Annotated in this window: 56 protein-coding genes (1 of these 56 only partly in view); 27 read left to right on the forward strand and 29 right to left on the reverse strand. The window is 70.4% G+C overall.

The features are described 5' to 3' along the window. Positions 1-17 precede the first annotated feature (17 nt). The 3 genes from ACFSKW_RS37095 to ACFSKW_RS37105 all read right to left on the reverse strand — a co-directional run bounded on the left by ACFSKW_RS37095 (position 18) and on the right by ACFSKW_RS37105 (position 1568). Complete coding sequence (locus ACFSKW_RS37095) at positions 18-116, reverse strand: 30S ribosomal protein bS22 (RefSeq protein WP_018654693.1); 99 nt, start codon at positions 114-116, stop codon at positions 18-20. A gap of 153 nt (positions 117-269) precedes the next feature. Continuing rightward, complete coding sequence (locus ACFSKW_RS37100) at positions 270-473, reverse strand: helix-turn-helix domain-containing protein (protein WP_026214222.1); 204 nt, start codon at positions 471-473, stop codon at positions 270-272. A gap of 312 nt (positions 474-785) precedes the next feature. Beyond that, positions 786-1568 carry a phosphatase gene (locus tag ACFSKW_RS37105; RefSeq protein ID WP_379577986.1) on the reverse strand — a complete coding sequence of 261 codons (783 nt, stop codon included), beginning with the start codon at positions 1566-1568 and terminating at the stop codon, positions 786-788. 207 nt (positions 1569-1775) lie between these two features. Between ACFSKW_RS37105 and ACFSKW_RS37110 the strand changes: the two genes are divergently transcribed. Next, positions 1776-2339 (forward strand): Chromate resistance protein ChrB, encoded by a 564-nt coding sequence (locus tag ACFSKW_RS37110; RefSeq protein WP_379577988.1) that lies wholly within the window; start codon positions 1776-1778, stop codon positions 2337-2339. 26 nt (positions 2340-2365) lie between these two features. Here ACFSKW_RS37110 and ACFSKW_RS37115 read toward each other — a convergent pair whose 3' ends face one another. Next, positions 2366-3529: an acetoin utilization protein AcuC gene (locus tag ACFSKW_RS37115; protein ID WP_379577990.1), complete on the reverse strand. Its 1164-nt coding sequence runs from the start codon at positions 3527-3529 to the stop codon at positions 2366-2368. A gap of 96 nt (positions 3530-3625) precedes the next feature. Between ACFSKW_RS37115 and ACFSKW_RS37120 the strand changes: the two genes are divergently transcribed. From ACFSKW_RS37120 to ACFSKW_RS37135, 4 genes are all read left to right on the forward strand, one after another. After that, positions 3626-4735, forward strand: a complete 1110-nt coding sequence (locus ACFSKW_RS37120) for a sensor histidine kinase (protein WP_379577992.1) — start codon at positions 3626-3628, stop codon at positions 4733-4735. Continuing rightward, a complete protein-coding gene (locus ACFSKW_RS37125; RefSeq protein ID WP_379577994.1) occupies positions 4732-5376 on the forward strand; it encodes a response regulator in 645 nt (214 codons plus the stop codon). The genes ACFSKW_RS37120 and ACFSKW_RS37125 overlap by 4 nt, the downstream gene beginning before the upstream one ends. 81 nt (positions 5377-5457) lie before the next feature. Then, positions 5458-6348: an ABC transporter ATP-binding protein gene (locus ACFSKW_RS37130; protein ID WP_379577996.1), complete on the forward strand. Its 891-nt coding sequence runs from the start codon at positions 5458-5460 to the stop codon at positions 6346-6348. Next, positions 6345-7094: an ABC-2 transporter permease gene (locus ACFSKW_RS37135; protein ID WP_379577998.1), complete on the forward strand. Its 750-nt coding sequence runs from the start codon at positions 6345-6347 to the stop codon at positions 7092-7094. Before ACFSKW_RS37130 ends, ACFSKW_RS37135 begins: the two co-directional genes overlap by 4 nt. A 39-nt stretch (positions 7095-7133) precedes the next feature. Here the strand turns inward: ACFSKW_RS37135 and ACFSKW_RS37140 are convergent, their stop codons facing one another. The 5 genes from ACFSKW_RS37140 to ACFSKW_RS37160 form a co-directional block, all read right to left on the reverse strand. Then, entirely contained in the window at positions 7134-8318 is a 1185-nt protein-coding gene (locus ACFSKW_RS37140; RefSeq protein WP_379578000.1) for an ABC transporter permease, read from the reverse strand. After that, positions 8315-9061: an ABC transporter ATP-binding protein gene (locus ACFSKW_RS37145; RefSeq protein WP_379578002.1), complete on the reverse strand. Its 747-nt coding sequence runs from the start codon at positions 9059-9061 to the stop codon at positions 8315-8317. Before ACFSKW_RS37145 ends, ACFSKW_RS37140 begins: the two co-directional genes overlap by 4 nt. Continuing rightward, positions 9058-10389, reverse strand: coding sequence for an efflux RND transporter periplasmic adaptor subunit (locus ACFSKW_RS37150; protein ID WP_379578004.1), 1332 nt, complete (start codon positions 10387-10389; stop codon positions 9058-9060). Before ACFSKW_RS37150 ends, ACFSKW_RS37145 begins: the two co-directional genes overlap by 4 nt. Before the next feature lie 114 nt (positions 10390-10503). After that, positions 10504-11298 carry a pyrroline-5-carboxylate reductase gene (proC, locus tag ACFSKW_RS37155; protein WP_379578006.1) on the reverse strand — a complete coding sequence of 265 codons (795 nt, stop codon included), beginning with the start codon at positions 11296-11298 and terminating at the stop codon, positions 10504-10506. Positions 11299-11480: 182 nt separating this feature from the next. After that, positions 11481-12368: a proline dehydrogenase family protein gene (locus tag ACFSKW_RS37160; protein WP_379578008.1), complete on the reverse strand. Its 888-nt coding sequence runs from the start codon at positions 12366-12368 to the stop codon at positions 11481-11483. A 383-nt stretch (positions 12369-12751) separates the two neighbouring features. On the opposite strand from ACFSKW_RS37160, the gene ACFSKW_RS37165 reads away from it, so the two are divergent. From ACFSKW_RS37165 to clpB, 6 genes are all read left to right on the forward strand, one after another. Further along, positions 12752-13171: a hypothetical protein gene (locus ACFSKW_RS37165; protein WP_379578010.1), complete on the forward strand. Its 420-nt coding sequence runs from the start codon at positions 12752-12754 to the stop codon at positions 13169-13171. A gap of 1113 nt (positions 13172-14284) precedes the next feature. Beyond that, on the forward strand, positions 14285-16150 hold the full coding sequence (dnaK, locus tag ACFSKW_RS37170) for a molecular chaperone DnaK (protein ID WP_379578012.1): 1866 nt from the start codon (positions 14285-14287) through the stop codon (positions 16148-16150). 2 nt (positions 16151-16152) lie between these two features. Then, entirely contained in the window at positions 16153-16746 is a 594-nt protein-coding gene (grpE, locus tag ACFSKW_RS37175) for a nucleotide exchange factor GrpE (RefSeq protein WP_379578014.1), read from the forward strand. A 24-nt stretch (positions 16747-16770) separates the two neighbouring features. Continuing rightward, positions 16771-17955: a molecular chaperone DnaJ gene (gene dnaJ / locus ACFSKW_RS37180; RefSeq protein WP_379578016.1), complete on the forward strand. Its 1185-nt coding sequence runs from the start codon at positions 16771-16773 to the stop codon at positions 17953-17955. A gap of 4 nt (positions 17956-17959) precedes the next feature. Further along, on the forward strand, positions 17960-18310 hold the full coding sequence (locus tag ACFSKW_RS37185; protein ID WP_379578018.1) for a heat shock protein transcriptional repressor HspR: 351 nt from the start codon (positions 17960-17962) through the stop codon (positions 18308-18310). Between the two features lie 4 nt (positions 18311-18314). Continuing rightward, positions 18315-20882, forward strand: a complete 2568-nt coding sequence (gene clpB / locus ACFSKW_RS37190) for an ATP-dependent chaperone ClpB (RefSeq protein ID WP_379578020.1) — start codon at positions 18315-18317, stop codon at positions 20880-20882. A 52-nt stretch (positions 20883-20934) separates the two neighbouring features. On the opposite strand, the gene ACFSKW_RS37195 is transcribed toward clpB, so the two are convergent. From ACFSKW_RS37195 to ACFSKW_RS37205, 3 genes are read right to left on the reverse strand one after another with little or no spacing between them, the layout of a single operon-like run. Continuing rightward, positions 20935-24264, reverse strand: coding sequence for a helicase HerA domain-containing protein (locus ACFSKW_RS37195; protein WP_379578022.1), 3330 nt, complete (start codon positions 24262-24264; stop codon positions 20935-20937). Continuing rightward, entirely contained in the window at positions 24261-24887 is a 627-nt protein-coding gene (locus ACFSKW_RS37200) for a hypothetical protein (RefSeq protein ID WP_379578024.1), read from the reverse strand. The genes ACFSKW_RS37195 and ACFSKW_RS37200 overlap by 4 nt, the downstream gene beginning before the upstream one ends. Beyond that, the gene (locus tag ACFSKW_RS37205; protein ID WP_379578025.1) at positions 24829-25794 is read right to left on the reverse strand and encodes an endonuclease domain-containing protein; all 966 of its coding nucleotides are present in this window, start codon (positions 25792-25794) and stop codon (positions 24829-24831) included. Before ACFSKW_RS37205 ends, ACFSKW_RS37200 begins: the two co-directional genes overlap by 59 nt. Positions 25795-26042: 248 nt before the next feature. On the opposite strand from ACFSKW_RS37205, the gene ACFSKW_RS37210 reads away from it, so the two are divergent. Further along, a complete protein-coding gene (locus tag ACFSKW_RS37210; RefSeq protein WP_379578027.1) occupies positions 26043-26672 on the forward strand; it encodes a hypothetical protein in 630 nt (209 codons plus the stop codon). A gap of 301 nt (positions 26673-26973) precedes the next feature. On the opposite strand, the gene ACFSKW_RS37215 is transcribed toward ACFSKW_RS37210, so the two are convergent. Beyond that, entirely contained in the window at positions 26974-27471 is a 498-nt protein-coding gene (locus ACFSKW_RS37215) for a tetratricopeptide repeat protein (protein ID WP_379578028.1), read from the reverse strand. 196 nt (positions 27472-27667) lie between these two features. On the opposite strand from ACFSKW_RS37215, the gene ACFSKW_RS37220 reads away from it, so the two are divergent. Beyond that, positions 27668-27988 (forward strand): hypothetical protein, encoded by a 321-nt coding sequence (locus ACFSKW_RS37220; RefSeq protein WP_379578029.1) that lies wholly within the window; start codon positions 27668-27670, stop codon positions 27986-27988. On the opposite strand, the gene ACFSKW_RS37225 is transcribed toward ACFSKW_RS37220, so the two are convergent. The 4 genes from ACFSKW_RS37225 to ACFSKW_RS37240 all read right to left on the reverse strand — a co-directional run bounded on the left by ACFSKW_RS37225 (position 27960) and on the right by ACFSKW_RS37240 (position 31430). After that, on the reverse strand, positions 27960-28631 hold the full coding sequence (locus tag ACFSKW_RS37225) for a TetR/AcrR family transcriptional regulator (RefSeq protein ID WP_379578030.1): 672 nt from the start codon (positions 28629-28631) through the stop codon (positions 27960-27962). The two genes, ACFSKW_RS37220 and ACFSKW_RS37225, sit on opposite strands and share 29 nt — an antisense overlap. Before the next feature lie 64 nt (positions 28632-28695). Continuing rightward, on the reverse strand, positions 28696-29460 hold the full coding sequence (locus ACFSKW_RS37230; protein ID WP_379578032.1) for an alpha/beta fold hydrolase: 765 nt from the start codon (positions 29458-29460) through the stop codon (positions 28696-28698). Between the two features lie 33 nt (positions 29461-29493). Continuing rightward, positions 29494-30567: a CapA family protein gene (locus tag ACFSKW_RS37235; RefSeq protein ID WP_379578033.1), complete on the reverse strand. Its 1074-nt coding sequence runs from the start codon at positions 30565-30567 to the stop codon at positions 29494-29496. A 14-nt stretch (positions 30568-30581) separates the two neighbouring features. Next, positions 30582-31430, reverse strand: coding sequence for a helix-turn-helix transcriptional regulator (locus ACFSKW_RS37240; RefSeq protein WP_379578035.1), 849 nt, complete (start codon positions 31428-31430; stop codon positions 30582-30584). A 69-nt stretch (positions 31431-31499) separates the two neighbouring features. Between ACFSKW_RS37240 and ACFSKW_RS37245 the strand changes: the two genes are divergently transcribed. Then, a complete protein-coding gene (locus ACFSKW_RS37245; RefSeq protein ID WP_379578037.1) occupies positions 31500-32900 on the forward strand; it encodes an MFS transporter in 1401 nt (466 codons plus the stop codon). Between the two features lie 126 nt (positions 32901-33026). Continuing rightward, on the forward strand, positions 33027-33236 hold the full coding sequence (locus ACFSKW_RS37250) for a DUF6082 family protein (RefSeq protein WP_379578175.1): 210 nt from the start codon (positions 33027-33029) through the stop codon (positions 33234-33236). A gap of 85 nt (positions 33237-33321) precedes the next feature. Here the strand turns inward: ACFSKW_RS37250 and ACFSKW_RS37255 are convergent, their stop codons facing one another. Continuing rightward, positions 33322-33546 carry a DUF397 domain-containing protein gene (locus ACFSKW_RS37255; RefSeq protein WP_379578039.1) on the reverse strand — a complete coding sequence of 75 codons (225 nt, stop codon included), beginning with the start codon at positions 33544-33546 and terminating at the stop codon, positions 33322-33324. A gap of 53 nt (positions 33547-33599) precedes the next feature. Next, positions 33600-34463, reverse strand: coding sequence for a helix-turn-helix domain-containing protein (locus ACFSKW_RS37260; RefSeq protein ID WP_379578041.1), 864 nt, complete (start codon positions 34461-34463; stop codon positions 33600-33602). Positions 34464-35048: 585 nt separating this feature from the next. Here ACFSKW_RS37260 and ACFSKW_RS37265 point away from each other — a divergent pair. From ACFSKW_RS37265 to ACFSKW_RS37290, 6 genes are all read left to right on the forward strand, one after another. Continuing rightward, positions 35049-35228 (forward strand): hypothetical protein, encoded by a 180-nt coding sequence (locus ACFSKW_RS37265; protein ID WP_379578043.1) that lies wholly within the window; start codon positions 35049-35051, stop codon positions 35226-35228. Position 35229: 1 nt separating this feature from the next. Next, complete coding sequence (locus ACFSKW_RS37270; RefSeq protein WP_379578045.1) at positions 35230-35868, forward strand: hypothetical protein; 639 nt, start codon at positions 35230-35232, stop codon at positions 35866-35868. Between the two features lie 125 nt (positions 35869-35993). Next, the gene (locus ACFSKW_RS37275; RefSeq protein WP_379578047.1) at positions 35994-38090 is read left to right on the forward strand and encodes a molybdopterin-dependent oxidoreductase; all 2097 of its coding nucleotides are present in this window, start codon (positions 35994-35996) and stop codon (positions 38088-38090) included. Positions 38091-38137: 47 nt separating this feature from the next. Continuing rightward, on the forward strand, positions 38138-38758 hold the full coding sequence (locus ACFSKW_RS37280; RefSeq protein WP_379578049.1) for an HD domain-containing protein: 621 nt from the start codon (positions 38138-38140) through the stop codon (positions 38756-38758). A gap of 30 nt (positions 38759-38788) precedes the next feature. Further along, a complete protein-coding gene (locus ACFSKW_RS37285) occupies positions 38789-39673 on the forward strand; it encodes a Rieske (2Fe-2S) protein (RefSeq protein ID WP_379578051.1) in 885 nt (294 codons plus the stop codon). A gap of 29 nt (positions 39674-39702) precedes the next feature. After that, on the forward strand, positions 39703-40521 hold the full coding sequence (locus ACFSKW_RS37290; protein WP_379578053.1) for an NAD(P)H-binding protein: 819 nt from the start codon (positions 39703-39705) through the stop codon (positions 40519-40521). On the opposite strand, the gene ACFSKW_RS37295 is transcribed toward ACFSKW_RS37290, so the two are convergent. From ACFSKW_RS37295 to ACFSKW_RS37310, 4 genes are all read right to left on the reverse strand, one after another. Continuing rightward, positions 40500-40748 (reverse strand): hypothetical protein, encoded by a 249-nt coding sequence (locus ACFSKW_RS37295; RefSeq protein WP_358128851.1) that lies wholly within the window; start codon positions 40746-40748, stop codon positions 40500-40502. The genes ACFSKW_RS37290 and ACFSKW_RS37295 overlap by 22 nt on opposite strands. Before the next feature lie 29 nt (positions 40749-40777). After that, positions 40778-41533, reverse strand: a complete 756-nt coding sequence (locus ACFSKW_RS37300) for a sulfite exporter TauE/SafE family protein (RefSeq protein ID WP_379578055.1) — start codon at positions 41531-41533, stop codon at positions 40778-40780. A gap of 161 nt (positions 41534-41694) precedes the next feature. Then, positions 41695-42624: an SPFH domain-containing protein gene (locus ACFSKW_RS37305; RefSeq protein ID WP_379578057.1), complete on the reverse strand. Its 930-nt coding sequence runs from the start codon at positions 42622-42624 to the stop codon at positions 41695-41697. A gap of 82 nt (positions 42625-42706) precedes the next feature. After that, complete coding sequence (locus ACFSKW_RS37310; RefSeq protein ID WP_379578059.1) at positions 42707-43495, reverse strand: ABC transporter ATP-binding protein; 789 nt, start codon at positions 43493-43495, stop codon at positions 42707-42709. 67 nt (positions 43496-43562) lie between these two features. Between ACFSKW_RS37310 and ACFSKW_RS37315 the strand changes: the two genes are divergently transcribed. Then, positions 43563-44273, forward strand: a complete 711-nt coding sequence (locus tag ACFSKW_RS37315; RefSeq protein ID WP_379578061.1) for a hypothetical protein — start codon at positions 43563-43565, stop codon at positions 44271-44273. A 55-nt stretch (positions 44274-44328) separates the two neighbouring features. On the opposite strand, the gene ACFSKW_RS37320 is transcribed toward ACFSKW_RS37315, so the two are convergent. Continuing rightward, a complete protein-coding gene (locus tag ACFSKW_RS37320) occupies positions 44329-47211 on the reverse strand; it encodes a protein kinase domain-containing protein (protein WP_379578063.1) in 2883 nt (960 codons plus the stop codon). Between the two features lie 192 nt (positions 47212-47403). On the opposite strand from ACFSKW_RS37320, the gene ACFSKW_RS37325 reads away from it, so the two are divergent. Next, positions 47404-48063 (forward strand): hypothetical protein, encoded by a 660-nt coding sequence (locus tag ACFSKW_RS37325; RefSeq protein WP_379578065.1) that lies wholly within the window; start codon positions 47404-47406, stop codon positions 48061-48063. 161 nt (positions 48064-48224) lie between these two features. Here ACFSKW_RS37325 and ACFSKW_RS37330 read toward each other — a convergent pair whose 3' ends face one another. Together ACFSKW_RS37330 and ACFSKW_RS37335 are read right to left on the reverse strand one after the other, a co-directional pair. Further along, entirely contained in the window at positions 48225-48830 is a 606-nt protein-coding gene (locus tag ACFSKW_RS37330; protein WP_379578067.1) for a response regulator, read from the reverse strand. Further along, complete coding sequence (locus tag ACFSKW_RS37335) at positions 48827-49942, reverse strand: GAF domain-containing sensor histidine kinase (RefSeq protein ID WP_379578069.1); 1116 nt, start codon at positions 49940-49942, stop codon at positions 48827-48829. Before ACFSKW_RS37335 ends, ACFSKW_RS37330 begins: the two co-directional genes overlap by 4 nt. Positions 49943-50036: 94 nt before the next feature. Between ACFSKW_RS37335 and ACFSKW_RS37340 the strand changes: the two genes are divergently transcribed. From ACFSKW_RS37340 to ACFSKW_RS37350, 3 genes are all read left to right on the forward strand, one after another. Beyond that, positions 50037-50693 (forward strand): SDR family NAD(P)-dependent oxidoreductase, encoded by a 657-nt coding sequence (locus tag ACFSKW_RS37340; RefSeq protein ID WP_379578072.1) that lies wholly within the window; start codon positions 50037-50039, stop codon positions 50691-50693. A 42-nt stretch (positions 50694-50735) separates the two neighbouring features. Continuing rightward, on the forward strand, positions 50736-51734 hold the full coding sequence (locus ACFSKW_RS37345; protein WP_379578073.1) for an S-adenosylmethionine:tRNA ribosyltransferase-isomerase: 999 nt from the start codon (positions 50736-50738) through the stop codon (positions 51732-51734). 92 nt (positions 51735-51826) lie between these two features. Continuing rightward, complete coding sequence (locus tag ACFSKW_RS37350; protein ID WP_379578075.1) at positions 51827-52396, forward strand: hypothetical protein; 570 nt, start codon at positions 51827-51829, stop codon at positions 52394-52396. A 91-nt stretch (positions 52397-52487) separates the two neighbouring features. On the opposite strand, the gene ACFSKW_RS37355 is transcribed toward ACFSKW_RS37350, so the two are convergent. Together ACFSKW_RS37355 and ACFSKW_RS37360 are read right to left on the reverse strand one after the other, a co-directional pair. Next, positions 52488-53366, reverse strand: coding sequence for a lysophospholipid acyltransferase family protein (locus ACFSKW_RS37355; RefSeq protein ID WP_379578077.1), 879 nt, complete (start codon positions 53364-53366; stop codon positions 52488-52490). Then, on the reverse strand, positions 53363-54046 hold the full coding sequence (locus ACFSKW_RS37360) for a GNAT family N-acetyltransferase (RefSeq protein WP_379578079.1): 684 nt from the start codon (positions 54044-54046) through the stop codon (positions 53363-53365). Before ACFSKW_RS37360 ends, ACFSKW_RS37355 begins: the two co-directional genes overlap by 4 nt. Before the next feature lie 104 nt (positions 54047-54150). Here ACFSKW_RS37360 and serB point away from each other — a divergent pair, with 104 nt between their 5' ends. Then, positions 54151-55365 (forward strand): phosphoserine phosphatase SerB, encoded by a 1215-nt coding sequence (serB, locus tag ACFSKW_RS37365; protein ID WP_379578081.1) that lies wholly within the window; start codon positions 54151-54153, stop codon positions 55363-55365. Between the two features lie 70 nt (positions 55366-55435). Here serB and ACFSKW_RS37370 read toward each other — a convergent pair whose 3' ends face one another. Beyond that, positions 55436-55529, reverse strand: the final stretch of a protein-coding gene (locus ACFSKW_RS37370) for an FUSC family protein (protein ID WP_379578083.1). The gene runs 1940 nt beyond the window's last position; only the last 94 of its 2034 coding nucleotides appear in the window; its start codon lies beyond the right edge, outside the window; it ends in the stop codon at positions 55436-55438.

Consider the following 55529-nt stretch of genomic DNA (forward strand, 5'->3'; position numbering starts at 1 on the left):
CGCCTCACAGACTGCGTCTACTTCTTGTTACGACGCTGGATGCGCGTCTTCTTCAGCAGCTTGCGGTGCTTCTTCTTGGCCATCCGCTTGCGGCGCTTTTTGATCACAGAGCCCACGGGACCCCCAGGTAACTGATAGCAAGGCTGACTCGGTGTGCGAGCGCACACCGGTCAACAGACTACCGGCGATCCACGGTAGATCGCCCCCTGGGGGTAACCGTGTGACAACACTCGCGATGTGACCACCGATCACACCGCTACCTCTCAGGCTTAGCCAGCCTCGATGTAAGCCTCCCTGAGGTAGTCGTGGACCGCCTGCTCGGGAACTCGGAACGAGCGGCCGACCCTGATGGCCGGGAGCTCGCCGGAGTGCACCAACCGGTACACCGTCATCTTGGACACCCGCATGACCGTGGCCACTTCAGCAACGGTCAGGAACTTCACCTCGCTGAGAGGTCTTTCGCCTGCACCCATCGGACGCCTCTTCCGCACGTGTTTCCGGGTTATCCCCACTGGTGCCATTGCTCACGCACGTGTACTGCCGTCAGCGTAAGTCGGGACTCCGAGTGCGCAAACCCCCTACTTTCCCAGTTATCGGAGCCACCTGTCAGCGGAACCAGCAAAATCGCTGGCCAGCAGCCGGGCCGTGCCCCTCGCCTGGACGTTGGAACTGTCCATGTTCGTACACATAAGAGTCGCCCAGCCCCCCTCAAAAGTTGGCAAAGGGACGACGAGCCTCTTGGAATGCAGGCGCGAAAAGACGGTATAGGGAGGACCGAATTAAACTCAAAGGGCGTGTGAGACTCGTGTGACGAGACGATCGGTCAACGGCGCGTAATAGCGTGGTAGCACATTGTCATCAAGTGGGACCACCACGTCGATCTTCCCCTCCGCCTCGCCGAGGAAGAGGGCGGGATCGTTGCTGTCGGCGAAGCCGACGGTCGGCACGCCCGCCTGCCCCGCCGCGCCCGCCCAGCCGTGGTCGGCGACCACGAGGTCGGGACGCGCGTCGCCGAGCTCGGCCAGCATGGCCTCCATCGGCGCCGAATCGTGCGTGTGGACGAAGCCGCCCCTGTCGTCGAGCATCGCCACATCGCCCAGGTAACGGATCTTACGCTTCCTGCCGAAGCCCGCTCCCCAGTAGGTCCATCCTTCGGCGGGGGTCAGCAGGGTCGCCCCCCTGGCCGCCACGGCGGCCGCCAGCGGCAGGTGGATGGCCAGCAACCCGGTCGGGTGTCCCGTCGCGAACAGCACCCGCGGCGAGGGCCTGCTCAGCACGGCGGCGATCCGCTCGGCCATGAGGTCGAGCGCGTCGATCGTGCGCTCGGGGTCGATGGTGTCCTGGCCCTCACGGTGGCCCGGGTCGGCGACGACGCCGGCCGACTTGGCCATCTGGGCGAGGACGTCACGGTAGGACCAGTTCTCGAGGCCGGTCAGACCGAAGAGGAAGTAGGGGTCGCGGTTCGCGACGGACCTGTAGTGGTCGAGGTTGTTCTCCCTGCTGGTGGCCACATCTCCGGCGATGCGCGTCCTGATCAGGTGCTCGCGGAGCTCGTCGCGGGTCAGCAATGGACTCTCCCTCCCACCTGTCGGAGCCTAACGCCTCGACAAATGGTCTGAACCACCGCTTAGGTCACGAAATTCCTGTCGGCTCGCCGGTAGTGTTGGACACTTCCTTCAGGAGGAGTGCCGATGACGTCGCCTGCTTCTGCCTCCACCACACGGAGGAGAGGGAGGACCCGGCCCCGCCCCGAGGCCGCCGCGTCAGGACGGCCGGTGGCGCCGGCCTTCTGGCTGCTGCTCACCTACAAGGTGCCGAGCGAGCCCTCACGCGCGCGGGTCTCGGTCTGGCGCGAGCTCAAGCGCCTGGGCGCGCTCTACCTGCAGCAGGCGGTCTGCGTCCTGCCCGACACGGGCGAGGTCGCCGGAGACCTCGACCAGATCAGGCAGCGGATCCGGAGCCTGGACGGCACCTCCTACTTCTTCAGGGTCCCGTCGGGCGACCACGAGCAGGACGCCGCGCTGGTGGAGAGCTTCAGGGAGATGGCGGCCAAGGAGTACGGCGAGATCGCCGAGGAGTGCAGGACGACGTTCGTGAAGGAGATCGAGTTCGAGCGTTTCCGCGAGAACTACTCCTTCGAGAAGGCCGAGGAGATCAGGCAGGACCTCGAGAAGATCCATCGCTGGTTCGCCAGGGTGGTGGAGCGCGACTGGTTCGGCGGCCACGGCCGCGGCGAGTGCGAGCAGTGGCTGGCCACGTGCGAGAGCCTGCTGGAGGAGTTCGAGGCCGACGTCCACGAGCGCGCGCCGGGCACGGGGAGGGCCGGAGAGACGCCGTGAGCGCCTCCCGCGACGTGCCGCGCGCGTCAGGGCATGGGGTCGAGGCCGTGGAAGGGGAACACGGCGTGCCTCGTCGCCATGATCGCCCGGTCGACGGCGTCGTCGGGGTCGTAGACGCCGAACAGCTCCCTGACCACCGGATGCCTGCCGTCGGTCATCGTGAGGGGCGGCGTCTCCCTCGTCCGCTCGCGGACCAGCGCCTGCCAGGCCTCGCCCGTCCTGGTCGACGGGTCGATCGGATGGCCCGACACCTCGGCGATGAGGTGCGTCCACGCCCTCGGCACCACCTGGACCAGCTCGTAGCCGCCGCCACCCGTGGCGATCCAGCGCCCACCCGCGGTCTCGTGCGCCAGGCGGTGCAGCGCCTCGTAGGCGGTGCGCTGGCCGTCGAGACTCAGCATCAGGTGCGCGAGCGGGTCGAGCGCGTGGCTGTCGCAGCCGTGCTGCGTCACCAGGATCTCGGGGGCGAACTCCCTCAGCAGCGGCGGCACGACGGCGTGGAAGGCGCGCAACCAGCCCTCGTCGCCGCAGCCGGCGGGCAGCGCCACGTTGGCCGCGCTGCCGTCCACGCCGGTCTCCTCCGGCCATCCCGTGCCGGGGAAGAGCGTGCGGGGGCTCTCGTGCAGGCTGATGGTCAGCACGCGCGGGTCGTCGTAGAAGAGCGCCTGGACGCCGTCGCCGTGGTGGACGTCGACGTCCACGTAGGCGACCTTCGACGCGCCCTGGGCGAGCAGCCAGGCGATCGCCACGGCCGGGTCGTTGTAGACGCAGAAGCCGCTGGCGACGTTGGCCATGGCGTGGTGCAGACCGCCCGCGATGTTGACGGCGTGCTCGGCCGCACCCTCCCAGACCGACCGGGCGGCGGCCAGCGAGGCGCCGGCGATGAGCGCGGAGGCCTCGTGGACGCCCTTGAAGGCGGGATTGTCCGGAGTGCCCAGCCCTGCGGTCAGGTCAGGGCCGCCGTGCGCCGAGACGCGCTTGACGGCCTCGATGTAGTCGCGCTTGTGGACGAGGGCCAGCTCGTCGTCGGTGGCGGGCACGCAGCCGACGACCTCGGTCCTGTCGAGGACGCCCAGCTCGCGGGCCAGCGCCATGGTCAGCTCGACCCTGACGGGAGCGAGGGGGTGACCCGGGCCGAAATCATAGGCAGTGAGGGCGTCGTCCCAGACGACTCGCACCGACTCGCTCATGCGCCGACGTTACCGCAGTCGGCCGCGCCGGGTCCGCCTGGGGAGAACGGGGCCGGAGCAGCCCGGAGCGCCACGAGCTGGCTTAGGGTTCAGGCCATGCGCGTAGGGCGGGCGATATGGCGGTTCTTCGGCCGCCCCGAGGTGTTCGACGCGACGCTGGTCGCCGTGCTCGGCGCCATCGCCGTGCTCGGGATCGTCACCACCGTCGCCGACGCCCCGCCCGTCGCGGCAAGCACGGCGATGTTGCTGGTGTCCGTCTTCCCCCTCCTCGTACGGCGCCGCCACCCCGTCCCCGTCGCCGTGGCCGTCGTCGCGCTCGACATCGTGGACACGCTCACCTTCTCCGCGAACCCGACCGTCACCAGCGCGATGATCGCCCTCTACAGCCTCGGCCGCTACACCGCGGGCAGGAGGACGCTGGTCACCACGGCCGCCCTCACCGCCGCCTACGGCGTCGCCCTCGTCCTCCAGGCGCCGACGCAGAGCCTGGCCATCACGGTCTACCCGGTGGCAGTCGGCGTCGGCCAGCTCGTGAGAGCGAGGGCGGAGCTGCGCGAGCGCGCGAACAGGGAGCGCGCCGACGAGGCGGTCCGCGCCGAGCGCCGCCGCATCGCCCGCGAGTTGCACGACGTCGTGGCCCACCATCTGAGCGTGATCAACGCGCTGGTCGGCGGGGCGAGGGCGGTCATGCCCCCCGAGCCGCCCGAGGCCCGCGAGGCGCTGCTGTCGGCCGAGCAGACCGCCAGGCAGGCGCTGACCGAGATGCGGCACCTGCTCGACGTCCTCAGAGCCGACGGTCCAGGGGGCGGCGAGGCGACGGGAGCGGGCGCGGCGGGACTGCCGACCCTGGTCGAGCAGGCCGGCGCGGCAGGGCTGCCCGCGAGCCTGGCCGTGGAAGGCTCGCCGGTGCCGCTGCCCGCGGCGATCGATCTGGCGGTCTTCCGGATCGTTCAGGAGGCACTCACCAACACGCGCAAGCACGCGAGCGGGGCGCGGGCCACCGTACGGATCAGCTACGAGGAGCGGGCGGTCGAGGTCGAGGTCCTGGACGACGGGACCGCGGTGAGCGCCTCCTCTCCAGGCTCCTCCCCTGGCGGCTTCGGGCTGGCGGGGATGGCCGAGCGGGTGGCGCTCTGCGGCGGGCGGCTGCGCACGGGTCCCCGCGAGGCGGGCGGCTTCGAGGTCCATGCGAGGCTGCCACTGTGATCACCGTGCTGCTCGTGGACGACCACGCCCTCGTCAGGACCGGGTACCGGCTCATGCTGAACGCGCAGCCCGACATCTCCGTCGTCGGCGAGGCGAACGACGGCGCGCAGGCGCTGGAGCGCTGCCGCGATCTGCGCCCCGAGGTCGTGGTCATGGACCTGCACATGCCGGGGATGGACGGCATCGAGGCGACGGCGGCCATCGTCGCCGAGTTCGCGCGGACCAAGGTCCTCATGCTCAGCACGTTCGACCTGGACGAGAACGTCGTGACCGCGCTCAGGGCGGGAGCCGACGGCTTCCTGCCGAAGGACGTCTCGCCCGAAGAGCTCGTCGACGCCGTCAGGGTCGTCCACGGCGGCGAGGCGGTCGTCGCCCCGCGCCTGCTCACCGGGCTGATCCACACCTACGTCAGGGGCGGCCGCCCCCGCGCCGAGATCGAGGGGCTCACCGCGAGGGAGCGGGACGTGCTCGTGCTCATCGCCAAGGGCCTGTCCAACGGCGAGATCGCCCAGCGGCTCGACGTCTCGCCGAGCACCGTGAAGAACCACGTGACCGCGCTGTTCGCCAAGATCGGCGTGCGGGACAGGGCGCAGGCGGTGATCGTCGCCTACGAGCGGGGGCTCGTCAGCCCTGGGGAGTAGGACCGTCCTCCCACTCCTTCGCCCGCGAAACCGTCCCGCAGCAGGAAGGAACCGGCGTTTCCCGCCGCGAGCCTAGAAGGCATGACAGCGATACGGGCGACCAATCTGACCAAACGGTACGGCCAGACCACGGCCGTGGCGGGACTGTCCTTCGACGTCGCTCCCGGACGGGTGACCGGGTTCCTCGGGCCCAACGGAGCCGGCAAGTCGACCACCATGCGGATGATCCTCGGGCTCGACCATCCGACGGACGGGGCCGTCACCGTCCACGGCGTGCCGTACGCGAAACTCAAGCACCCTCTGCGCAGGATCGGCGCGCTGCTGGACGCGAAGGCCGTCCACGGCGGGCGCAGCGCCCGCAACCACCTGCTGGCCATCGCCCAGAGCAACGGGATCCCCGCCTCGCGGGTGGCGGAGTGCCTGGAGCTGGTCGGGCTCACCGGGGTGGCCAGGCGACGGGTGGGCGGGTTCTCTCTCGGCATGTCGCAGCGGCTCGGCATCGCGGCCGCGCTGCTCGGCGACCCGGAGATCCTGCTGTTCGACGAGCCGGTCAACGGGCTCGACCCGGACGGCATCCTGTGGATCCGCACGCTGATGAGGAAGCTGGCCGCCGAAGGACGCACCGTCTTCGTCTCCAGCCATCTGATGAGCGAGATGGCGCAGACCGCCGACCACCTGATCGTGATCGGCAGGGGCACGCTGATCGCCGACACCAGCGTCGAGGAGTTCATCGGGCGCAGCTCCCAGGGATACGTGAAGGTGCGCTCGCCGTACCTGGCTGAGGTGGCGGCCCTGCTGCCGCACGCCGAACGGCACCACGACCACCTGCGGGTGGCGGGAACGTCCCCGCTGGAGATCGGCACGCTCGCCGCGCAGCGGGGGCTGGCGCTGGAGGAGCTGACGTTCGTGCAGCCGACGCTGGAGGCCGCCTACATGGAGCTCACCAAAGACAGTCTGGAGTACACCTCATGATCGACGTGCTGCGCTCGGAGTGGACCAAGATCCGGTCCGTCCGCTCCACCATGTGGACGCTGGGGACGGCAGGCGTGCTCATGCTCGCGCTCGGCGTCCTGGGAGCGGTGGCGGTGACAGGACAGAGTGGCGCCAAGGAGGGCCTGGAGCTCGTCGGCACGAGCCTGAGCGGCCTGTCGTTCGCCTCGCTGGCGCTGGCGGCGCTGGGCGTGCTGGTGATCAGCGGCGAGTACCGGACGGGAGCCATCCGCACCACGCTGACAGCCGTCCCCTGGCGGCTCGGGCTGCTGACCGGCAAGGTCGTGGTCTTCGCGGCCGTGGCCTTCGTGGTCAGCACGGCGGCCTCGTTCGGCGCGTTCTTCGCGAGTCAGGTGATCTTCGCCAGGGAGGGGCTGTCGGTGGCCCTGACCGAGCCCGGCGTCTTCCGCGCGGTCGTCGGCGCGGGGTTGTACCTGACCGCGAGCGGGCTGTTCGGGCTGGCCCTCGGCGCGCTGATCAGGCACACCCCCGGCGCGATCGTCACCGCCATCGCGCTGATCATGGTGCTGCCCACCATGACGGTGATGCTGCCGGACGAGTGGGGACGGGTCGTGCGGGACCACTTCACCTCCAACGCGGGGATACGGATCACCGAGGTGAACCCCGTGGGCGGGCTGGCGCCGTGGACGGGGTTCGCCGTCTACCTGGGCTGGATCGCCGTCACCCTGGTCCTCGCCGCCGTCCTGCTGAAGAAGCGCGACGCCTGACTCGGCATGGACCCTCCGCTGGGCTCTCCCCGCGGAGGGTCACTCCGCGCGCAGGGCGATCACCGGGTCCAGGCGGCCCGCCCGGCGGGCGGGGGCCACTCCGAAGAAGACGCCGACGGCGGCGGACACCCCGAACGCCAGCGCGACCGACCACCAGGTGATCGCCGCGGGGACGGGCGTGAACGCCTGGATGGCCAGCGCGCCGCCCACGCCGAGCAGGATGCCGAGCACGCCGCCGATGGTGGTCAGCAGCACGGCCTCGATGAGGAACTGGGCCAGGACGTCGCGCTGGCGGGCGCCCAGCGCCTTGCGCAGGCCGATCTCGCGGGTGCGTTCGCGGACGCTGACGAGCATGATGTTGGAGACGCCCACGCCGCCCACGAGCAGCGAGATGCCCGCGATGGCGGCGAGCACGCCGGTGAGCATGCCGAGGACGCTGCCGATGGTGCCGAGCAGCTGCGTCTGGGTGACGGCGGAGAAGCGCTCGCCCGGATAGCGCCGGCTCAGGGCGTCGACGACCTTCTGCTGGAGCGGCTCGATCTCGTCGGGGCCCGAGGCGCCGACCGCGATGCCGTTGATCTTGTCGGCGCCGATCAGCCGCTGCGCGGTGGTGACGGGAACGTGCACCTCCTTGTCGCGGGCCACCCCGAACGTCGCGCCCACCGTGGCGTAGACGCCGACGACGCGGAAGCGGGCACCCGAGACGGTGATCTGGCGGCCCACGGGGTCGATGTCGCCGAACAGCTCGTCGGCCACCTCCGCGCCGAGCACCGCGACCCTGCGACGGGTGTCGACGTCGGTCTCGGTCAGGTAGCGGCCGCGGTCGAGGGGGCGCTGGAAGATGTTGGGGAGGTTCTCGTCCGTGCCGACGATGGTGACGAACGCATCCGTCCTGCCGACGCGAACGGTCTCACCGGACTGGACGGAGACGGTGACCTTGCCGGGATCACCGACGACCCTGCGGACGTAGGCGGCGTCGGACAGGTTCATCCTGCTCTGCGTCGGGGCCGCGCCCACGCTGAGCTGGCCGGGGACGACGAGGATGATGTTGCTGCCCAGGCCGGAGATCTCGCGCTCGATCGCGTTCTTGGCGCCCGAGCCGATCGCGACGAGGATGACGACGGCCAGGACGCCGATGATCACGCCGAGCATGGTGAGCGTGCTGCGCAGCCGGTTGACCCTGAGGGCCTCCAGCGCCATGAAGAACGCCTCCGCGCCCCTCACCCGTCTCCCTCCTCACGGTGGTCTTCGGGGGCGACGCCGCCTGCGGAGGCCCCCTGGCGGTTGGCGGTGTCGAGTTCGATGAGGCCGTCGCGCACGTGGATCTGGCGGCGCGCATGGGCCGCGACCTCGGGTTCGTGGGTGACCAGGACGATCGCCACCCCGCTGTCGGCGTTCAACCGGTCGAGGATGGCCATCACCTCGTCCCCGTTGCGGGTGTCCAGGTTCCCCGTCGGCTCGTCGGCCAACAGCACCGAAGGCTCCCCCACCAGCGCCCGCGCGATCGCCACCCGCTGCTGCTCCCCGCCCGACATCTGCGACGGCCGGTGGTCGAGCCGGTGCCCCAGCCCCACCGCCTCCAGCGCCCGTCGGGCGCGCGCCCGCCGCTCGACCTTCCCCACCCCGCGATACACCAGCGGCAGCGCCACGTTGTCGAGCGCCGACGTCCGTCCCAGCAGGTGGAACGACTGGAAGACGAACCCGATCGTCCTGTTCCGCAGCGAGGCGAGCGCGGTGTCAGTCAGAGCGGAGATCTCCGTCCCGTTCACCCGCAGCGCGCCGGACGTCGGCCGGTCGAGGCAGCCGAGCAGGTGCATCAGGGTGGACTTCCCCGAGCCGGACGGCCCGATGATCGCCACGAACTCGCCCTGGTCGATCCGCAGGCTCACCCCTCGCAGCGCGTCGACGGAGACGCCTTCGAGCTGGTAGGAGCGCGCGAGGTCGACGGCCTCCAGTGCGGGGGTCATGACAGCGGCTGGCCCTGCCGTACGGCGTCGGCGCCCTTGACCACCACGCGTTCGCCGACGGCCAGCCCGCTCGCCACTTCCACCATGGCATCGCCCTGGGCGCCGAGCTTGACCACGCGCCGCTGGGCCGTACCGCCGGCCGAGACCCAGACCACGCTCTCACGCCCGCTGGAGACGATCGCCGAGGCGGGCACGGCCACGGCGGACGGCGACTCGCGGACGGTGAGCCTGGCGACCGCGCTCATGCCGGGCTTGGGCGTCGGCGCCGCAGAGCCGTCGTCGAAGGCACCGGCGCCGAGGGACAGCTGCACGGGATAGCTGACACCGCCCGTCGTTGCCTCCATGGGCTGGATGCCGACGCCGGTCACCGTGGCGGTGTAGGTCGCGCCGGGCACCGCGTCGAGCTCCACCTCCGCGCGGGTCTCCGGCTTCACCAGCAGCACGTCGGTCTCGTCGATGTCGGCCGACAGCGTCAGCTTGGACACGTCGGTGACCGTCACGATCGGGTCGCCCGCCGAGACGGGCACGCCGACAGCGACCGCCGCGCCACCACCCGAGGACCCGCCGGACGGCACGGCAGGAAGCTGCTGCGCCGCGCCGCCGGGGATCTGCCCCAGCAGCCCGCTCAACGCGCTGGACCCGCCCCCACCCGAAGGACGTCCGAGCGTGACGACGCCGCCGAAGGGCGCCTTGATCGTCAGCGCCTTCACCGTGGACTCGGCCGCCTTGACCGCGGCCTTAGCCTGCGTGCGCGAGGCGGCCTGCAGCGACGACATCGAGGCGGTCAGCCCGCTGGTGAAGCCGCTGACGGTACGGCTGAGCGAGGCGGTGATCTGCGACAGCGCCTGCTTGTTCGCCTTGTGCTGGGTCTCGGCCATGTCGATGGCCGACAGCAGCTGCCTGCGCGCGGCCGCGTCGTCCACCTTGCGCGCCTCCGCCCTCGCCCTGGCGAAGTGCCTGGCCACCTTGCGGTCGAAGGCGCTGGTGTCGATGCTCGCCATGCGGGGCGTCGAGGGAGCAGCCACGGGTCGCGCCGCCTTGCGCGCCTGGTCGAGCTGGTCGGTCGCCTGCGGCGAGCGGATCCTGGCGAGGATCTGGCCCTTGGCGACCTTCTCGCCGTCGCGCACGTACAGCTTGCTCACCGTGCCCTGCGCGGGCGCGCGCAGCGTGGCGGCGGCCCTGGCGCCGATGGTGGCGGGCGCCTCGACGACCTCGGTGACCGGGGCTCGCTGCACCTGGGCGAGCTGGTAGGCAGGCGGTTCATCGGCTGTGCAGCCGGTAACCGCTAACAGGACGAGCAGCGGGGGGATACCGCGACGAACCGTCACGCCGCCTAGCGTAGAGGGAGGGTCAGTCGACCGCCCGCCGTACCCCTCTCACAGCCGGTATGGCCTGTTGAGGGCATCGCCCGGCCGCTCCCCTGCGGGCGTGGAGCGGGACGGTCAGCCGGAGGCGAGCTGGCGGCCTCGGTCGCGGGCGGCCTCGATGGCGGCGAGGAAGGCCGCGCGGACGCTGTGCCGTTCCAGCTCGGCGATCGCGGCGATCGTCGTCCCGCCTGGCGAGGTCACCGCCTCGCGGAGGATCACCGGGTGCTCCCCCGAGTCGCGCAGCATGATCGCCGCACCCACGATCGACTGCGTGACCATGTCCAGCGCCGCGGCGCGCGGCATCCCCAGCAGGATCCCCGCGTCCACCATCGCCTCGACGAGGTAGAAGAAGTACGCGGGCCCGCTGCCCGACAGCGCCGTCGCCGCGTCCTGCTGCGACTCCGGGATCCGCAGCACCTTGCCCACCGGCTTGAGCAGGCTCTCGGTGCGCTGCAGGTGCTCCTCGCCCGCGTAGGCCCCCGCCGAGATCACGCTCATCGCCTCGTCGAACCTGATCGGCGTGTTCGACATGACCCTGACCACCGGCACGTCCACACCGAGCCGCTGCTCGACGAAGCCGGTCGTGATGCCGGCCGCCGCCGAGATGACGAGCCTGTCGGCCGGCACGTAGGGGGCGATCTCGGACAGCAGGGCGGCCATGTCCTGCGGCTTGACCGCGAGGATCAGCGTGTCGGCGACCTTGGCCGCCTCGGTGTTCGACACGGTCCGCACGCCGTACGTCTCCCGAAGCGCCTGGGCCCGCTCCTCCCTGCGCGCGGTCGCCAGGACGTCGCCCGGCTTGAACCCGGCCCGCAGCAGCCCCGACAGCAGGGCCTCGCCCATCTTGCCGGTTCCCAGAATCGCAATCATGCGGGCAGCCTACCTATGCGGCGAAAGCCCGCGCCCAGGTGGCGGCATCCCAACGCCGACGACCTCCCGCCGACGGCTCGTCGCGCCAGGGCCCTCCTCAGGTGCGGCAGGCGCATGGGCGCGTGCCTGCGAGACGTCCGGCCCCGCGATTCGGGCTCAGGCCTTGGACAGCCGATTCGGGCTCAGGCCTTGGACAGCAGGGACCTGGCGAAGAAGGCGAGGTTGGCGGGCCGTTCCGCGAGGCGGCGCATGAGGTAGGCGTACCAGTCGTCGCCGTACGGCACGTACACCCTGACCTGCGAGCCGATCCCCGCCAGGCGGAGCTGCTCGGCGGGGCGGACGCCGTACAGCATCTGATACTCGAACCCGGTCGTGTCGCGCTCGTGCAGTATCGCCAGCGCGGCGGCGATCTCGATCAGGCGCGGGTCGTGGGTGGCGACCATCGGGTAGCCGGTGCCGGCCATGAGCGTCCTGAGGCAGCGGACGTAGCTGCGGTCGATGTCCCTGGGCGAGGTGAAGGCCAACGCCTCGGGCGCGACGTACGCGCCCTTGCACAGCCGGACCCTCGCGCTGTCGACCCTTGCGCAGCGCTCCTGCGCGTCGCGCAGGTAGGACTGGACGACCACGCCGACGTCGGGGTGTTCCTTGCGGAGCGTCGAGTGGATCGAGTGCTGGGCCTCGATCGTGTCGTGCTCCTCGGCGTCGAGGGTGACCGTCAGCCCCTTCGCCGCCGCCGCCTCGCAGACCGACGCGGCGTTGTCGAGGGCGAGCTGCTCCGACAGGCGCAGGCCGAGGGCTGTCAGCTTGACGGAGACGTCGGCTCCCACGGGGAGGCGCTCCAGGAGGGTCAGGTAGGCGCGGACCTCGTGCTCGGCCTGCGTCCTGTCGGTGACGTCCTCGCCGAGGTGGTCGACCGTGACCAGCAGGCCCTGGTCGGACAGGTCGTGGACGACGGCTCCGACGTCGTCGGCGACATAGCGGCTGACCACTCCCCTGGTGAGCGGGGACGAGGAGACGAGACGCTCGGCGCGCTCACTTCGCGAGGCGGTGAGGAGGACGTGACGCAGCACGTGTCCAGCGTAGACCCCGCACCGTCCCCGATCACCGACCTTCGCCCGCGCCACCCGGTCGACCTCGCCGAGGCCCCGGATTCCGGGTAATCCCGCCGAAGCCCCGAGTTCCAGGCGACCTCACCGAGGCCCCGGGTTCCGGGCTGACCTCGCCGAAGCCTCGGGTTCCGGGCGACGGTCCAGCCGCCCGAAAGTGAGGCAGCGCCCCGGGCGGGCCGCCCCGCGATCAGGCTGTCCGTGGGCGACGCAGGGCGCGGTCCCTGCGACGGTCAGGCGGCCTGCGGGAGGCGGGCCCATAGCGGCGATGACCGGAGAGTGAACCGGGTCGTGGCGAGATCCGTCATACGGATATGCGGACAACAGCCCTTGTGGCCGGGTGCCTGATGCTGACCGTGAGCTGCGGCGCGGCCGCCACCGATACGGCAGACCGCGCCAACCCCCACCAACCCGTCACCGCCCAGCCGGTGATCACCACGCCTTCCCAGTCGCCCACCCGGCCGCCGAAGCAGGTCAAGCCGGTCGGCGACACCGTGAACACCCGGAAGGTCGCCTTCACCGACGCCAAGGCCAAGGGCCGTCAGGTCAAGCTCGTGTGGTGGTCGGGCGTCGAGCCGTGCACGGTGCTCGACAGCGTGAAGGTGAAGGAGACGTCCAAGCGGGTGACCATCACCCTCTACGAGGGCACGGCGGCCAAGGCCAAGAACGTCGCCTGCATCATGCTGGCCATCGAGAAGACCACGACGGTCAAGCTGAAGGCCCCGATCGGCAAGCGCAAGATCGTCGACGGCGGCAAGCAGCGCTAGCCCGATTCCGCCGATCCGAGCTCGAGCGGTAGCACGATCCTGCCGGTCTCTCCCGAGCCGGAGCAGTGGACGTTTCAGTGGAGCTCATCCGAGCCGGAGCGGCACCGCGTTCCCGCGAAGCTCACCCGAGCCGGAACGGCACCGCGTTCCCGCGAAGCTCACCCGAGCCGGAGCGGCACTGCGTCCCCGCGGCGGCGGCCAGGAGACGTGGGAGCCGCATCGCATTTCCGCGGAGCTCATGCGAGCTGGAGTGGTAGGCGGGCGACGTCCCGTGTGTACCACCGGCCGGTCCACCCGCTCGACGGCGTCGTCGGGCGGGTCGGCGTGTCCCAACGCCGCTGCCGGGCGCGCCCGCGCGGGGACAGGCCGGCGAGAATGACCATGACGCGACCCTCGGCTCCGCCCGCACGACCCGACCTGCTCGCCACGCGCACCCGATGCCGGGACGCGACGCCGTGTGGGAAAACCGTGTCCCAGACAAGGGACCTTCGCCCGAGGCTCGCACGACCCGGACGCTCGCCCAGCGCACCCGATGCCGGGACAGGACGCCCGGAGAACCATGACCCAGGCGGGCAACCGACCTTCAGCCGCCGCCCACACAACCCGGACACTCACCCAGCGGACCCAGCGCCTGGGCTCGGCGCGGAAGAGCGTGACCCAGGCGAGGGAACGTCGGCCGCCGCCTGCACGGCCTGGCCCACCAGCCCGGCGGGCCGACCGGTCGGCGGGCTGACGGGCCGGCGGATCAGGATTGCCGACCTCAACACACCCCACCGCACAACCTCCGTCGGGGTGACGGTCGCCGGTAGAGGTTCCGGCGGGGATCGGCGGAGATACTGCCGGGGCCTGGATCGGCGGGAGGTACTGCCGGGGTCCGGACCAGCCGGCGGACGCCGTCCCCAGGGGACGGGTTGACCGTCCTGGTCTGAGGCGTGGGGAACTGTCGTGGCAGCGCGTCTCGTTCGGCATCGTGAGTCATCCGTTTTCCCGAAAGTCGGGAATGCCGACGCACGCACCCAGGTTGAGTCGGATAGGCTCAACTCGTTTGACAAACCACCCGGCGGTTCGTACGTTGAGCCTACCAAGCTCAACTTTGACTACAAGGACGTACTCATGGCACGTGCGGTAGGTATCGACCTGGGGACGACCAACTCCGTCGTCTCGATCCTCGAGGGCGGTGAGCCCACCGTCATCGCCAACGCGCAGGGCTCTCGGACCACGCCGTCCGTGGTCGCCTTCGCGAAGAACGGCGAGGTCCTCGTCGGTGAGGTGGCCAAGCGCCAGGCCGTCACCAACGTGGACCGGACGATTCGCTCGGTCAAGCGCGAGATGGGCACCAACTGGTCCCAGGAGATCGACGGCAAGAAGTTCTCCCCTCAGCAGATCAGCGCCTTCGTCCTGCAGAAGCTCAAGCAGGACGCCGAGGCCTACCTGGGCGAGAAGATCACGGACGCCGTGATCACCGTTCCGGCGTACTTCAACGACTCCCAGCGCCAGGCCACCAAGGAGGCCGGCACGATCGCGGGCCTCAACGTGCTCCGCATCATCAACGAGCCGACCGCCGCGGCCCTCGCCTACGGCCTCGACAAGGACAAGGACCAGACCATCCTGGTCTTCGACCTCGGCGGCGGCACGTTCGACGTGTCCCTGCTCGACGTCGGCCAGGAGGACGGCCACGGCTTCGTCGAGGTGAAGGCCACCTCCGGTGACAACCACCTCGGTGGCGACGACTGGGACCAGCGTGTCGTCGACGAGCTGGTCAAGCGCTTCCAGAACGCGCACGGCGTCGACCTGGCCAAGGACAAGATGGCCCTCCAGCGCCTCCGCGAGGCCGCGGAGAAGGCCAAGATCGAGCTGTCCAGCCAGGCTGAGACCAACATCAACCTGCCCTACATCACCGCCTCCTCCGAGGGTCCTCTCCACCTGGACGAGAAGCTGACCCGCTCGGAGTTCCAGCGCCTGACCGCGGACCTGCTCGAGCGGACCAAGGGCCCGTTCCACCAGGTCATCAAGGACGCCGGCATCAAGGTCGCCGACATCGCCCACGTGGTGCTCGTCGGTGGCTCGACCCGTATGCCCGCCGTGTCCGAGCTGGTCAAGGAGCTCACCGGCGGCAAGGAGCCCAACAAGGGCGTCAACCCCGACGAGGTCGTCGCCATCGGCGCCGCGCTGCAGGCGGGTGTGCTCAAGGGTGAGGTCAAGGACGTCCTGCTGCTCGACGTGACCCCGCTGTCCCTCGGCATCGAGACCAAGGGCGGCATCTTCACGAAGATCATCGAGCGCAACACGACGATCCCGACCAAGCGCTCCGAGGTCTTCACCACGGCCGAGGACAACCAGCCGTCGGTGCAGATCCAGGTCTACCAGGGCGAGCGCGAGATCGCCTCGTACAACAAGAAGCTGGCCACGTTCGAGCTGACCGGCATCGCGCCGGCTCCGCGCGGCATCCCGCAGATCGAGGTCACCTTCGACATCGACGCCAACGGCATCGTCAACGTCTCCGCCAAGGACCTCGGTACCGGCAAGGAGCAGACGATGACGATCACCGGCGGCTCCGCGCTGCCGAAGGACGACATCGAGCGCATGATGCGCGAGGCCGAGTCCTACGCCGAAGAGGACAAGAAGCGTCGCGAGGAGGCCGAGGTCCGCAACAACGCCGACGGCCTCGCCTACCAGACGGAGAAGTTCCTCCGCGAGAACGACGACAAGGTTCCCGGCGAGATCAAGACCGAGGTGAACGACGCGCTCGCGGAGCTGAAGAAGGCTCTCGAGGGCACCGACACCGACGTGATCCGCAACTCGGCCGAGAAGCTCGCCACGGTCAGCCAGAAGATGGGTTCGGCGATCTACGCTCAGAACCAGCAGGCGGGTGGCGCCCCCGAGGGTGACACCGCGCAGGCCAAGGCCGAGGCCAACGCCGACGACGACGTCGTCGAGGCCGAGATCGTGGACGAAGACCAGCCCAAGAAGGACCAGTGACGATGTCTGACCCGCGCGATAACGGGCCCGAGACAGAGCCGGTGATCCGCGACAACCGCAAGATCGACCCCAAGACAGGCAAGGCGAGGACCGTATCGGAGGAGCAGGTCCAGGCCGCTCCTCCGGCGGACGCCGCGCCGGCCGCCGGCGGTGACGCCGGTCTCCTGGCCGAGCGCACCGCCGACCTGCAGCGTCTGCAGGCGGAGTACACCAACTACCGCAGGCGGGTCGAGCGCGACAGGGTCGCGGTGCGCGAGCAGGCGGTCGCCGGGGCACTCTCCGAGCTGCTGCCGGTCCTCGACGACATCGGCAGAGCCCGCGACCACGGCGAGCTGACCGGCGGTTTCGCCAAGGTCGCCGAGTCTCTGGAAGCTGTCGTCACCAAGCTGGGGCTGACCTCGTTCGGTCAGAAGGGCGAGCCCTTCGACCCGACCGTCCACGAGGCGCTGATGCACAGCTACTCCTCGGAGGTGACCGAGCCGACCGCCATCGAGGTCCTGCAGCTCGGCTACCGCATCGGCGACCGGGTGCTGCGTCCCGCTAGGGTCGCGGTCGCCGAGCCCGAGGACGCCCCGGCCGCGTCCGACGAAAACTAAGAAACCCCCGAAAGGACGCCATAGATGAGCACCAAGGACTACCTGGAGAAGGATTACTACGCCGTCCTTGGTGTGCCCAAGACCGCCACCGCCGACGAGATCAAGAAGGCCTACAGGAAGCTGGCCAGGCAGTACCACCCTGACGCCAACCAGGGTGACGCCGCCAAGGAGGCCAGGTTCAAGGAGATCTCCGAGGCCAACGACGTGCTCTCCGACAGCAAGCGCCGCAAGGAGTACGACGAGGCGCGCACGCTGTTCGGGTCGGGCGTGGGCGGGCCGCGGCCAGGCGGCGGTGGCGGTGGTTTCCCGTTCGACTTCGGCGACCTGTTCGGCGGCACGGGACAGCAGAGCGGAAGCACGAGCGAGCGCATCGGCGACCTTTTCGGGGGACTGTTCAACAGGGGCGGCGCGGGCGGCTCCCGCACCACGGGCACGACGACCAGGCCGCGCCGCGGCCAGGACATCGAGTCCGAGGTCACGCTCACCTTCACCGAGGCGGTGGAGGGCCACACCGTCTCGCTCAGGCTGACCACGTCGTCGGCGTGCAAGGCGTGCAGCGGCACGGGAGCCAAGGCCGGCACCACCCCGCGGGTCTGCCCGACCTGCGAGGGCACCGGCGCGGCCAGCCGTAACCTGGGCAACTTCGCCTTCTCCGAGCCGTGCCGCGACTGTAAGGGCCGGGGTCTCCTCGTCGACGACCCGTGCCCCGTGTGCGACGGCAGCGGCAGGGCCAAGAGCACCCGCACCATCCAGGCGCGCATCCCCGCGGGGGTGGCCGACGGACAGCGGGTCAAGCTCAAGGGCAAGGGCGCGCCGGGCGAGAACGGCGGGCCGGCGGGCGACCTCTACATCCAGACCCACGTCAAGCCGCACGCGGTGTTCGGGCGGTCGGGCGACAACCTGACCATCACCGTGCCCGTCACCTTCACCGAGGCGGCACTCGGCGCGGAGATCAAGGTGCCCGTCCTCAAGGGCATGCCTGTCACTCTGCGCATTCCGGCGGGCACGCCCAACGGCCGCACCTTCAGGGTTCGCGGCAGGGGGGCCACCCGTAAGGACGGCACCAAGGGCGACCTGCTCGCCTCGGTCGAGGTGCTCGTGCCGCAGGAGCTCGACGACAAGTCGCGCGAGCTGCTGAACGAGTTCCGTACGGCCACCGCGAGCGAGGACCCGAGGGCCGACCTCATCCAACGTGCCAGGAGCGAGTAGGCCGATGGACGCCAACTACTTCAACCTGTCGGACGAGACACCCGTCTATGTCATCTCGGTGGCCGCGCAGCTGTCGGGTCTGCACCCGCAGACCCTCCGGCAGTACGACCGCCTGGGACTGGTCTGCCCCGGGCGTACGGCGGGGCGCGGCCGCCTCTACTCGATGCGAGACATCATCCAGCTGCGCGAGGTGCAGCGCCTGTCCCAGGAGGAAGGCATCAACCTCGCCGGCATCAAACGGATCCTTGAGCTGGAGAACGAGGCGCTGAGGCTGCGTGAGGAGGTCCACCGACTCAGAGCCGAGGTGTCCATGGTCAAAGCCCTGATCCGATACGAGCTGCCACCGGGGGCCTGAATACATGGACTACAAGCTCACCCAGAAGAGCCAGGAAGCGCTGTCGGTCGCGATGCGGCGGGCGGCCGCCGAGGGAAATCCCGAGATCGCACCGGCGCATCTGCTCTCCGCCCTGCTCTCCCAGACGGGCGGCACCGCCGTACCCCTGCTCGAAGCGGTCGGCGTCGATTGGAAGACGTTGCGCGCGAAGGTGGAGACCGCGCTGGCGGCCCTGCCGAAGGCGCAGGGCGCCACGGTGAGCGCGCCCTCCAGCTCACGGCAGCTGCTCACGGTGATCAACACCGCTGCGCAGCGGGCCAAGCGACTGGAGGACGAGTACGTCTCGACCGAGCACCTGCTGGTCGGTCTCGCGACCGACGGCGGCGAGATGGCCACGCTCCTGCAGGGGACCGGGGCCACGCCGCAGGCGCTGCTCGACGCGTTCGAGAAGGTGCGCGGGCACGCGAGGGTCACCAGCGAGACGCCCGAGGACACCTACCAGGCGCTGGAGAAGTACGGCGTCGACCTGACAGAGCGGGCCAGGAGCGGCAAGCTCGACCCGGTGATCGGGCGCGACTCCGAGATCAGGCGTGTGGTGCAGGTGCTGTCTCGCCGTACCAAGAACAACCCTGTGCTGATCGGCGAGCCCGGTGTCGGCAAGACCGCGGTCGTCGAGGGCCTGGCCCAGCGGATCGTCGCGGGTGACGTGCCCGAGTCGCTGCGCAACAAGAAGCTGATCTCGCTCGACCTGGGCGCGATGGTCGCGGGCGCGAAGTACCGCGGCGAGTTCGAGGAGCGCCTCAAGGCCGTGCTCTCGGAGATCAAGGAGAGCAACGGGCAGATCGTCACCTTCATCGACGAACTGCACACCGTGGTCGGCGCGGGCGCGGCCGAGGGCGCCATGGACGCGGGCAACATGCTCAAGCCGATGCTGGCGCGCGGCGAGCTGCGCATGATCGGCGCGACCACGCTCGACGAGTACCGCGAGCGCATCGAGAAGGACCCCGCGCTCGAGCGGCGCTTCCAGCAGGTGTTCGTCGGTGAGCCGTCGGTCGAGGACACGATCGCGATCCTGCGTGGGCTGAAGGGCCGCTACGAGGCCCACCACCAGGTGCAGATCGCCGACAGCGCGCTCGTGGCCGCCGCGGCGCTGTCCGACCGCTACATCACCAGCCGCTTCCTGCCCGACAAGGCCATCGACCTGGTCGACGAGGCCGCCTCGCGGCTGCGCATGGAGATCGACTCGCGTCCCGTCGAGATCGACCAGCTCCAGCGCAACGTCGACAGGATGAAGATGGAGGAGCTGGCGCTGGCGAAGGAGACCGACGAGGCCTCCATCCAGCGCCTCGAACGACTGCGCGCCGAGCTGGCCGACCGGCAGGAGGAGCTCAACGCCCTCGTCGCCAGGTGGCAGCGGGAGAAGGACGGCCTCAACAGGGTCGGCGACCTGAAGAAGCAGCTCGACGAGGTGCGCGGCGCCGCCGAGCGCTTCCAGCGCGACGGCAACTACGCCGAGGCGTCCAGGCTGCTGTACGACGAGGTGCCGCGCCTGGAGAAGGAACTGTCGACCGCCACCCAGGAGACCCCCGACCAGCAGATGGTCAAGGAGGAGGTCGGCCCCGACGACATCGCCGAGGTCATCTCCTCGTGGACCGGCATCCCTGCGGGCCGCCTGCTGGAGGCGGAGACGGCCAAGCTGCTGCGGATGGAGGACGAGCTCGGCAGGCGGCTCATCGGCCAGCGCGAGGCCGTCCAGGCCGTCTCCGACGCCGTACGGCGCACCCGCGCGGGCATCGCCGACCCCGACAGGCCGACAGGGTCGTTCCTGTTCCTCGGCCCGACGGGCGTGGGCAAGACGGAGCTGGCCAAGGCGCTGGCGGAGTTCCTGTTCGACGACGAACGGGCGATGACCCGCATCGACATGTCCGAGTACTCCGAGAAGCACAGCGTCGCCCGCCTGGTCGGCGCGCCTCCCGGCTACGTCGGCTACGAGGAGGGCGGACAGCTCACCGAGGCCGTGCGGCGGCGTCCCTACACCGTCGTGCTGCTGGACGAGGTTGAGAAGGCGCACCCCGAGGTCTTCGACATCCTGCTGCAGGTGCTCGACGACGGGCGGCTGACCGACGGGCAGGGCCGCACGGTCGACTTCCGCAACACGATCCTCATCCTGACCTCCAACATCGGCTCGCAGTACCTCGTCGACCCGAAGCTGGAGAACGGCGCCAAGCGCGACGCCGTGATGGGCGCGGTGCGGGCGTCGTTCAAGCCGGAGTTCCTCAACAGGCTCGACGACGTCATCCTGTTCGACTCGCTCGGCTCGGAGGAGCTGACGAAGATCGTCGACCTGCAGGTGGAGCGCCTCGCGCGGCGGCTCGCCGAGCGGCGGCTCGCCCTGAACGTCACGCCCGCGGCCCGCGACTGGCTGGCGATCACCGGCTACGACCCGATGTACGGCGCGCGGCCGCTGCGGCGGCTGGTGCAGTCGGCGATCGGGGACAAGCTCGCGAAGGCGGTGCTGTCGGGTGAGGTGATCGACGGCGACACGGTCCAGGTCGACCTGGGCGACGACGAGCTGACGATCGCCCGCGCCTGATCTGTTCGACGACCCGGCCCCGGATGCTCTCGTCCGGGGCCTTTTCGTGACGTCAGGCGCCGTCGGCCCGGGCCAGGGACAGGACCTCCTCGGAGGTGGGCGGGGACGCCGGATGGTGGCTGAGGCACATCGGCACCCTGATCCGGTGGAACCCCGCCCCTTCGGCCGCCACGTAGAACTGGCCGGCCCTCAGCCGCCCGATCTCCTGCGCCCCTCCGCCCTTCAACCTGGCCATCTCCTGCGCGGCCGCGATCTGGATCGGCGCGTTCAGGAAGCCGAAGAACTGCGTGGCGGCGTTACCGGGGATGTGGTTGTGCAGGCCTTTCGGCGCCTGGGTGGCGAAGACCAGGCCCAGCCCGTACTTGCGGGCCTGCGAGGCGAGCATCAACGTGCTGCCGGTGGCGGGGGTGGTCCTCCCCTGCGGGGCGAACGTCTGCGCCTCGTCCATGACCAGCAGCCCGCCCAGCGGCCTGTCGCCCGCCGGCCGCCGCCTGAACCAGGCGAACAGCCCGAGCTGCAGCCGGTTGACGAAGCTCTGCCGCTGACCGTCTTCCTGCAGCCCGGCCAGGTTGATCACCGAGACCCGCGCCCGGCGCCCCCGCTCGGGCGTCAGCAGCACCCCGGGGTCGACCGCGGTGCCCTCGCCGCCGAACATCGGGTCGTTGATGACCGCCGCGCGCAGGTTCTGCGCCGTCTCCGCGGCCAGCTTCGCCGCGCCGTCCAGGTCGCTGACCGCCTCGGGCAGCTCGGACAGCAGCGCGATCAGCCCTTCGAGCCCGTGCGAGCCCGCCCTCGCGTGGTAGGCCATCGCCTCCCTCAGCACGGCCTGGGAGCGCTGCGCCTTGGCCGTCGGCCCGTCGATCCTGGCCTTGGGGGCGAGGGCGGCGACCGAGGCGTCCAGCGCCAGGCGGAACTCGTCGGGGTCGTCGGCCAGGCCGCTCAGGTCGGGCAGCGGCTGGAAGGTGAGGGGGCGGCCGGTCTGCCTGCCGGGGGTCCAGACGACGACGTCGGTGTTCGCCAGGTAGGCGGCGGCCTTGCGCTGGTCGCCGTCCTCCCAGGTGGGCGGGGGCGACGGCCATGCCGTACCGAGGCGGGACAGGTCGTTGTTCGGATCCAGCACGATGGCGGAGACGCCCTGCAGCGCGCACTCCTCGATGAGCCTGCGGATCAGCACGGTCTTGCCCGATCCCGAGCCCGCGAAGATGACCGTGTGCTTCCTGAGGGCGGCCAGTTCGAGGCGCACGGGCGCGCCCGCGCCCGTCTCCCTGCCGAGGGTCAACGACCCGTCGTCCTCCGTCCGCCTGCCGACGGTCGACGACCGTTCCTTCCCCGGTTCCTGTGCGGGCTCCTCCACGGGCGCGGGCTGGTCGGGAGCCACGACGGACGGGCCCGTGACGGACGGGGGCGCGCCGGTCAAGTCCACGACCGGCGGGGCCGTGACGGACGGGGCAGTGGCACGCGGGGGCGCGGAGGACGGGGGTGTGGCAGGAGGAGGTGGGGAGGACAGGGACGTGGCGGACGGGCCTGTGGCGATCGGGCGGGTCGTGTCGAGGTCGTCCGCCGGGGCAGGCGGCTGCGGCTCCGTGGCCGGCCTGGTGAGGGCCTCGACCAGCAGCTTCACGTCATCGGCGGGCCGCCGGGCCGCCAGCCATTCCTGCAGGTGCGCAGGCTCCTCGTCGAGCAGCGCCCGCAGCGCCGACAGCGTCCGCAGATCCGCCTCGTCGACCCGCAGCACCCTGCCGCCCGCCGCCTCGAACGACGCAAGCGCCTCCTTCGTCTTGGGGCCGCCCGACCAGTCCTCGTTGCGCAGCACGAACAGCTGCCGCCTGGGCACCCCCTCACGCAGCCCCGCCGAGACGCACGCCGCCCTCAGCCGGTGCAGGGCCGCGACGGGACTCGTGCTGGCGATGCCCCTGAAGCACCAGTGCACCTCGTCCTCCGTCGCCTCGTCGAGCGTCAGGCGCAGGCGGGCGTGCAGCGGCGGCTTCCTGCTCGGCGGAGGGTCCTGGGCGTACCTGTGGGCCGCCGCGCCCCTGCCCGCCATCCAGGCCGTCAGCCCGGCCGACAGCAGCCCCGGCATGACGGCGTCCTCGGTCCTGGGATCCAGCGCGGGCTCGACTTCGGCGCTCTCCCTCAGCATGGCGAAGTGGGCGTCGAGCGCGGCCAGCCCCGAGGGGCCGACGTCGGACGGAGGGCTGGCCCCGCCGCCTCCGCCGTCCCCAGGCTCGTCCAGCCGGTCGAGCTCCCTGATCTCGCCCTCGGCGAGGCAGCTCTGGACATGCTTGTCGATCTTGATGAGGATCTGGCGCGGAGTCAGGCCGACTGCGCTGTCGAAGGCCTCTTCCCTCACCGGCCACGTCGGGTACGGCGGGACGAACCCCGCCCGCCCGAACCCCGCCGCGAAACGCCGCTCGACGATGGCCCTCGCGGTCTGCGCGTCCTTCAGCACCCTGAGCGTGGCCGGTTCCCTGAACCTGTCGCGGACCGTGGCGGTCGCCTGGTCGCGGATCAGCATCCAGGTGTGCGGCAGGCACGACAGCACGGTCAGCGTGCGCCTGGTGACGTCACGCAGGGCCATCAGCCCTCCGGCCACCTGCTCGACGACGGCGCCCTGCCCGTCGTCCACCAGGCGGGCGCTCGACTGCGCGACGAGCGCGTCGACCTGGTCGACGGCGATCACTGATGGGCCCGTCAGCGCCAGGAGCCGCGACAGGTCGCGTACCACCTCCTGCGGCGACCGGTAGACGCTGGTCAGCCCCCAGTCCTTGCCCAGCCCCTCGTCGGGGACGGACGACAGGTAGGCCTGGCCCGCGTCCTGCGCCGCCAGGTCGTCGGAGGCCAGCAGCACCAGCGCCCTCGCCGTGTCGTGCGCGTCCCTGAGGACGGTGCCGCCCTTGCGGCGCAGCGCCTCCACGAACAGATCGAGCGCCCTCCTGTCCAGGTGGCCCCTGCCGTCGACGGCCCGCCGTACCATCCTGGGCACGTCGGCGAGCTGGGCCAGCCGGTTCAGCAGCAGCCGCAGCTGCGACTGGCCGTCCTCGGCCGGACGCCAGAGGCTGTCGAGCATCGCGATCACGATGCTGTCCCAGAAGCTCCTGGCGTCCAGCAGGCCGACCAGGAAGAAGTAGCCGCCCTCCCGCTGCGCGTGCTCGCGCGCCCAGCCCAGCAGGTGGGTCTTGCCGGTGCCCCGCTGCCCCTGGATCACCACCCCGACCGGGCTGGCGTCGGCGCTCTCCTTCGCCTCCGTCACCCCTCGGCGCAGGTCGAGCGCGGCCATCGGGTGCAGGCTCTCCACGTGGTACGGCGAGGGCCGCCACACGTCGTCAGGAGCGTGGACGGCGTTGAGCCGCAGCGCGCCCAGCGCCTCCCATTCCGCCGTCATCGCGCGCCGATCGACAGGTAGTGCTTGTCCTGGTCGCCCACGGCCAGCGCCGCCCTGCGGTCCTCCGGCCTGAGCGCCTTCTGGTTGTCCTCGGGCACCATGACGACGTCGGGCTGCCTGTTGAGGCTGCGCAGCGCCTCGTCCATCACGTTCTGGGGCACGTCGGCCAGCCGAACGCGCACGTCGGTCAGGCTCACCCAGCCGCCCGGCTCGCGGGTCAGCTCGGCGTAGACGGCGCGCACCCTCGCCTCGACGTCCTGCACCCCGTCCTCCGCGGCCGCCTGCGCGGGCTGGAAGACGTCGCCGAAGCGCTGGTCCGTGCGAGACAGGAAACGCACGAGCCCGGCCAGCACCGCTCTCAGCGCGGCGCCGTTCGAGCCGGAGGTGACCTTCACGCCCGCACGGATCTCCTCGGCCAGCCGCGCCCACCCGTCGTCGGTCAGCACGTGCGCGAACGACCGGCCCCGTTTGTGGCTCTCGACCAGCTTGAGGTCGTTCAGGTGACGGCGGTCCTTGCCGTCGAGGGTGATGTTGTACCGCTCCTTCAGCTCCGGGTTGGTCACCTCATCGGCCTCGGCCATGAGGACGATCATCACGGAGATCTGCGGAACCGACAGTGCCATTTCCTACCCCTTCGTTGACGAACGCCGCGATCTCGCGGGCCACTGCCTGCGCGTCCGTCAGAACGGCGCGACTGGTGAAGCGCAGCACCACAAAGCCGTCCCGCGCCAGGCGCACGTCACGCCGCCGGTCCGACTCGAACGTCTCCTGCCTCAGGTGGCTGTCGTCGTCGATCTCGACGATCAGCCGCGCCTCCCTCCAGAGGAGGTCGACCCTGATCGGGTTGCTGAGCGGGTGCGAGGCGTAGACCTGGTTCCACTCCCTGCCGGCCGCCCATTCGCACCGCCTGAGCACGCTCTCCATGCGCTGCTCGGCGGGGCTCGCGTGATGTGGCCGCCCCTTCCTCGGCTCCCACGGCCCGCCTCGATCGGGCGGCGCGAGCCGGTCCTGCGGCACGGGTCCGTCGGAGGCGCGCGGCGGGGCGGATGGAGGGGCGGGAGCCGGGAGAGCAGCGGCCGTCACGGCCGGGGCCGAGGGGGCGCGCAGGACGCGCAAGCCCGTCCAGCGTTCGAGCCACTGGCAGGCCGCCGACAGCACGTCCGCCTCGCCCTGGCTCAGCTCGCCGCACGACGCGACCGCGATCGTCGAACCGGTCCCGATGACCCTGCCGAGGCCCGCCGCGCGCACCTCAGCGGAGAAGCGTGCCGTACAGGGGCGGCCTCTCAGCGCCGCCTCGGCCAGGTCGGCGAGGAACGGCCCGAAGTGCCCGTCCCCTGCCGCCAGCCGTACGGCGAGCACGCGCACCGCCCGCACCCCTGCGCCACCGGGGCCCGCGATGTCCTCGGCACCCGGTAACCACTGCGGGAAGCGGCGCACGGCGAGGTCCTCCATGTCGCGCAGCACCGCCGCCACCAGGTCGCCCACCCGGTGCGGGGCGGTCGCGGCGTGCGTGAGGACGACCGGCGGCACTGCGGAATCCCCTCATTCACGGACCATCCACTCTTTGCTGAAGCTATACGTAATCGCCCTCGCCGCGCGCCAGTGTTACGAGATGTTCGCGGCACGCGTCTCGATCATTAAGGGCTTCACCACCGTTGGCCCAAGCCGCGCCGCCCGCCGTGTCGTCGTCACTAGCTTCGTCTTTCGTCGGATCACCGAACACGATCGGGGGAACGTGCATGTCGAACGCATCACGGAGAATTCGGAGCGTCCTTGCGGTGGCCGTCCTGGCGACCGGCATGGGCATGGTCTCGGGGCCCGCGTCGGCGGGAGTCTGCGGGCAGCGGCTCGCGATCAACGACGGGACGACGTTGGCCTCGTTCTGCGACGAAGCGGCGGAGTTCAGGGCCCAGGCCACGCACACCTCGATGACCGTTCCCGCGAACTCCGAGGCGGCGATCGCGGCCGAGCAGCTCGCCAAGAAGCTGGGCCTGCCCGGCATGGCCCGCTCGACCGCGGTCTTCAGCGTCGCCGACATGGCCGGCGTGGCCGCGGGTGCGGGACATCCCTCGCTCCCCGCAGGGCTGCCCAGCGAGGCGGGCCTGCCTGAGACCTCGCATCTGGCCGCCTCGCCCGATCTGGGAGGGCTGCCTTCGCTGCCCAACGCCGACAAGCTCCCCGTCCTCCCGATGCTGCCGGCCCTGCCGCCGGTGTCCAAGCCCTTGCTGCCCGAGGCGATCGGGAAGACTTCCGTGAAGGCACCGGCCGACACGTCCGTACCGCTCGACGCGGTCGTCGGGGAGGTCAAGGAGCTCGTGCCCGAGGGGTCGCTGCCGCTGGACGACGTGTCGAGGGTGACAGGCACCGTGCGCGTGCCGGAGCTGAGCCCGATCCTCGACCAGGGCTGAGCGCCCGTTTCCGCCTGCCGGACAGGAGCGCGCCCTCCTGTCCGCGGGTCCACATAGATCAGGGCCGTGCCCCCTTTCCCGGGCACGGCCCTTCCCCGTCTCCGGCGCCCTGACCCTTCGGGAGGCCCTGGAGACGGGAACCCTTGCCATTGGAGCCTGAGAGCCCGCACCGTCGCCGACGGCCGAGGTCCTCGGGGATGACGGGAAGGCGAAACCCTCACCTGAGGCCGGGCGGCTTCAAACGTGCGCCTGACCGAGGAAGTCCGGCGTGACGAGGCTGGGGCGGAGTACGGCGGGCGGGTCAGGAGACGAGCGAGTCGAGTTCGTCCTCCGGCAGGCCCAGGTCGAGCCTGATGCGGTAGCGGGTGCGGAGCAGGGCGACGTGCTCGGGGTCGTCCTCGGCGCACACGAGCACCGCCTGGGTCGCCCACTCGAGGCCGCCCTGCAGGTCCCCGTACGCCACGAGCGTCTCGGCGATGTTGTGCGCCGTGGCGGGCGTCGTGGTGCCCTCCGCCCTGAGCGCCTCGATGACCTCGCGCGCCTCCCCTGGCCTGTCGAGCTCGAAAAGCGTGTCGGCGATGCCCGCCCGCGGATCGATCATCGACTCGCCGCCGTCCTCGACCGCCCGCTGGAAGCATTCGAGCGCCCGGTCCGGCTGCCCCGCCTGCTTCCACTCCTCGGCGGCCAGCGCGAAGATGGCCGCGCGCGAGATGTCGCCCGAGGAGTAGGTGAGGGCGAGCTCGCCGAGCTGCCTGGCCAGCGAACTATGGTCGTCCGCCAGAAGGGCCTGCTCGAGCATTCGATCAAGGTGCTCACGGGTCACATGCGCCACACCGCGAGACTACCGAGGTGGTCCCCGGTTTGCCTGGACAATGCACATCACCGCCAGTGCACAGCTTCGGCAACGATTCGTGCAAACCCCACTACACACCGCGTGTCCCTACAGGACCAAGGGCATATAAGGCTCACGTCATCAGGGGCGGAAGGGGCTGGGCATGGCCAAGCATTTCACCTTCATGATCGCCTGTGCAGCCGTGTTGTCGACCGTCATCCCGGGCGCCGCCGGATATTTCTCCGCCCGGATGGAGGCCGTGGAGTCGGCCGAGCGAAGAGTGGCGATGATGGAGGCGCGACTCGCGAACAAGATCGAGATGGTGTCGCTTCCCCGTCCCTGTTCCCCCGGTCCCGCCACCCGTCTGAAGGTGAAACGTCCCCCGTCGCGGGCGTTCGTGCCCGCGCCGGGGACGGGCGGCGAGCGGCATGCCCGCCAGGATCAGTCGGAGCCGATCACGCCTGGCGTGGCCGGCGGGGACTGAGCCTGCGCGACAGGAACGACCTGACGAGCTGCTTGGCGGCCTCGATGATGTCGGGCGCGCCCGCAGGGTCGCGGCGGAAGGCCAGCTTGAGCACGGCGTCGCCCGCCTCGACGGCCACCAGGATGGCGACGTCGAGCTCCTCGCTGTCGGCCAGGCCGTACTCCTGGAGCAGCAGCCCGCGCAGCCGGCCCGCGATCACCATGTTGTTCTCGGAGTCGGAGTCGAGCAGGTTGAGGTCGACGACGTCGCCGAAGTGGAGGCTCTTGAAGCCGGGAACGCTCCTGTGCATGGCGACGTACTCGTCGATGATCGCGTCGACGGCGTCCCACCACCCCCTGTAGTCCTCGTCGAGGAAGCGGGCCCCGACCCTGGAGACGAACAGCTCGACGTTGCGCCGGGTCAGCTCCTGGGTGATGGCCCGCTTGTCGGGGAAGAACTGGTAGACGGACCCGATCGCGACTCCTGCGCGTTCGGCGATGCGGGTCGTCGAGAGGGCTTCGTAGCCGACGTCGTCGAGCAGGTGGGCGCAGGCGTCGAGCATCCGCTCGACCCTGCGAGCGCTACGGCGCTGCGTGGGCTGACGGCGGAGCGGAGCGAGCTCGGTGCCGTCCTCGTCTACCGGCAGAGATGACACGGACTTCATCTTGCCCCCAATGCGCCGGGCGTCGCCGGGAAAACCGGGATTGTAGAACCGCGTGGAATGCCGCTCACGTTTTGTTCCGCGAGTCGACGAACTCGGCGACCAGCTTGGCCACCGCTTCGGGCTGCGTGCGCTGCGCCCAGTGGTCGGCGGCGATCCGTTCGCGCCTGAACACCGGCGCCCACTGCCGTAGCGAGGCGAGCAGCCAGGGCGAGACGAAGGGGTCGCGGGTGCATTCGATGAGCTGCACGGGCGTGTTCACGCGCGGGTCGCCGGGCCGTCGCAGGCGGTTGAGCATGTTGGCGCGGTAGAGGTCGAGCCCGTTGCGGGCGTCTGCGGCGGTGGCGCCGAGCGCGGGGGCGAGCGCGCCCATGACCAGCTCGGGGATCACCGGGAGCTGGAACCCTGCGATGTACCAGGACCGCAGCAGCTGCCCGAGCACCCGGGTACGGCCTGCCTGGCGGAAGAACGCGGCGGTCTGGTCGAGCCCGGGACCGCCGATCGTGGTGAAGGAGGCGAGCCTGTCGCTCCTGCCGGCCACGTACCAGCCCTGGATGGAGCCCCAGTCGTGGGCGACGAGGTGCACCTGGGGCTTGCCGACGGCGTCGAGCACGGCGTCCATGTCGGCGGCGAGCCGTTCGAGCCGGTAGCCGCTGACGGAACGGGGCGCGGAGGACCCACCGCTTCCCCGCACGTCGTAGCGGACGATGTGGTGGCCGCCTTCCAGCCGCCGGACGACCTGGTCCCACACGCGATGGTCGTCGGGGTAGCCGTGCAGGAACAGGATCGTCGGGCCGGCGGGGTCGCCCTGCTCGTAGACGGCTAATCGCACCTCACCGGAATCTATTAGACGCACGGTCCAAAGTTAACTGTCGGCCGGGCTCCCGGCCAGACCCGTGCACGAACGCAGGTCCTTCCAGCCGGAGACGGCCTGGATCCTGGCCGCCCCGGTCAGCGGGATCGGCACGCCGCCCTGGATGGTCGCGGGTGTCCACCTGTCCTTGATCACCTTGCGCCCGTCGATCGTGAGCGTGAGCACGCCTGTCCTGCCGGTCTCGGGGCCCCAGTTGTAGAAGACGAAGTTGCCCAGGCCGTAGTTGACGTAGGAGTTGCCGATGAAGCCGCTGCCGAGCAGGATGTGCGCGTGGCCGCCGACGATGACGTCCGCTCCGGCCTTGACCAGCTTGGGGGCCAGCAGACGCTGGGCGGGGTTGGGACACTTCTGCATCTCGGTGCCCCAGTGGAGGTGCACGATCACCGTGTCGGCGCTCTTGCGGGCCTGCCGTACCGCACGGATCAGGCGGGCCTCGTTCTTCGCCGAGGCCAGCCCGCCCTTGTCGCCCGAGGCGGTCCACGACTGGATGAACTCGGCGTCGAGCACCTGGGTGGCGCCGATGATCGCCACGCGGTTGCCGTTGACCGTGACGCGGTAGGGCCGGTAGGCCTCGGTCTCGTTCCTGCCGATGCCCACGACGGGGAACTTGGACCTTTTGATCGCGGCGAGCGAGTCGGTCAGGCCGCTCTCCATGTAGTCCATGCCGTGGTTGTTGGCCATCGAGACCACGTCCACGCCCGCGGCCTTGAGCGCCGTGAAGGCAGAGGCGGGCGCGCGGAAGGTGTACTGCTTGCCCGGCGCGGGGGTGCCGGCGGTGGTGATCGCCGTCTCCAGGTTGACCATCGCCAGATCCGACGACTTGAGCACCTTGGCGATCGGGCCGAGCGCGGTGCGCGGGTTGTTGAGTCTGCCCCTCAGCACGCCCTCGAAGTGCACGTCACCACCGAAGGAGATCGTGTACGGCGTGCGCTCCGGCTCCTGCGGCAGGCTCGGGGAAATCGTCGGCTTCTCCGCCACATCCGTGACGGGATCGCCTTTCGCCGCCGAACAGGCGGTCAGCGCGATCGCGACGCCAGCAACGGCCACAGCGCGGCTCGCTCTCATTCACCCTCCCGGTTTCAGGCACCGAGCATGCCATGCGCGCGCTCGCTGTGCGCGGTGAGCCACACCACGGCCGAATGTGTGGCCTCGTCGACCGGAGTGTAAACGATCATTCGGGTCTCGGGGGCGCCCGTGCAGTTGAACATGGTGCTCGTGAACCGCAGCCGCCCCACCATGTCGTTGTCGAACGTCTTCTCCCTCGAACGGGGGTCGGCCACGTCGTGGGTGGCCCACAGCCTGGCGAACTCGGGGCTGGCTGCCGACAGCCGCTTCACGAAGTCGCGCCACATGGGGTCGTCGGCGTGGCGGGTGTAGGCCCCGCGGAAGACGGCGACGCTGCCGTGCAGTTCCTGCTCCCTGTCGACGAGCGCGGTCCGCCACTCGGCGTTGACGAAGCACTGCCACAGCGTGTTGCGCTCCTCCTCGGGGGCGCCGACCAGTTCGGGGAAGAGCGCGGCGTAGGCCGGGTTCCAGGCCAGGACGTCATGGCGGCTCGTGCTGAACGACGCGGGCAACGGGCTGAGCCTGTCGATGATCTCCTGCATGGCGGGCGTGACGCGGGTGGAGTCGTGCACGGGGGCGGCGACGGCGTGTCCCGCCAGCAGGTAGAGCTGCTGGCGCTCGGCGGTGTCGAGCATCAGTGTGCGCGCGATGGAGTCGAGGACCTGCAGGCTGACGTTGATGGGCCGGCCCTGCTCCAGCCACGTGTACCAGGTGACGCCCACGCCTGCGAGCTGGGCGACCTCTTCCCTGCGCAGGCCGGGAGTACGCCTGCGGGTGCCGGGCGGCAGCCCCGCCATCTCGGGCGACACCCGTTCGCGGCGGGAGCGCAGGAAGGCCGACAGGTCATCGCGTCGCTTACTCATCCGGGTGCCACCAATACCGGGATAAATGGACTCTTTTTACTAGTATCCACCGTCCAGCACCGTAGTAGCATGACCCAAACCTCGGCCACGGCCACGGCCGCAGCGACGACCACGACAAGGAGCAGTGGCCTCCTCCTGGCCATCGTCCTGCTCGGCCAGTTCCTCGCCATCTTGAACGTCAACATCGTCAACGTCGCCACCCCCACGATCGAGGCCGACCTGCACTCGTCGGGCGCGGGGCTGCAGATGATCGTCGCGGGCTACACCATCACCTATGCCGTCCTGTTGATCACCGGTGCCAGGGTCGGCGACCTGTTCGGCTACCGCAACACCTTCCTGACCGGCTTGGCCCTGTTCACCTTGACCACACTCGGCTGCGGGCTGGCGCCGTCCACAGGAGCGCTGGTCGCCTTCCGCTTCGCGCAGGGCGCGGGAGCGGCGCTCATGATGCCGCAGGTGCTGACGCTGATCCAGCGCAACTACCAGGGCGAGGCGCGCGGCAGGGCGCTCGGCCTCTGGTCGGCGGTGGTGAGCGGGGGCATCGTCGTCGGCCAGGCGCTCGGCGGCATCCTGCTGGGATTCGGCGTCGGCTGGCGGATCGTTTTCCTCGTGCTCGTGCCGATCGGCGCGCTGCTGCTCGTCGCGGGGCTTCGGGTGCTCCCCGCCGACCAGGGCGGCGGCAGGGCGGGACTGGACCCGCTCGGCCTGGTCACGCTCTCCTCGGCGGTCCTGCTGGTCATCGTGCCGCTGGTGCTCGGCCGCGACCTCGGCTGGCCACTGTGGGGATGGGTGTCGATGGCGGCGGGTCTCGCGGTCTTCGCGCTGTTCATCCGCGTGGAGCGCTGGGTGACCGCCCGCGGCGGCCGTCCCCTGGTGGACGCCAGGGTCCTGCGCGCGCCCGGCATGCGGCCCGGACTCGCGGTGCTGCTGTTCGGCCCCGCCACCTGGGGGGCGTTCCTGTTCACCTCGGCGCTGCACCTCCAGGGCGAACTGCACCTGACGCCGCTGATGTCCGGCCTGATGCTGGTGCCGTGCGCGCTGGCCTTCGCCGCCGTCGGGCTGGCCTGGCCCAGGCTGCCGCAGCGGCTGCAGCGTACGCTCGTGCCGTTCGGGTACGTCATCGCGGCGCCCGCCTACCTCGGGCTGGCCGCCGCCTCGGGGGGCGGCCTGCCGTACGCGATCCTCAGCGCGCTCATCGGCGCGGGGCTCGGTGTGCAGATCGCGGTGACCAACATGGCCACCCAGCAGGTCGACGCCGCCTACGCGGCCGACGCCAGCGGCGCCCTGCTCACGGTCATGCAGCTGGGTCAGGTGATCGGCGTGGCCACGGTCGGCACGCTGTTCATCTCGCTGATGCAGGGACACACAGGACAGGCCTCCATCGGGACGGCCATCGCCCTGGCGGCTCTCGCCGCCCTTGCCGGGTTGAGCTCGGTCTTCCTCATCCGCCCGAAGGTCTCCCAGGCATAAAACCGCGTGATCTCGCGTGGAGGACACCACAAGGCTTCGCGCTGCCGGACTTCGGGTGACCAGGCCCGGCTCGCCGGTCAGCCCTCCTCGGGCGCAGGCCTTTTGGTGGAGTACGCGCGGCACGATGTGTTCGCGACGGAGGCGGGCAGGCGTTTCTGGGAGCGAACGCGTGAGCACAGGATGACGGTTGCGAAGAATCGCCGTCACGCGCGGTTCGCCGGAATCCTCGACGGCGTGTGGAAGGCCACGCCTGCGCCGACGCCGCGCACGGCGGCAGCGGCGCTGGTCGGGGTGCTGGTGTGGGTCAGGAGGGGCCGCGGCCGGCGTGTGTCATGATGTGAAGATCTTCTGCACTCGTCTTGCGGGCGGGCTGAAGTGAGCGGCCCTGAGGGTTGTGCCAGCAACCTGCCAGGGCCGTTCTTTATGCGCTCGCCGCAAGCGCGGCCAGGTCGAATTCGCCGTCGCGAACTCCGGCCGTGAAAGCGTCCCACTCGCTCGGGGTGAAGACCAGGACGGGACCGTCCTGCTCCTTGCCGTCCCTGAGCGCGACGCTGCCGTCGGCCAGGCTGGCGACCTCGACGCAGGTGGAAGCGCCGTTGCAGAAGCTGCTCTTCTGCCAGGCCGCCCTGGAGGTATCGATGTGCATTTTCTCCCCAAATGGGTAAAAGGGGCGCCATTGCCCCTGTTAACACTTCGTCGTCACCTTCTCCACATCATGGCTTTGCGCTGGATGAGGACGCGTGATTCGTTCTCGTCCAGGGCCTCCGACCTGATGTGGTTGAAGGCTGTTTCGTATCCAGCCACCAGCTCGAGGTCTTCGACGAAGCGTGCGTTGTAGAGCTGCTCCAGATATACAACATCGTCGAAAGCCGCGAACCGCAGATGGATGAAGGCGCCGGTGTTGACCGGATGGAGCGACTCCAGCGGCAGCACCTGGACGCACACATGAGGCAGGACGGACACCTCTATCAGGTGTTCCATCTGCGCCCGCATCACCGAGGGCTCACCGAAACGCCGCATCAGGGCCGACTCGTCCAGGACGACGTGCAGCGTGCACGGATCAGGTCTGTGCAGAACGCGCTGTTGCCTGGCGAGCCGGGCCTCGACCCGGCTTCGGACACCGCTGTGCGTGATGCGCACGATGCCGCGAGTGGCCAGGATGACCTCCCGCGCGTAGTCCTCGGTTTGCAGAAGGCCCGGCACAACCTGGGGTTCCCAGCCTTGTTGGAACCTGGCCTCCGCCTCCAACCCGAGGAATCTGGTGTACGCCCCGGGCAGGGTTCCTTCGTAATCTTCCCACCAGCCCCGCTGATACGCATCAGCCAACAATCCGAGCAGCTCGTCCAGTTTCGGATCGTCGACCTTGTAGAGCTTGGCCAGTGCCCTGACGTCGTCGGTGCTCGGCTTGGTCTTGGCGGCCTCGATCCTGCTCACCTTGCTCGGCGACCAGCCCAGCTCACTCGCCGCCCTGGCGCCCGTCATGCTCCTGCGCTCGCGCAGTTGGCGCAGCTCCTGGCCGAGCTTGAGCCTGCGCACCGTCGGGCTGCTCTGCTCTGGTGGCACCGTCCGCTCTCCTCATCGGGAACGAAAGTGTGATGGAGACCGTGCAAGTTGCACGGGGACTCGCACGAAGACTTGCCATAAGGCTTCCACGGGAGGACGGTGGGAGCAAGAGAGAAGCCCGCGAACGCGGGCGGACACCTTCGCTCCCGTCTCAGGCGTCACTGCAACGTCGCATGCAAGTTGCATCAGCTTATGCGCCGCATCTCCCGGCGGGAATTGCGAAGAAATTTGAATTTTCTTCCGCTGGAGCTATTGCCGCGGCCAGGTCACGGGAGGACGATCAGGCCAGGAAGGCGAGATGACGATACGCACACGGAGCCTTCCGCAGACGCTCCAAGCGCGGCCCACGAGGCCGCCCCTTCCGGCAACGGCGCCGTTCAGATAAAGGCGACACAGGTATTCAGCACGAAGCCGGACCGACGCCGATCCCGAATCGTCACACTGACGGGCTGCCACCCGGGTGACGGTCGAGCACTCAGCGCCCGGCCCGGCCAGAAGTCCACCTCAAGAATGCCGCGAAAGGGGTCTTCTATGTACTCACAAGGTACCAAGGGACTCAGCCGAATCAAGTCCCGGATCCGGGACATGGTCGCAGGGTGGATCGCACGGGCCGACAGGGACATCTGCATGGAGCCCGACGAGTTCGCCCACCGGCGCGGTTGGACCGTCAGCCGCACGGGATTCGGCTCCCGCCTGTACCGCGACCCGAGGTTCGACCAGCTCAAGGTGCCGCGCACCTCGCTGGTCCCCGAGGAGGTGTCGTGAGATGTCGCGCAATCCTCGGCACCAGGTTCACCCCGCCGTGGCGGACCTGCCGGCGGCGGAGCGCTCCAGCGCGCTGGCCAGGCTCTGGCGGATCCGCACCGAACTGCTGCTCGCCGTAGGGCTCGTCGTGGTCGTCGCGGGCGCTTTCGGGGGCGGCCGATGGGTCCCGTTCATCGCGCTCACCAGCGCGATCTCGATGCCCGCCGCCACCCGCGCGGGCCGTAACTGGCTCGTCGCGCACGTGTGGTGCGTCGCCTCCCGTCACCGGCTGCAGCGGGTCTGCCTGGAGACGACCATGCACACCCGGTCGGGCAGGATCCCGCTCGTCCTGTGGATCACGCCCACGGCCATGGGAGAGAAGGCGCTGGTGCTCACCAGGGCCGGCATCTGCGCGGAGGACTTCGAGGCCTTCGCGGGAGAGATCGAGGCGGCCTGCTTCGCGCGGGACGTCAGGATCCACAAGCACCGCAGGTGGGCTCATCTGGTGATCGTCGAGATCATCCGGCGCGAGGCGACCGCCGGTGCGGTGAGTCCAGGCCTCGAGCGGCTGTACGGCAGGAGCGGATGGGTCGCGTTGCGATCCACCCGCGCCGACATCGAGGAGCCGCCCGATACCGCCAGACTGCTCGTTCCCGCCTGATCCATCCAGGAGGGGGGCCGGGGTCTTCGGGGGACGAGATGCTCCCGAAGACCCCGGCTCCCGGGCCTTCCCACGGCCTGCCGTACGGGACAAGATGAGTTCAGATGACGAACTCAGGAGCAGCGATGACGACCGTGCACCGCACCTGCCCCCTCTGCGAGGCCGTCTGCGGCCTGACGCTCACCCTCGACGAGGGTGGCAACGTCACCAGCGTGAAGGGCGACAAGGACGACCCGTTCAGCAAGGGATTCATCTGCCCCAAGGGCGCCAGCCTCGGCCGCCTCGACGAGGACCCCGACCGCCTCAGCAAGCCGCTGGTCCGCGAAGGCGACCAGTGGCGCGAGGTGACGTGGGAGGAGGCCTTCGACACCGTGGCCCGCGCCATCGCGGCTGTGAAGGACCGCCAGTCGATCGCCGTCTACCTCGGCAACCCCAGCGCGCACACCATGGCGGGCGCGCTCTACGGCGCGCCGCTCATCAGGGCGCTCGGCACCAGGAACGTCTACTCCGCCAGCACGGCCGACCAGATGCCCAAGCACGTGGCATGCGGGCTGATGTTCGGCCACCCGCTGCGCATCCCCGTCCCCGACCTGGACCGCACCGGCTACCTGCTGATGCTCGGTGCCAACCCGCTCGAGTCGAACGGCTCGCTGTGCACGGCGCCCGACTTCCCCGGCAGGCTGAAGGCGATCAGGCGGCGAGGCGGCAAGGTGGTCGTGGTGGACCCGCGGCGCACCAGGACCGCGGCGCTGGCCGACGAGCACGTGTTCGTACGGCCCGGCGCCGACGCCTACCTGCTGTTCGGCCTGGTCCACACGCTGTTCGCCGAAGGCCTGACCGCGGTGTCGTGCGAGGTCAACGGCCTGGAGGAGGTCAGGCAGGCGGCCAGGCACTTCACCCCCGAGGTCGTCGCCCGCCGTACCGGCGTGCCCGAGGAGACGATCGTCCGGCTGGCCCGCGAGCTGGCCGCCGCCCCTTCCGCCGCCGTCTACGCGCGGATCGGCACCTGCACCCAGGAGTTCGGCACGCTCGCCCAGTGGCTGGTCGACGTGCTGAACACGCTGACGGGCAACCTCGACAGGCCGGGAGGGGCGATGTTCCCCATGCCGGCGACCGAGACGCCGAGGTCCCGCAGGCCGTACACCACAGGCAGGTGGAAGAGCAGGGTGCGCGGGCTGCCCGAGGCCAACGGCGAGCTGCCCGTGGCGACGCTCGCCGACGAGATCGAGACGCCTGGCGAGGGTCAGGTCCGCTTCCTGGTGACGGTGGCGGGCAACCCCGTGCTGTCGGCGCCCAACGGGGCCCGGCTGGACGAGGCGTTCGAGCAGCTCGACTTCATGGTCAGCGTGGACCCGTACCTGAACGAGACGACCAGGCACGCGACCGTCATCCTGCCGCCGCCGCGGGTCCTGCAGTCGGGGCACTACGACTTCGCGCTGCTGGGCTTCGCGGTGCGCAACTACGCGCGCTACTCGCCGCCCATCCTGCCGCTGGACGGTCGGCCGTCGGAGTCGGAGATCATGGCCAGGCTCACGATGATCGCCTCGGGACTCGAGGGCGACCTGGACGAGTTCATCATCGACCAGACGCTCCAGAAGGCCGGTGTGGAGCTCCAGTTCGACGGCGAGACGGGCGCCGAGCGCAGGCTCGACATGATGCTGCGACTCGGCCCCTACGAGCTTTCCCTGGCCAAGCTGCGCGAGAACCCCCACGGACTCGACCTCGGCCCGCTGGAGCCCCGGCTGCCCGGCGCCCTCCACACGGCCTCCGGGCGGGTCGAGCTGGCGCCTGCGCAGCTCCTGGAGGACGTGGAGCGACTGAGGGAACGGCTGGAGCACGCTCCTCCCGAGATGGTGCTGATCGGCCGCCGGCATCTGCGCTCGAACAACAGCTGGATGCACAACGTCAGCACGCTGGTGGGCGGCAGCAACAGGTGCACGTTGCAGATCAACCCCGCGGACGTGGCACGGCTCGGGCTCGACGGCGAGGCGGTGGTCACCTCGGCCACGGGACGGCTCACGGTGACGCTGGAGCCCACGGACACGATCATGCAGGGTGTGGTGAGCCTCCCGCACGGCTGGGGCCACGCGGGAAGCGCACAGGCGGTGGCCGCCGAGCATCCGGGGGTCAGCGCGAACACGCTGACCGACGACGCCGCGATCGACGTCCCTTCCGGCAACGCCGTGTTCAACGGGGTCCCCGTCACCGTCGAGGCGGTGTGACGAAGAACGGGCCTCCGTGATCATTGCGGTCGACGGACGCGTTGGTCATGCATAGGGTGTCGCGCGTGACTAGCGCCCCGGAAGAGGACCGACTGAACACCCAGATCGCCTTCGCCCTGGAGATCGACAAACTGAAGAGGGTGATCCGCCGCAACAGCCTCATGGACGGCTCGCGGCGGGAGAACGACGCCGAGCACTCCTGGTACGTCGGCATGCTGGCGATGATCCTGGGCGAGCACGCGCCGCCCGGCACGGACGTCCAGCGCGTGGTCGCCATGCTGCTCGTGCACGACCTGGTGGAGATCGACGCGGGCGACACGTTCATCTACGACGCGGCGGCGGTGGCGGCGCAGCTGGAGGCCGAGCGCGCCGCCGCCGACCGCATCTTCGCGCTGCTCCCCCCGGACCAGGCGACCCTCTTCAGGGAGCTGTGGGAGGAGTTCGAGGCGCGCGAGACGGTGGAGGCGCGATTCGCCAAGGCGCTCGACAGGTTCGCCCCGATCCTGGCCAACCATCACACCGAGGGTGGCACGTGGCCGCTGTTCAAGGTGCGGGCCGACCAGGTGCGCGAGAAAGTGAAGATCATCGAGGAGGGATCGGCCTCGCTGGGCGCCTACGCGTACGAACTGGTCGACCTCTCGGTCCGCAGAGGTCATCTGTCCGAGTGACCCCCTTACCGCTGGGGTAGGGGTTCGGTCGTGAAGGAGAAAGTCAGGCTGGCGGGACCGGTCGATCTCGCCGACAGGCTCGAGAAGAGCAGGTCGATGGACCGGCCGATCAGGATGCTGGCGAAAGCCGTACGCGAGAAGATCAGGCCGGGGACGTTCCGCGACTGGTTGCACGGCGTGCCCACGGGCAAGCCGCTCCATCCGCCGCTGGCGACCGTGACACTCGGCTGCTGGGTGTCGGCGACCCTGCTCGACTTCGCGAAGACCGACCCGCGCGCCGCGCGGACCCTGATCGCCGCGGGGATCGGAGGGGCGCTGCCGACGGCCGCCGCCGGGATCACCGACTGGTCCTCGCTGCACCTCGAGCAGCAGCGGGTGGGGTTCGTCCACATGCTGGTGAACCTGACCGCGGTGAGCCTGTTCTCCGGATCGCTGCTGCTCAGGCTGGCGGGGCGGGAGGGCGGCGGCAAGGCGCTGTCGCTCGTGGGGCTCGGCGCGGCCGCCGTCGGCGGCTACCTCGGCGGCCACCTGGCCTACCGGCAGGCGGCGGGCGCCAACCACGCCGAGCAGGTCGCGCACCTGGTCCCGCTCGGCTGGCACGACCTGTGCCAGCTCGACGACCTGCCCCAGGGCAGGCCCGTGGCCCGCAGGCTCGGTTACATCCAGCTGTTCGTCATGCGTCACGGCGACGGTGTGACCGTGCTCGCCGACCAGTGCTCGCATCTGGCGGGCCCGCTTCACCAGGGCAGGATCGTGATGAAGAACGGCGTGCCGTGCGTCGTCTGCCCCTGGCACGGCAGCACCTTCCGGTTGACCGACGGCTCGGTCAAGCACGGCCCCGCCACCGCGCCCGCGCCCACCTTCGAGACCCGCGTACGGCAGGACGGCACCATCCAGGTGCGCCCCTTGACTTAAACCTTCGTTCAACTTTTACGGTCGTTCTCATGATTCTCGTCACCGGAGCGACCGGCAACGTCGGCCGCCACGCAGTCAACCTGCTCGTCGCCGAAGGCGCCCAGGTCAGGGCATTCGTCAGGAACCCGGCCAAGGCCTCCTTCCCCGAGGGGGTGGAGGTCGTCAAGGGTGACCTCACCGACCCCTCTTCACTGGCCGCAGCCCTCGAAGGGGTCGACAGGGTCCTGCTCATCTGGCCCGGCTTCGCCGCCGAGACGGCGGCCAAGGTGGTCGACCTCGTCGCCGAGCACGCGCGCGGCGTCGTCTACCTGTCGGCGAACCTTCCCGAGGACTCCACGATGTTCCACAAGGACGTCGAGCGCCTCATCCAGGCGTCACCGCTGGAGTGGACGTTCCTGCGGCCCGGCGGTTTCGCGTCCAACACGCTCGGCTGGGCCGAGCAGGTCCGCGAGGGCACGGTCAGGTGGGTGCACGGCGCGGCGGCCCGCTCGCTGATCCACGAGGCCGACATCGCCGCCGTCGCGGTGAAGGCGTTGCTGTCGGACGATCTCGTCGGGCAGGCTCCCGTGCTGAGCGGGCCCGCCACGATCACCCAGGCCGAGCAGGTGCGGATCATCGGCTCGGCCGTGGGACGCGAGGTGCGGTGGGAGGAGTTGCCGCCCGAGGAGGCGGTGGCGCAGATGGCGGCCGCGTGGGGCGATCCCGTGCTGGCACGGGAGGCCGTCTCCGCCTGGGGGAGTTTCGTCACCGCTCCCGAGGAGGTCACGGACACGGTGGAGCGGCTGACGGGCCGCCCCGCGAGGTCATTCGCGGAGTGGGCCGCCGATCACGCGGCCGACTTCCGCTGACCCGCTGGACGGGGTGCGTCGGCGGGGTGCTCGACGAGGGCGAGGATCCTGCTGGACATGAAGCGCGCGGTGCGTACGGCCGTGCCGCTTCTTGTCACCTCGCTGACCTCGACCAGGCCCCGTCTGGTGGCGACTTCGACGCGCCTGCCCGCTTTGGTGGCGATCACTTCGTAGGTGCGCGGGGTGCCTCCCGCGTCGATCACGATCTCGACCCGATCACCCTTCATGCCCTGATTTATACCCGTTTAGCTGGGATTTATCCGTACACCAGTTTGATGATGGCGACGATTCCCACGCACACGATGAACCCGCGCAGCACCGGAGCGGGCAACCGGCGACCCACCTTCGCGCCCAGGAAACCGCCCAGCGTCGCGCCGAGCGCCACCATCAGCACCGCCCACCAGTCCACCGGCGCGATGATCGTGAACAGCACGGCCGCCGTGGCGTTGACGATCAGCGACAGGACGTTCTTCGCGGCGTTGACCCGCTGCAGGTCCTCGGTCAGGAAGGCGCCGAGCAGACCGATGAGCAGCACGCCCTGGGCGGCGCCGAAGTAGCCGCCGTAGACCCCCGCGCCGAACACCCCCAGCCACAGCATCGGGCCGCCGTCGGGGTGGGCGTGCTCCCGGCGCGCGGCCAGCCAGCCGTTCAACTTGGGCTGCAGGACGACCAGCACGCAGGCGATCGCGATCAGGACGGGGACGACGACCTTGAAGACGTCAGGGTCGAGGACCAGCAGGAGCAGGCCGCCGACCAGGGAACCGAGCGCCGAGCCCATGCCCAGCTTGACCAGACGGTCACGCTGGCCCTTGAGCTCGGCGCGGTAGCCGTACGCGCCGGTGAAGGAGCCGGGAACGAGGCCGATATTGTTCGACACGTTGGCCGTGACGGGGTCGACGCCTACGGCCACCAGCGTGGGAAAGGTGATCAGCGACCCCGATCCGACGACGGCGTTGATGGCTCCGGCTGCGACTCCGGCCGCGCAGATCGCGACCGCTTCCCACGGCGTCACGTCCCGCCCCTTTCGTATTCCGTATGCACTGCCGCCAGAGCCTAGACGTAGGCCCTCATCTGCCCTGCTCCGGGGTCGGCACTCATCGGCACGTGGCGAGGCGGGCGGCCGTCGGAAGGGGCGTACCGGGCACCCTGGCGCGGCGGCTCGCGGGGGGTGGATTACTCCTGCGTGTCCTTGGTGTCCTTCGTGCCGCCGAACAGGCCGCCGAGATTCTCCAGGGCCTTCCCCATCTCGGAAGGCACGATCCACAGCTTGTTGGCGTCGCCCTTGGCGATCTCCGGCAGCATCTGCAGGTACTGGTAGGCCAGCAGCCGCTCGTCAGGCTTGCCCTCGTGGATCGCCCTGAACACCATCCCGATCGCGTCCGCCTGGCCCTTGGCTCGCATCGCCGCGGCCTCCGCCTCGGCCTGAGCCCGCAGGACCGCCGCCTCCGCCTCGCCCCTGGCCCTGAGCACCGCCGCCTGCTTCTCGCCCTCGGCCGTCAGGATCGCCGCCTGCTTCTGCCCCTCCGCCGTCAGCACCGCGGCCCGCTTGTCCCGGTCGGCCCGCATCTGCTTCTCCATCGAGTCCTGGATCGACGCGGGCGGGTCGATCGCCTTCAGCTCGACGCGGTTGACCCTGATCCCCCACTTGCCCGTCGCCTCGTCGAGCACCCCGCGCAGCTCGGTGTTGATCTCCTCGCGGGAGGTGAGCGTCCGCTCCAGGTCCATCCCGCCGACGACGTTGCGCAGCGTCGTGACCGTCAGCTGCTCGACGCCGACGAGGAAGTTCGCGATCTCGTAGGTGGCCGCCTTCGGGTTGGTCACCTGGAAGTAGATGACCGTGTCGATGGAGACCACGAGGTTGTCGGAGGTGATGACCGGCTGCGGAGGGAACGACACGACCTGCTCCCGCAGGTCGATCATCTCCTTGATCCTGTCGATGAACGGCACGACGAGGTTGAGCCCAGGGGCGAGCGTGCGATGGTAGCGGCCGAGCCGTTCGATGATCGCCGCAGTGGCCTGCGGGATGATCCGGACCGTCCTCGCCAGCGCGAACCCCACCACCGCGACCACGACAAGCGCGACGATCAGCTGCTCGGTGCCCATGGCCACACTCCGAGAGTCGTAGGTCCGGCTCCCGAAGATGATATTTGGTTTTCCCTTGTAGCAGCCGTTATCCGTACAAATGCTATTGAGGCCTGGCGTACCAGCGGCCGTGGGAGTTGCGCTCCAGGACCAGCGGCACCCCGAACGTCCGCGAGAGGTTGTCGGCGGTCATCACATGCTCGATCGGCCCCTGGGTGACGACCGAGCCGTGGCGCAGCAGCATCGCGTGGGTGAACCCGGAGGGAATCTCCTCCACGTGGTGCGTGACCAGCACCATCGTGGGCGAACGGTAGTCGCCGGCCAGGGTCCCGAGCCGCCGTACGAGATCCTCGCGCCCGCCCAGGTCGAGCCCCGCGGCGGGCTCGTCGAGCAGCAGCAGTTCGGGGTCCGGCATGAGGGCGCGGGCGATCTGGACGCGCTTGCGCTCACCCTCCGACAGCGTGCCGAAACGCCGCCTGATCAGGTGCGCGACGCCCATCATGTCGATCAGCTCGACCGCACGGGTGACGTCGTGGGAGTCGTACTCCTCCGTCCAGCGGCCCAGGATCGCGTAGGACGCGGTCAGCACCAGGTCGATGACCTTCTCCTCGGCCGGCACCTTCTCCGCCAGCGCCGAACTGGCCAGACCGATGCGCGGACGAAGGTCGAACACGTCGGTCTGCCCGATGCGCTCGCCCAGCACCTCGACCGCGCCCTCGCTGGGGAACAGCAACGTGGCGGCGACCTGCAGCAGCGTCGTCTTGCCCGCGCCGTTCGGTCCGATGACGACCCAGCGCTCGTCCTCGTTGACCGCCCAGTCGATGCCGCGTATCAGGGCCGCCCCGTCCCGCCGGACACCCACGTCCTGGAGCCGCAGCACCTGACCACCCATCGCTGATACCTCCCTATGGACCGCTCGGGGACCAACCTATTGCAGGGCGAGCGCATATCGTGGACCGGTGCGCCCTCAAACGCCTATCTCACCGTCGCTCGTCGCGTGGGGCAACGCCTGGCTGACCGGACATGTCGGCCTCGACGAGGCCGCCGACCAGGTCGAGAAGTTGTCAGGACCGGTCGTCGTCGGTTCGCTGCCGCTGCGCCGCTATCTTGCCGAGCTACGAGTCGACGGTCTCACCGAACTCCGTCTCGCGCTGCCCGCTCCCGGTGATCCGCTGGGACTTTCCGGGCCAACGGCCTTCAACGCGGCCGCGGTGGAGGCGGGAGAGGCGGCGATCGCCGTGCTGAAGGATCGGGTCGTCGGGCTCGTGCCCGCGCAGGACCTGCGCGGCTCGTCCTACGTGGGGGTGCGGCTCGCCGTCCACGAGTCGGGGCCGCCGCGGGCCGACCTGCCGTCGCTGGCGGAGGCCGAGCGGGAGCTGACCGGCGCCATGCGGGAGGCCACCGAGGCGCTGGCGGGCGTGCAGGGTCCGCTGCAGGGACATCCAGGTCAGCTGCCCGGCGGGGGCGAGCTGGCGCCCGGGTACCCGCCGCGCGCCCACCGGGTGTCGGCGCTGGCCGCCCGCCTGTCGACGGCGCTGCGCATGGCCGACGAGCGGGGGCTGACGTCCGCGCAGATCGCCGCCCGAGCGGTGGCGCTCCGCTCGCTCGACGCGGCCGTCCGCCGCGCGCTCGTCTCCGCCCACCACGCCGTCTTCGAGCCCCGGTCCTAGAGCTCAGCCGTACGGCAGGCACCCGCCCCGGGGATTCCGCGGGCGGCGTCGGGCGTTACGGGGCCGAACCGAAGCGCCAGATCTTGATGCGCTTGTCCTTGCCCGCCGACACCACCGCGGGAGCGCCCTCCACCGTGGCGACCGCGACCGAGTACACCCCGCCCCCGTGCGCCTTCACCGAGCGGCCCAGGGCCTTCTGGCTCTCGGGGTCCCACAGGCGGATCGTCCCGTCGGTGCTGCCCGACGCCAGCACCGCCTTGCCGTCAACCGAGCCGAACGACAGCGAGTACACGTTGCTCGAGTGCCCCGACATGGGCTTGCCGATCGAGCGGCCCGTCTTCGGGTCCCAGAGGCGGATCTTCTCATCCTTTCCGCCCGAGGCCACCACGGCCTTGCCGTCCACCTGGCCCACCGCGACGGAGAACACCGCCTTGCTGTGGCCCTTGTACGTCTTGCCGTACGCCTTGCGCTTGGCCAGGTCCCACACCCGCAGCGTCTTGTCCTCGCTCGCCGAGACGACCACGGGGCGGTCGCCCACGCGGCCGACGCTCAGCCAGTTGACGTCCTTGGCGTGCGCCTTGACCGAGCCGATCTGCTTGCGCTTCTTCACGTCCCAGAACCGCAGCATGCCGTCGCCGTCGCCGGTGACCGCGACGTACTTGCCGCCCACCTTGCCCACCGCGACCGCGAACACCGCGATCGGATGCCTGCCGAGGACCGTGCCCTTGCGGGTCTTGAGGTTCCACAGGCGGACCGTGTGGTCGTAGCCCCCGGTCACGGCCATCGGCGTGGAGCCGACGGTCACGCAGGCGACCGCGTAGATGTCGTTGTCGTGGCCGCGCAGCTTGTTGACGGTGGTGCGCTTGACGGGATCCCAGACGCGCAGCACGCCGTCCTGCCCGCCGGACACGAACCGCAGACCGTCCCCGATCTTGATCGCCGACAGCGACTGGACGGCTTCGCTGTGGCCGGACAGCGACTTGCCGTCCTGCTTGCCGAGCGCGGGAAGCGCCACGGGCGGCCCGGTGGGCGCGACCGTCGGGGCAGGGGTCGGCGGAGCGGAACCCGTCGGCGAGACGGACACCGACGCCGAAGGGGAGGCGGAAGGAGAGGCCTGCGCCGTGGGTGTCCCGTTGGCGAGCGGGCTCGGCGACGGATCCACCGGACCCTCGAACGCGCGCGGCACGAACAGCAGGACGCCCGCCGCCAGCGCGAGCGCCACGACCAGCGCGCCGCCGACCATCACCGCTCTGCGGCGGCGCGACGAGTCCTCCGCGCGCTGCTCCTCGGGCCTGGTCTCCCTGAAGAACGCGTCGTTGTCGTTGTCGCGCGCGGGCGAGGCCTTACCCTGCGCTCCCGCTCTCCCGCCGGCCCCCGCTCGCTGGGAGCCGGCGTCGGGCGAGCCCGCGCCGGGGAGGCCACCGCCCCCGTGCGGAGGGGTACCGCCGTGCGGAGGGGTACCGCCTGGCGCCGGGGCCGGGTACGGCGAGCCAGGCCCGGACCCACCGGCATACGGCGGGCCCTGGCGCGGCGGCTCCTGGCTCTGAAGCCCCTGCGGCCGGCTTCCCTGCTGCGGGCCTCCCTGCTGGGGGCCTCCCTGCTGCGGGAGGCCCTCGCGAGGCGGCCCCTGGTGCAGCGGCCTCGGGGGAACGCCGCCCTGATAGGAGGGGCCTTGGTGTGGCGGGTGGTCCTGGTGGGAGGGGCCCGGCTGGGGCGGTACGAAGGCCTGTGGCGGCGGTCCATACGGCTGGCCGTACGGCGGGGCGGGCGGCTGCGGCGGAACGTACGGCGTACCCGAGGGGTTGGCCCACCCGCCGGGGTAGGAGTCCGACGGGCTCACCCACCCGCCGGGGGTGGACTGCGCGGGGATCGGGTTGACCGGGGGCCGGCCGTACGGGCCTTCCTGCGCCCCGCCCGGGCTCGGGGGAGCCGGATGAGGCGGACCCTCGATCGGGTGCCGGCCCTGACCCGCCTGCGGCAGGCCCGCGGCAGGCGCGTCGGCGGCGGGTTCCTGCGGCTTCGCCCAGCCGTCGGGCAGGGAGTCGAACAGCCCCTGAGGCGTCACCTCCTCGGCCGCCACCTGCGACCCCGTGGTCATCGCCACCTCGGCGTCCCGCTCGGCAGCCGCGCCCTGGTTCTCCAGCAGCGAGAACAGCGCTTCGGCCGCGGAGGGCCGCTCCTCCGCCCGCTTGCTCAGGCACGCCTGCACCAGCGGCCGCAGGCTGTCGGGGAACGCCGACAGGTCGGGCTCGTCGTTCATCACGCGGTAGATGACCGCGGGCAGGCTGTCCTGGCCGAACGCCGGCGCGCCGGTGGCCGCGTACGTCATCGTCAGGGCCCAGCTGAACAGGTCGCTCGCGGGCCCGACCCGCTCACCCGAGATCTGCTCGGGGGACATGTAGGCGGGCGTGCCCACGACCCCGCTGCTGAGCGTCATCGACGAGTCGAGCGCCCTGGCGATGCCGAAGTCGATCACTCGTGGGCCGTCGGGGCCCAGCAGCACGTTGCTCGGCTTGAAGTCACGATGGACGATTCCGGCGCGGTGGATGGCCGCGAGCGCGGTGACCGTACCGACGGCCAGGCGGTAGAGGGCGCCGCCCGAGCGAGGGCCGTCCATCTGCACGACGCGCTGGAGAGAGACGCCCTCTACCAGCTCGCTGACGATGTACGGCAGCTCGCCGTCCATGTTCGCGCCGAGCACCTGTGCGGTGCAGAACTGCGCCACCCGCCTGGCGGCCGCGACCTCGCGCATGAACCGTTCGGCGTCGATGCCGGGGGCGTCGAGCCTGGTGTTGAGGAGCTTGATCGCGACCAGTTCGCCGTCAGGACCCTCGGCCTTGTAGACGATCCCCTGCGCGCCCTTGCCCAGCCGCCCGAGCAACCGGTACTGGCCCAGCTCGGCTGGGTCTCCTGGCTGTAACGGGTGCTTGTCAGGCACCTGAGCCCTCCCCCTCGTGCGATTCCCCCCAGTCGCAAGAGTGACCGGCTCACTGCACAGTGTGCAAGCAACGTCATATCACGATAGATCATCACTCTTTGCGAAATCTTTGCTCTGGGCAATAATCGCCTAGAGAATGGGGGATTTCCAGTTCCGTTAGGGGGGAGCTGCACGATGCGCCGAGCAGTCGGCATGTTCTTAGGGCTTGGCCTGATCGCGCCACTGGCCCCACTTGCCGCGGCGGCACCCGCGGCGGCGGCGGTCGCGCCCTTGGCCGGCCCTGTGGTGGCGGCGGCCAAGAAGGATCCATTCTCCAAGTTCAGCGTGAGCGTCTCGTACAACAAGGCGACGAAGCGCGGCGGCAAGATCACGTACTACATCAAGGCCAAGAACCTCGGGCCCTACGACGCCGACTACTTCGGCATCGGCGGCTTCGTGCCCAAGGGCGTCGTGCCGACGCTGAAGTGGGGCGGCCCGAAGGGCACCCAGTGCGTCTGGGAAGGTCAGGTCTTCCTGTGCATGCCGCGGTACCAGGTACCGGTGGGCGGCACGACCTGGCTCAACTTCCAGCTGACCCTGAAGAAGGACACCAAGGGGTCGGCCAACGCCAAGCTCGGCGTGGTGGCCTACGACCTGCCCACCGGCGCGGAGGACCTCGACCAGGAGGAACTCGCCCGGATGGGCCTCAAGGGCCACCTGTACATGAAGAACACCAGGACGAAGATCGTCTGGCCGCAGAAGAAGCGGCGCACGGGTAGCGGGACCTACACGCCTCCCCCGCCGCCTCCGCCGCCGAAGTGGAACCCGCCGTCCCCGACGCGGGTGGAGCGGAACGAGAAGAAGGACACCTGACGCCTTTCGGGGGCTTCGCGCGGTTGTGAAACCCGGTCGAAGACCCCCGACGGCACCGGCCCCCGGACAAGCACACCTGTCCGGGGGCCCAGGTCTTTTCGGGGACACACCGCCCGGGGGCCGCCGCCCATCCGGGGATACCAGGATCGGAGGGTGACGGTTCAGGCCAGGCCGTGGCGGACGGCGTAGAGGGCGGCTTGGGTGCGGTCCTGGACGCCGAGCTTCATCAGCACGTTCGACACATGCGTCTTGACCGTCTTCTCCGCCACCGCCAGATCCCGGGCGATCTCCTTGTTCGACCGGCCTGCGGCGATCAGCCGGAGCACCTCCCGCTCCCGTTCCGTCAGCGGGACCGGCGCGGCCTCGGCCGCCATCATCGCCGAGGCCGCCTCGGGAGCCAGCAGCACCTGCCCGCCGTGTACCGCCCGCACCGCCTGGACGAGCGCGTTCGGGTCGACGTCCTTGTAGAGGAACCCGGCCGCCCCCGCCCGCATCGCGGGCCCCACGTCGGACCGGTCGCTCACCGAGGTCAGCACGAGGATCCTGGTCGGGGAGCCGCCGAGCCGTTCGAGCGTGCCGAGGCCGTCGAGGACGGGCATCTTGAGGTCCAGCAGCAGCACGTCGGGACGGAGCGCCTCCACCAGGGAGACCGCCTCCTCCCCGTCCCCCGCCTCGCCGACGACGGTGATGTCGTCCTGCAGGTCGAGGAAGGTGCGCAGGCCCTGCCGTACGACCGGATGATCGTCAGCGATCAGCACCTGGATCACACGCCCACCTCCATGCGCACCACCGTGCCCTGTCCCGGCACGGACGTCACGGTCACCTTGCCGCCGACGGATTCGGCGCGGTCGCCCATCGACACCAGCCCGAGCCCCCGCAGCTGCTCGGAGTCGTCGAACCCTACGCCCTCGTCGCGCACCAGGAGCGCCAGCTTGCCTGACGCGTACGTGAGCCTGACCTCGACCCGTTCGGCGTAGGAGTGGCGCAGCGCGTTGTGGAGCGCCTCCTGGGCCACGCGCAGGACGGCCACCTCGACCTCGGCGGGCAGCGGAGGCAGCTCGTCGCCCACGAAGGTCACCTGGCACGGCTGGAGCCTGTCGAGCAGCCGTACGTGCTTGCGCAGCGTCTCGGCGAGGCCGTGCCTGTCGAGCTCGGCGGGCCGCAGCTCCACGATGACGGCGCGCAGCTCGGCCAGCGCCTCTCCGGCCAGGCGCTGGACGCGGTCGAGCTCGACGGCGGCGCGGGCCGGGTCGACGGGCAGCAGGGCGTTGGCGGCCTGCGCGGTCAGCCGGAGCGAGAACAGCTTCTGGGTGACCGCGTCGTGCAGCTCGCGGGCCATCCTGTTGCGTTCCTCGAGCATGGCCAGCTCGCGCCCCCGCTCGTAGAGGCGGGCGTTGGTCAGCGCGAGCGCGGCGTGCGCCGCGAACATCGTCAGCAGCTTCTCGTCGTCCTCGGTGAACCCGCCCTGCACCTTCTTGTTGGCCAGGAAGATGATGCCGAGCACCTCGCCGCCGTCGAGGATCGGCACGCCGAGGAAGTCACGCATGACGGGGTGGGCCTTGGGCCAGTACTCGAACCTGGAGTCCTTCGTCAGGTCGGGCAGGCGGACGGGGACCCCCTCGCGGAGCATCGCGCCGAGCATGCCATGCTGGCGGGGCAGCGGCCCGATGGCCTCCCACTGCTTGTCGGTGATCCCCTCGGCGACGAACTCGGCGAAGGAGCCGTCCTCGTCGGGCACGCCGAGCGCCGCGTATCTGGCGTTGAGCAGCTGCTGCGCCGAGCGGACGATGACCTGCAGGACCTCGCGCACCGACAGGTGCCGGGTGACGGCCAGGACGGCCGAGCTCACCGCTCGCAGGATGTCGGATTCGGGGCTCACGGGCCTCAGCCTACGGTCCTAGGTCGAAGTGCTCAGCACGGGCTCGGCCGCGCGCCCGATGTCGTGCGGGTGCGCGCTTCCTACCGTCGTCTCCATGACGAACACCGCACTCATCACCGGCGCTTCCCGCGGGCTCGGACTCGCGCTCGCTCGATCGCTGGCGGCCGCCGGATGGCGGCTCGTCCTCACCGCCAGGGGTGCCGAGGAACTGGAGAAGGCCGCCGCCGAGCTGGGCGCGACGGCCATCGCGGGCGACGTGGCCGATCCCACCCACCGGGCGCGGCTCGCGCAGGCCGTACCCGAGCTCGACCTGCTGGTCAACAACGCCGGCGGGCTCGGCGCCACCCCGCTGCCCCACCTGGCCGACTATCCCCTCGACGTCTTCGACGAGCTGTTGACGACCAACGTGGTCGCGCCGCTCGGGCTGACGCAGGCGACGCTGCCCGCGCTGCGCCGCCGCCGCGGGTCGGTGGTGAACATCTCCTCCGACGCCGCCACCGGCGCCTACGAGGGATGGGGCGGGTACGGCGCGACGAAGGCCGCGCTCGACCAGCTCTCGAACGTGCTGGCCGCCGAGGAGCCCGACGTGGCGGTCTGGTGGGTGGACCCGGGCGAGATGAACACCCGCATGCTCGCCGACGCCGTGGGCGCCGAGGAGGCCGCGAACGCGGGCGACCCCGCGGCCGTCGCCGCCGCCCTGCACGACCTGATCAAGGGCCGTCCCGCGAGCGGCAGGGTGAGCCTCCCATGACCGTCGACCCGCAGCGCCGGAGCCGTCGAGGAGCGGAACGCCATGAGCACTGACTTCGCGCTCCCCGAGGCGCTGTCCGCACACGAGCCGCCGGAGGCGAGGGGGGTGGCGCGCGACGCCGTACGGCTGATGGTGTCCGACGCGGAGGGCGACTCCCACCGCACCTTCGCGGATCTGCCCTCCCTCCTGGCGCCCGGCGACCTGGTGGTGGTCAACAACTCCGCCACCCTGCCCGCGGCCGTCAGGCTCGACCGGCTGGCCGTGCACTTCTCCACCGCGCGCGAGGACGGCACGTGGCTGGTGGAGCTGCGCCGCCTGTCCTTCGAGCCCTACGCGGGAGGCGCGCCAGGTGAGTGGCTGCCGCTGCCCGGTGGCGCGACGCTGCGTCTGGTCGCGCGGGAGACGCCCCGCCTCTGGCGGGCCACCCTCGACCGCGACGTCGAGAAGTACCTGATGTCGTACGGCGTGCCGATCCGGTACTCGTACGTCGACAAGGACTGGCCCCTCGCCGACTACCAGACGGTGTTCGCGACGGTGCCGGGCAGCGCCGAGATGCCGAGCGCGGCACGGCCGTTCACGACCTCGCTGGTGACCGAGCTGGTGGCGCGCGGCGTCAGGGTCGCGCCCGTCACCCTGCACACCGGCGTCGCCTCCGTGGAGAAGAACGAACCCCCCTATGCCGAGCGCTTCGCCGTACCCGAGACGACCGCGCACCTGGTGAACCTGACCCGTTCGGAGGGCGGCAGGATCATCGCGGCTGGCACCACGGTCGTGCGCGCCCTGGAGACCGCGGTGTGCTCCGACGGGCTGGTGCACGCGGCCTCAGGCTGGACCGACCACATCGTCACACCCGCGAAGGGCGTCACGTCGGTCAGCGGCCTCATCACCGGTCTGCACGAGCCGCGCTCGACGCATCTCATGATGCTGACGGCGATCGCGGGAGAGGAGACGTTGGCACGTTCCTACGCGGCGGCCCTGCAAGAGGGCTACTTGTGGCATGAATTCGGGGATTCGCACCTACTCCTCTCCCATAAAAGGTAGATCTTTCCTGGCCAAACGTGATAAAAATCTGCGGTCTTAACGGGGGCTCATAAACCTGGGCATCCTCGTCCTCTTCCTCATCGGAGACGTGAATGCGCCGCATCGCTTCTTTCATGCTCGCCGCCCCGCTGGCGGGCGCTCTTGCCTTCACCGCCGCGCCCGTTTCGGCCGCACCCACGGCACCTGTCGCCGCTGTCGCGGCCGCGAAGTCGGCCGCCGACCCGTTCTCCGTCTTCGACGTCAAGCTCACCGCGACCAAGAAGGCGAAGGCGGGCGGCAAGATCCGCTACACGATCACCGCCGTCAACACCGGACCGCACGAGGCGACCGCTGGCACCTGGTTCGTGGGCGGTCTGTTCCCCAAGGGCGTCGACCTGCGCAAGATCAGCTACCGGACCAGCGTGGACGACACGGCCTGCGAGCTGATCAAGCGTGAGCTGTTCTGCGTCCTTCCCGCCACGGTGAAGAAGGGCGAGTCGATCGCCATGGTCTTCGACGCCAAACTGACGAAGAAGGCAGCGGGTTCGCAGAAGGCCGTTCTCGGCGTCGTTTCCTACAACGTCGAGACCGGCATGGAGAACCTCAGCAAGGAGGAGCTCGACCGCCTGGGCGTTCCCGGATTCGGTTACGTCAAGAGCGCCACGACGAAGGTCGTTCGCTGACCTTTCAACCGACGCCCGCTCTCGCCTCGTCGAGAGCGGGCGTTCTCGTATCCGGGGTCGGGCGTTCCCGGCACCGCCGGACCCGTCGGGCTCAGGTGAGGGCGGGAGCAGGGGTGTGGCGGGGCAGAGGCAGGCGGCCCGTGGCGGAGGCGACGGCCGCCTCGGCCAGGCCCGCGAGCTCCTTCCTGTCCGCGGCGTTCACCGGCGGCAGGATGGTGACCTCGACGACGAGGTTCCGCACCGCGATCACCCGCAGCAGGGAGGCGGCCAGCGTGTCGTCCCCGACGTACGCGGGAGCGGTGGTCCTCGGCCCTTCGGCCTCCCTGTAGGCGATGGCGACGGGCGTGACGCTCACGCCCGCGTCCACCGCCGCCTGGAAGACCGCGGGCCTGAACGTCCCACTCCCCCTGCCGCACCAGGTCGTCCCCTCAGGGAAGGCGGCGACCGTCTCGCCGGACCGCAGCGCGTCCGCGATCCTGGCCACCGCGCCCGGCAGTTCGAGCAGCGAGTCGCGGGCGATGGGCAGCGCGCCTGACCCGGTGGCCAGGCCGCCGACCACCGGCCACGTGGACACCTCGCTCTTGGCGACCAGCCTGCACGGCAGCGCGGCGGCGACCACCAGCGGGTCGAGCCACGAGATGTGGTTGGCCACGACCAGCCGTGCCCCCTGCGCGGGATCCGTCTCCTCCGACGGCGTCTCCTCCGCGGACGGCACGGCGCCCGCGAAGAACGCGAACCCCTGTCGCACCTCCACCTTGACGCCCAGCGCCCTGAGCAGCGCGCGCGACCACGCCAGCGTCACGCGTCGCCGTGCCGTACCCCTGACCAGGCGAGCCAGCGGCACGCCTGCGAGCACCACCAGGACGGCGGCGAGCCCGCGCAGCACCTTGCGCAGCACGCCCGCGGCCCGCATCGGCACGTCCACGCATCTGGTGGTCGTGCAGGGCGAGGTCGGGAACCACGGGCTCATGACGGGTCCTTGAGGAAGTGCCGCAGGTAGCGCTGGTCCACCCGGTCCATCGACAGCAGCACGAGGAAGTCCGCGCACCCGAACGCCGGGTCGTAGGCGGGTTCTCCGCAGATCCACGCGCCGAGCCTGAGGTAGCCGCGCAGCAGCGGCGGCATCACGAACGTCGGCGAGCCCTCGCCGAGATCCGTCCACGGCAGCAGCGGCTTGACCCGGTACTCCTCGGGAGCGAGCGGCGCCCTGTCCATGATGGCGGCGGCGTCCTCCAGCGGCACCGAGCAACAGCCGACGAGCCAGCCGTACCCGCCTTCGGTCATGTAGCGGGCGATCCCCGCCCACATCAGCCCGATGACCGATCCCGCGCGATGATCGGGATGCACGCAGGAGCGCCCGACCTCGACCAGGTCGTCGCGCAGATGAGACAGGGCCGCCAGATCGAACTCGGTGTCCGAGTAGAGGCGGTCCTTCCGCTTCGGAGGCAGCAGCCGGTAGGTGCCGACCACCTCGTCGCCGGAGCGGACGAGCAGATGGTCGCAGTAGGTGTCGAAGGGGTCGGTGTCCAACCCCGTGACAGGCGAGTCGAGCCGCGCGCCGAGCTCCTCGGCGAACACGCGATAGCGCAGGCGCTGGGCGGCCTGGAGATCAGCGGGCGTGCGGGCCAGTCCCACGGTGTAGCGGTGCATGTACCTATGAAGGCAGCCCATGATGGCCACACGCCCAAGGTCAGCCGTCCGAATGGTGAACCTCGATGCCGAGCATCCTGCCGGTGCCAGTAGCGTGGCCTGATGTGGACCAGCGCACGCTCCTGATCACTCTCACCGGGCCCGACCGGCCCGGTGTCACCTCGCGGCTCTTCTCGGTTCTCTCGGGCTTCCCCGTGACCGTGGCCGACATCGAGCAGGTCGTCATCCGCGGCCGCCTCACCCTCGGCGTCCTCGTCGCCTACTCCGGAGGCCCATCGACGGGCACGGGCGGCACGATCGGCGCCCTCTGGACCGCGGCCGAGCGGGTCGCCGAAGACCTCGGCATGGAGATCGACCTCGCCACCGGCTCCATGACCAAGGAAAAGCGCCGCCGTGGCCGCCTGTCGGTGAGCGTGCTCGGCGCCGCCCTGCCGCCGGCCGCGATCGGCGGCATCGCCGGACGGATCGCCGCCGCGGGCGCGAACATCGACCGTATCGAGCGCCTCGCCCAGTGGCCGGTTACCTGCATCGAGCTGTCGGTCTCCGGCGCCGACCCCGACGCCCTGCGGGTGGAGCTGGCCGCCGAGGCCGCCGCCCAGCAGGTCGACGTGGCCGTGCAGCGCTCAGGACTGTCCCGCAGGGCCAAGCGCCTGATCGTCATGGACGTCGACTCCACGCTCATCCAGGGCGAGGTCATCGAGCTGCTCGCCGCCCACGCGGGCTGCCTCGACGAGGTCGCCAAGGTGACCGAGGAGGCGATGCGCGGCGAGCTCGACTTCGCCGAGTCGCTGCGCCGCAGGGTCAAGCTCCTGGCGGGCCTGCCGGAGGAGACCTTCCGCAAGGTCCGCGACGAGGTCGTGCTCACCCCAGGCGCGCGCACGCTGGTACGGACGCTGAAGCGGCTCGACTACAAGTTCGCCATCGTCAGCGGCGGCTTCACCCAGATCACCGACGCCCTGGTGCACGACCTCGGCATCGACTACTCGGCGGCCAACACGCTCGAGGTCGTCGACGGCAAGCTGACCGGCGGGGTCGTCGGCGAGATCGTCGACCGTCCCGGCAAGGCGCGCGCCCTGGAGCGGTTCGCCCGCGAGGCGATGGTGCCGATCAGCCAGACCGTCGCCATCGGCGACGGCGCCAACGACCTCGACATGATCGCCGCCGCTGGTCTCGGCGTCGCCTTCAACGCCAAACCCGTCGTACGGCAGGCCGCCGACACCGCGGTCAACACGCCCTACCTCGACTCGATCCTCTACCTGCTCGGCATCTCCCGCGACGAGATCGAGGCCGCCGACGCCGAGGACCAGACCCCGGCCTGACCCTCGGACGCTGACGCGGAGTCGTCCATCGCGGCCCTGTCGGGGCGCCGCGGCCACCGCGAGCAGGCGATCACCCGGTGACGTCGGCGGTCAGGCGCAGCGCGTCGGCCGTCAGCGTCCGCAGCGCCGGATGCGCCGTGGCCGCGTGGCGCAGCTGCCGCCTG

The sequence above is a fragment of the Nonomuraea mangrovi genome, from assembly GCF_042681425.1.
Taxonomy (GTDB): domain Bacteria; phylum Actinomycetota; class Actinomycetes; order Streptosporangiales; family Streptosporangiaceae; genus Nonomuraea; species Nonomuraea mangrovi.

Bases quoted from the DNA above. Each gene is read 5' to 3' on its own strand.
- ACFSKW_RS37100 (WP_026214222.1), bottom strand. From the start codon at position 473: ATGGGTGCAGGCGAAAGACCTCTCAGCGAGGTGAAGTTCCTGACCGTT.
- ACFSKW_RS37115 (WP_379577990.1), bottom strand. From the start codon at position 3,529: ATGAGCGAGTCGGTGCGAGTCGTCTGGGACGACGCCCTCACTGCCTAT.
- ACFSKW_RS37120 (WP_379577992.1), top strand. From the start codon at position 3,626: ATGCGCGTAGGGCGGGCGATATGGCGGTTCTTCGGCCGCCCCGAGGTG.
- ACFSKW_RS37130 (WP_379577996.1), top strand. From the start codon at position 5,458: ATGACAGCGATACGGGCGACCAATCTGACCAAACGGTACGGCCAGACC.
- ACFSKW_RS37135 (WP_379577998.1), top strand. From the start codon at position 6,345: ATGATCGACGTGCTGCGCTCGGAGTGGACCAAGATCCGGTCCGTCCGC.
- ACFSKW_RS37145 (WP_379578002.1), bottom strand. From the start codon at position 9,061: ATGACCCCCGCACTGGAGGCCGTCGACCTCGCGCGCTCCTACCAGCTC.
- proC (WP_379578006.1), bottom strand. From the start codon at position 11,298: ATGATTGCGATTCTGGGAACCGGCAAGATGGGCGAGGCCCTGCTGTCG.
- ACFSKW_RS37165 (WP_379578010.1), top strand. From the start codon at position 12,752: ATGCTGACCGTGAGCTGCGGCGCGGCCGCCACCGATACGGCAGACCGC.
- dnaK (WP_379578012.1), top strand. From the start codon at position 14,285: ATGGCACGTGCGGTAGGTATCGACCTGGGGACGACCAACTCCGTCGTC.
- grpE (WP_379578014.1), top strand. From the start codon at position 16,153: ATGTCTGACCCGCGCGATAACGGGCCCGAGACAGAGCCGGTGATCCGC.
- dnaJ (WP_379578016.1), top strand. From the start codon at position 16,771: ATGAGCACCAAGGACTACCTGGAGAAGGATTACTACGCCGTCCTTGGT.
- ACFSKW_RS37185 (WP_379578018.1), top strand. From the start codon at position 17,960: ATGGACGCCAACTACTTCAACCTGTCGGACGAGACACCCGTCTATGTC.
- clpB (WP_379578020.1), top strand. From the start codon at position 18,315: ATGGACTACAAGCTCACCCAGAAGAGCCAGGAAGCGCTGTCGGTCGCG.
- ACFSKW_RS37195 (WP_379578022.1), bottom strand. From the start codon at position 24,264: ATGACGGCGGAATGGGAGGCGCTGGGCGCGCTGCGGCTCAACGCCGTC.
- ACFSKW_RS37200 (WP_379578024.1), bottom strand. From the start codon at position 24,887: ATGGCACTGTCGGTTCCGCAGATCTCCGTGATGATCGTCCTCATGGCC.
- ACFSKW_RS37215 (WP_379578028.1), bottom strand. From the start codon at position 27,471: ATGCTCGAGCAGGCCCTTCTGGCGGACGACCATAGTTCGCTGGCCAGG.
- ACFSKW_RS37220 (WP_379578029.1), top strand. From the start codon at position 27,668: ATGGCCAAGCATTTCACCTTCATGATCGCCTGTGCAGCCGTGTTGTCG.
- ACFSKW_RS37225 (WP_379578030.1), bottom strand. From the start codon at position 28,631: ATGAAGTCCGTGTCATCTCTGCCGGTAGACGAGGACGGCACCGAGCTC.
- ACFSKW_RS37235 (WP_379578033.1), bottom strand. From the start codon at position 30,567: ATGAGAGCGAGCCGCGCTGTGGCCGTTGCTGGCGTCGCGATCGCGCTG.
- ACFSKW_RS37240 (WP_379578035.1), bottom strand. From the start codon at position 31,430: ATGAGTAAGCGACGCGATGACCTGTCGGCCTTCCTGCGCTCCCGCCGC.
- ACFSKW_RS37245 (WP_379578037.1), top strand. From the start codon at position 31,500: ATGACCCAAACCTCGGCCACGGCCACGGCCGCAGCGACGACCACGACA.
- ACFSKW_RS37255 (WP_379578039.1), bottom strand. From the start codon at position 33,546: ATGCACATCGATACCTCCAGGGCGGCCTGGCAGAAGAGCAGCTTCTGC.
- ACFSKW_RS37265 (WP_379578043.1), top strand. From the start codon at position 35,049: ATGGTCGCAGGGTGGATCGCACGGGCCGACAGGGACATCTGCATGGAG.
- ACFSKW_RS37270 (WP_379578045.1), top strand. From the start codon at position 35,230: ATGTCGCGCAATCCTCGGCACCAGGTTCACCCCGCCGTGGCGGACCTG.
- ACFSKW_RS37275 (WP_379578047.1), top strand. From the start codon at position 35,994: ATGACGACCGTGCACCGCACCTGCCCCCTCTGCGAGGCCGTCTGCGGC.
- ACFSKW_RS37280 (WP_379578049.1), top strand. From the start codon at position 38,138: ATGCATAGGGTGTCGCGCGTGACTAGCGCCCCGGAAGAGGACCGACTG.
- ACFSKW_RS37290 (WP_379578053.1), top strand. From the start codon at position 39,703: ATGATTCTCGTCACCGGAGCGACCGGCAACGTCGGCCGCCACGCAGTC.
- ACFSKW_RS37295 (WP_358128851.1), bottom strand. From the start codon at position 40,748: ATGAAGGGTGATCGGGTCGAGATCGTGATCGACGCGGGAGGCACCCCG.
- ACFSKW_RS37305 (WP_379578057.1), bottom strand. From the start codon at position 42,624: ATGGGCACCGAGCAGCTGATCGTCGCGCTTGTCGTGGTCGCGGTGGTG.
- ACFSKW_RS37310 (WP_379578059.1), bottom strand. From the start codon at position 43,495: ATGGGTGGTCAGGTGCTGCGGCTCCAGGACGTGGGTGTCCGGCGGGAC.
- ACFSKW_RS37325 (WP_379578065.1), top strand. From the start codon at position 47,404: ATGTTCTTAGGGCTTGGCCTGATCGCGCCACTGGCCCCACTTGCCGCG.
- ACFSKW_RS37340 (WP_379578072.1), top strand. From the start codon at position 50,037: ATGACGAACACCGCACTCATCACCGGCGCTTCCCGCGGGCTCGGACTC.
- ACFSKW_RS37345 (WP_379578073.1), top strand. From the start codon at position 50,736: ATGAGCACTGACTTCGCGCTCCCCGAGGCGCTGTCCGCACACGAGCCG.
- ACFSKW_RS37350 (WP_379578075.1), top strand. From the start codon at position 51,827: ATGCGCCGCATCGCTTCTTTCATGCTCGCCGCCCCGCTGGCGGGCGCT.
- ACFSKW_RS37355 (WP_379578077.1), bottom strand. From the start codon at position 53,366: ATGAGCCCGTGGTTCCCGACCTCGCCCTGCACGACCACCAGATGCGTG.
- ACFSKW_RS37360 (WP_379578079.1), bottom strand. From the start codon at position 54,046: ATGCACCGCTACACCGTGGGACTGGCCCGCACGCCCGCTGATCTCCAG.